This window comes from Pseudomonas sp. Y5-11 (assembly GCF_022368695.1).
In the GTDB taxonomy this organism is placed as follows: domain Bacteria; phylum Pseudomonadota; class Gammaproteobacteria; order Pseudomonadales; family Pseudomonadaceae; genus Aquipseudomonas; species Aquipseudomonas parakoreensis.
Map to the genome: position 1 here is coordinate 25579 of NZ_CP058974.1, position 57671 is coordinate 83249.

The following is a 57671-nucleotide window of genomic DNA, read 5'->3' on the forward strand; positions in this document are numbered from 1 at the left end:
TTGAATCTCAAGGAGTTTTCCGTTTCGACTGCGCCGGAAGTGGGGCGAATTATAGGCTTCTAAAATTCGCCGTCAACCCTTATTTCAAACTTTATTCCGATTTCAGCGTGATGCGCGCAAACGCCTTCTTGCCGGCCTGACAGACGTGAGTCGCACCCAGTACATATATAAAGGAGCGATCAACCACCTCACCATCGACACGCACACCACCGGAAGCCAACAGATCGCGCGCCGCCGCCGAGTTCTTCACCAAGCCCGCCTTATTAAGGACGGCCGCAATTGGCATATCTTCAGCGGAGGCCAGCTCAATCTCCGGCAGATCATCCGGCAACTCACCATCCTTCATACGATTACCCGCAGCCCGATGAGCATTGGCCGCAGCCTCCTCACCGTGGAAACGCGCAACAATCTCTTCCGCCAGCTTGATCTTGATATCGCGCGGATTGGCCCCCGCCTCAACATCCGCACGGAAGGCATCGATCTCATCCATCGAACGGAAGCTGAGCAGCTCAAAGTAACGCCACATCAGCGCATCCGGAATCGAAACAAGCTTGCCGTACATCACACCTGGCGCTTCCTGAATACCGACGTAATTGCCCAACGACTTGGACATCTTCTTCACGCCATCCAGGCCCTCGAGCAACGGCATGGTCAGAATGCACTGAGCTTCCTGACCATAACCACGCTGCAGCTCTCGCCCCATCAGCAAGTTGAACTTCTGATCGGTACCGCCCAGCTCGACATCCGCGCGCAGAGCAACCGAGTCATAACCCTGAACCAGCGGATAGAGGAACTCATGAATAGCGATCGGCTGATTGGTGGTGTAACGCTTGTCGAAGTCATCACGCTCTAGCATGCGCGCGACGGTGTATTGCGAAGTCAGACGAATGAAGTCCGCCGGCCCCATCTGATCCATCCAGGTGGAGTTGAATGCGACTTCGGTTTTCGCCGGATCAAGAATCTTGAACACTTGAGTCTTGTACGTTTCGGCGTTTTCCAGAACCTGCTCGCGAGTCAAAGGAGGACGAGTCGCACTCTTGCCGCTTGGATCACCGATCATTCCAGTGAAGTCACCAATGAGGAAAATCACCTGATGCCCCAATTCCTGAAACTGGCGCAGCTTATTAATAAGCACGGTGTGACCCAAGTGCAGATCCGGGGCGGTTGGATCGAAACCAGCCTTGATACGCAGCGGCTGGCCGCGCTTGAGCTTCTCGATCAGCTCGGACTCGACCAATAGTTCTTCCGCACCACGTTTAATCAGCGCTAGCTGCTCTTCAACCGACTTCATAACAGACCCGCAAGGCTCAGATTCAAAGGGAACCAACCATACAAGATCGTGCACCAATTACAAGTTTTGCCCGGCGCACGGACACCAATCTGCAGACAGGGTGTCTGTAGACTTGCTTCGGGGATGATTTGGTTATATTTTATACAGTTATTTCATCTTCATCATGTCATTCATCTTTTCCAATTCATCTTTTTTCAAAGTCAAAAATACTTATGACCACTGAACCGTCTAAAGCGCCACCGCTTTACCCGAAGACCCACCTGCTCGCCGCAAGTGGAATCGCCGCCCTTCTCAGCCTGGCGCTCCTGGTATTCCCTTCCAGTGATGTTGAAGCCAAAAAGACGACCCTGAGCCTTGAACTGGAAAGTCCTGCTGAACAACTGACACAAGATCAAGACGCTGCTGACGCAGTTCAAGCCACAAATGAGCCAGTAGCCTCACCTTTCGCCCAGATCGAAAACAGCACCGAAGACACTCCGCAAGCCGCTGAAGCCGCACCTGCGCCCGCTCCGGTTGCCGAAAAGCCAAAAGCTCCAGGACACCGCGAAGTCGTTGTCTCCAAAGGCGATACGCTCTCTACATTGTTCGAGAAAGTCGGTCTGCCAGCCGCCGCCGTGCATGAAGTCCTGGCGAGCGACAAGCAAGCCAAACAATTCAGCCAGCTCAAGCACGGCCAGAAGCTTGAGTTCGAACTGAACCCGCAAGGCCAACTGACCAGCCTGCACAGCAAAGTCAGCGACGTTGAAACCATCACCCTGACCAAGACCGACAAGGGCTATGCATTCAGCCGCGTCACCGCAAAACCGACTGTTCGCACGGCTTACGTGCACGGCGTGATCAATAGTTCCCTGTCACAATCCGCTGCCCGCGCAGGCCTGTCACACAGTCTGACCATGGACATGGCCAGCGTATTTGGCTACGACGTCGACTTCGCTCAGGACATCCGTCAGGGCGACGAATTCGACGTGATCTACGAGCAGAAAGTGGTTAACGGCAAAGCCGTCGGTAATGGCCCGATTCTGTCGGCGCGCTTCACCAACCGCGGCAAGACTTACACCGCCGTGCGTTACACCAACAAGCAAGGCAACAGCAGCTATTACACCGCTGATGGCAACAGCATGCGCAAAGCGTTCATCCGTACCCCGGTGGACTTCGCCCGCATCAGCTCCAAATTCTCCATGGGCCGCAAACACCCGATCCTCAACAAGATCCGCGCCCACAAAGGTGTCGATTACGCAGCCCCGCGCGGTACGCCGATCAAGGCGGCCGGTGACGGTAAAGTGCTGCTGGCCGGCCGCCGCGGCGGATACGGCAATACGGTGATCATTCAACATGGCAACACCTACCGTACGCTCTATGGCCACATGCAGGGTTTCGCCAAGGGCGTGAAGACCGGCGGTAACGTCAAGCAGGGTCAGGTGATCGGTTATATCGGGACTACCGGCCTGTCCACCGGCCCGCACTTGCACTATGAGTTCCAGGTCAACGGTGTTCACGTTGACCCATTGGGCCAGAAGCTGCCAATGGCGGATCCGATCGCCAAGTCCGAACGCGCACGTTTCCTTGCGCAGAGCCAGCCGCTGATGGCGCGCATGGATCAAGAGAAGGCCACCATGCTGGCTTCGAGCAAGCGCTAAGCCATGGCGCTTTATATAGGCGTGATGTCCGGCACCAGTCTCGACGGGCTGGACATCGCCCTGATCGAGCAAACCTCGGCGATCAAACTGATCGCCACGCACTACATCCCCATGCCTGAATCCCTGCGCGCCGAGCTGCTTGGCTTGTGCGCCAGCGGCCCCGACGAGATCGCACGCTCGGCGATCGCTCAACAGCACTGGGTGAAACTCGCCGCGCAGGGCATCCATACCCTCCTCGATCAGCAGCAGCTCAAGCCCGACGCCATTCGTGCAATCGGCAGCCACGGCCAGACCATTCGCCATGAGCCCGCTCGCGGCTTCACCGTACAGATCGGCAATCCTGCGCTACTCACGGAGCTGACCGGTATCACCGTGGTCAGCGACTTCCGCAGCCGCGACGTGGCTGCCGGCGGCCAAGGCGCGCCGCTGGTGCCAGCCTTCCATGAAGCTTTGTTCGAAGAGCGTAGCGGTAACCGTGCAGTCTTGAATGTCGGCGGTTTCAGCAATCTGAGCCTGATAGAGCCGACGCGGCCTGTAGCCGGTTTCGACTGCGGCCCCGGAAATGTGCTGATGGATGCCTGGATTCATCAGCAACGCGGTGAGAATTATGATCGCGCCGGTCAGTGGGCAGCCAGCGGTACGGTAGAGCCCGCCTTGCTGTCAGCGCTGCTCAGCGACCCGTTCTTTGTCACAAAGGGCCCGAAGAGCACCGGCCGCGAAGTGTTCAACCTGCCGTGGCTGCAACAACACCTATCCAGACTGCCGACCTTTGCTGCTGAAAACGTCCAGGCAACATTGCTGGAACTGACGGCACTGACCATCGTCGAGTCGCTGCAAAGCGCTCAAGCCGATACCCGGGAAATGCTGGTCTGCGGCGGCGGCGCTCATAACGCCACGCTGATGAAGCGTCTCGCCGATCTGCTGCCGAACGCTATCGTCGCCAGCACCGCGACTCACGGTGTCGATCCGGACTGGGTCGAGGCCATGGCCTTCGCCTGGCTTGCTCATTGCTGCCTCGAAGGCATTGCCGCCAACCGCCCGAGCGTCACTGGCGCCAGAGGCCTGCGGGTACTCGGCGCCATCTACCCCAACTGAGCAAAACGCCGGCAACAAAAAACGCCGCAGAACCGTAAGGCTCTGCGGCGTTTTGTTGCGTGCAGCGAGGCGCGATCAGATCGAGAACGAAGAGCCGCAACCACAAGTAGTGGTGGCGTTCGGGTTCTTGATCACGAAGCGCGAACCTTCCAGACCTTCCTGGTAATCCACTTCGGCACCCGCCAGATACTGGAAGCTCATCGGATCCACCACCAGGCTCACGCCTTCGCGCTCGACGATGGTGTCGTCCTCGGCCACATCTTCATCGAAGGTGAAGCCGTACTGAAACCCTGAACAACCGCCGCCCGTAACGAATACGCGCAGCTTCAAGCGATCATTCCCCTCTTCATCGACCAGGCTCTTCACCTTGTGCGCAGCACCTTGAGTGAATTGCAAAGCCGTGGGGGTGAAGGATTCGACGCTCATGCTGACTATCTCCCGGCGTTACGCCGCCATAATGCGTGATGACGCGCATTATCCGCTTGTCCTAGAAAATCGGTCAACTATTGTTACGGTATATCAATAAACCCGAACAGTTGCCCAGAATGCAAAAAGGCCCGGTTGACGGGCCTTTTTGCTGTGTTGACGAACGTGTTACGGCAGCATACCGGCGTGGGACAGGCCGAAACGCTCATCCAGCCCGAACAGGATGTTCATGTTCTGCACCGCCTGACCCGACGCGCCTTTGACCAGGTTGTCGATCACCGACAGCACCACCACCAGATCGCCATCCTGCGGGCGGTGCACGGCGATGCGGCAGACGTTGGCACCGCGCACGCTGCGGGTTTCCGGATGGCTGCCGGCCGGCATCACATCGACGAACGGCTCGTTGGCGTAACGCTTTTCGAACAGAGCCTGGAGATCCACCGAACGATCCACCACGGTCGCGTAGAGCGTGGAGTGAATACCACGGATCATCGGCGTCAGGTGCGGAACGAAGGTCAGACCGACATCCTTGCCCGCCGCACGACGCAGACCCTGGCGAATTTCCGGCAGATGACGGTGACCTTTGACCGCATAAGCCTTCATGCTTTCCGACGTCTCGGAGTACAGCGAGCCTACAGATGCGCCGCGACCGGCACCGCTGACACCTGATTTGCAGTCGGCGATCAGCCGCGAAGTGTCAGCCAGACCCGCTTCAAGCAGCGGCAGGAAACCCAACTGCGTAGCGGTTGGGTAGCAACCCGGCACAGCGATCAGACGCGCTTTTTTGATCTGCTCGCGATTGACTTCCGGCAGGCCGTAGACCGCCTCGTCCAGCAACTCGGGCGCGCCGTGTGGCTGGCCGTACCATTTGGCCCATTCTTCAGCGTCCTGCAAACGGAAGTCCGCGGACAGGTCGATGACCTTGGTGCCCGCCGCCAACAGTTCACCGGCCAACGCATGAGCAACGCCGTGCGGGGTGGCGAAGAACACCACATCACATGCGCCCAGGGTTTTGATGTCCGGCACGCTGAACGCCAGGCCGTTGTAGTGACCGCGCAGGTTCGGGTACATGTCAGCCACGGCCAGACCGGCCTCGGATCGGGAAGTGATCACCACCACTTCTGCCTGCGGATGCTGTGCCAACAGACGCAGCAGTTCGACACCGGTGTAACCCGTGCCGCCGACGATACCGACCTTGACCATAAACCTGCCCTCAACGAACCCACTGGAAAGCCGTCGATAATAGGGGCCGCGCGGCCCTGCGACAACCATCAAGGTGACGTGCGGACGCTCAAGCCTCTACTATCCCGGCTACCGTGAACCTGGGAATAACCAAAATGCTCTATCTATGGATCAAAGCGCTTCATATTGTCAGCGTCGTCTGCTGGTTTGCCGGGCTGTTCTACTTGCCACGGCTGTTCGTTTATCACGCACAAAGTGAAGACACGATCAGCAAGGAACGCTTCAGCCTCATGGAACGCAAGCTGTATCGCGGCATCATGGGCCCGGCGATGATCGCCACGTTGATCTTCGGCGGCTGGCTGATCTACCTCAATCCGGGCATTTTCAGCATGGGCGGCTGGATTCACGCCAAGCTGACCCTGGTGGTCCTGCTGATCGGCTACCACCACATGTGCGGCGCGCAGGTAAAACGCTTCGCCCGTGGCGAGAACACCCGCAGCCATGTCTTTTATCGCTGGTTCAATGAAGTGCCGGTTCTGATATTGCTGGCTATCGTAATTCTGGTCGTGGTCAAGCCGTTCTAATTTCATAACAGACATCACACCTCGGGGGATTTCCAATGTCGCTGCCCGCTCTGCTCGAACAACGTCTGCGCTTGCCGGTAGTGGCGGCGCCGATGTTCCTGATCTCCAACCCGGAGCTGGTGCTCGCCTGCTGCCGTAACGGCGTGGTCGGCAGCTTCCCGGCGCTGAACCAGCGTGAAAGCAGCGGTTTCAAGGCCTGGCTGGAGGAGATTGAAGCGGGCCTGGCGACACTGGACAACCCGGCGCCGTATGCCGTGAATCTGATCGTGCACAACAGCAATCCGCGCTTGCAGGCGGATCTGAACATCTGCGTCGAGCACAAGGTGCCGATTGTCATCACCAGCCTCGGTGCGGTGAAGGAACTGGTCGATGCCGTGCACAGCTACGGCGGTCTGGTGTTCCACGACGTGACCACGCGCCGGCATGCCGAGAAAGCCGCTGAAGCCGGCGTCGACGGTTTGATCGCGGTTGCGGCGGGTGCCGGTGGCCATGCCGGCACCTGGAGCCCGTTTGCGCTGATCGCCGAGATCCGCGAGTTCTTCGATAAAACCCTGCTGCTTGCCGGATGTCTGAACCACGGCCACGAGATTTTGGCTGCACAACTGCTTGGCGCGGATCTGGCCTACTTCGGCACGCGATTTATCGGCACCACCGAAAGTCATGCACCTGATGCCTACAAGGACATGCTGCTGACGGCCAAAGCGGCGGACATCATTCATACGCCTGCGGTCTCTGGCGTACCGGCGAGCTTCATGCGCCAAAGCCTGGAAGCTGCCGGTTTCGACATGGCCGCGCTGCAAGGCAAAGGCGAGGTCAATTTCGGTGACAAGCTCAAGCCGATCAACGACGAAGCCAAGGCCTGGAAAACCGTGTGGTCGGCCGGCCAAGGCGTAGGCCAGATTGACGACCTGCCGAGCGTGGATCAGTTGATCGCCCGGCTCGACGCGGAATATCGTCAGGCGCTGGAGCGTGCGGCGCAGTTGCCGAAGCGTTGGCCACGCTGAGAAAAATCAGGCCAGTCTTAGAGTGACTGGCCTTACACTTGCTGACCCTCAATTAATTCGCGACAAGGATGCCTCGGCCATGAGCGAACCTCGTTACAAGATCGTTTTCGCCGGAGCTCTACAGCCCGGTGTCGATCTCACCACCGCCAAGCTCAATCTGGCGACCCTGTTCAAAAGCGATGTCGCCGCCATAGAGCGCCTGTTCAATGGCAGCACCGTGGCCCTCAAACGCGACCTGACCTACAGCGATGCGCAAACCTATCTGCAAGCACTGAACAAGACCGGGATCGATGCACGGATCGAAAGCGAAACGACGATTGAACTGAGTCTGTCGGACGTGCATGAGCAACCGGCGACCTTCAACGAACCCGCATCACCCTATGCGCCCCCTCAGGCCAACGTCGGCGAAAACCTGCCAGCCTTCGCCACCCTCAAGCCCTTCAGCGTCGAGGGCCGGATCGGTCGCCTGCGCTTTCTGGCCTGGACCATGGTCCTGAGCCTGGTGACTCTGCCGATCGTGGCGATATTCGCGTTTATCGGGCTCGGACTGGTCAGTGGCGACTCCACCACCGGCCTGATCATCGGCGGGCTATTCGCGTTCTTCCTGTTCCTCGGTTTCATCATTGTCAGCATTCTGTTCAGCGTGCAGCGCCTGCACGACATCGGCTGGTCCGGCTGGCTCTGGCTGCTGAATCTGGTGCCGTTCGTGGGCAGCTTCTTCCCGCTGGTGATCATGGTCGTGCCGGGCAACACCGGGGCCAACCGCTACGGCCCGCCGCCACCGCCCAACAGCACCGCGGTCAAAGTGCTGTGCTCGTTGTGGATCGTGTTCTTCGCCCTGGTATTTGCCGGCGGCATGCTCGGCGGTATCTCGGCGATTCAGCAGGAATACGAAAGCAACCTTGAGAGCAGCTATGAAAGCGGCTCGGTCACCACCGATGAAGTCGAGGTCGAGACTGTACCTGCGAATTCCGTGGACGATGCAGCCGAAGCGCCCCCGGCCCCTGTAGACTCTGCGAAAGAATGAACAACGCTCCCCGCCGTGACACCTGCGTCGCTGGCGCGGGGCTGTTGCGATGGAGAAATGCATGACCCGTTACGCTCTGATCACTGGCGCCTCCAGCGGCATCGGCCTGGCCATGGCCGAAGCGCTGGCCCGACGCGGCCGCAGCCTGATTCTGGTGGCTCGCCAGCGTGATCAGCTGGAAAGTATCGCGATCGAACTGACCCAGCGCTTTGGCGTGGAAGTGTTGTTCCGCGCCTGCGATCTGGGCGAGCCATTGCGCCTGTCCGGCTTCCTGCTGGAGCTGGAAGAAGGCGACCGGCAGATCGATCTGTTGGTCAATTGCGCCGGTATCGGCACCTGCGGCCCATTCCTCGCCCAGGACTGGATGACCGAGCAGGACCTGATCGAAGTCAACATCCTCGCCCTCACCCGTCTGTGCCATGCCATCGGCAACAGCATGGCGCTGCAGGGCGGCGGGCAGATCCTCAACGTCGCCTCAGTGGCGGCGTTCAATCCCGGTCCGTGGATGAGCACTTACTACGCCAGCAAGGCTTACGTTCTGCACTTCTCCGAGGCGCTGCGGGTTGAACTGAAACAGAGCGCGGTCAAGGTTTCGGTGCTCTGCCCCGGCCCGACACGCACCGCTTTCTTCCGCACCGCTCAGCTCAACAGCGACAAACTCAAGGACAGCAAACTGCTGATGAGCCCCGAGGAAGTCGCGCTGTACACCGTGCGTGCGCTGGAGAAAAACCGCGCAATCATTATCCCGGGACGACGCAACCGCTGGCTGGCGTTCCTGCCGCGCCTCGGCTCGCGCTGGCTCAATCGCACCCTCGTCGGCATGGTCAACAAGGCTTACTGCCCGCGCTGAACTGTCCTACGGCAAATCACTGGGCGCGGTCATTTCCCATGAGTACACTCAGGCCAGCCCCCACAACGGAGAAAACAGCAGTGGATACTCTGTTCACCAAGATCATCAACCGGGAAATCCCGGCCCAGATCATTTACGAGGACGACCAGGTTCTGGCGTTCCACGACATCGCCCCTCAGGCACCGGTGCACTTTCTGGTGATCCCGAAGAAACCGGTGCGCACCCTCAACGACCTGACCGAAGACGACAAGGCACTGGCCGGACACATCCTGTTCACCGCCCAGCGTCTGGCGCTGGAACTGGGCTGCGAGGAAGGCTTCCGGGTGGTGATGAACTGCAATGAAAAAGGTGGGCAGACCGTCTATCACATTCATATGCATGTACTCGGTCAGCGCCAGATGAATTGGCCGCCGGGCTGATACCAGCAAACCTGTGCAGGAGCTGCCGAAGGCTGCGATCTTTTGATCTTGATCCTGAAAAAACAAGATCAAAAGATCGCAGCCTTCGGCAGCTCCTGCATAAAGCAAAAAGCACATCCAGTGTGACTGATGACCCAGCGCAAACCTTCCCCGGCCGATTCGGTTAAACTGGCGGTCGAGATTTTTCCCGGAGGTCAGCATGACTACCCAACGTCACTACTCGCCGATTGACCGTCTTCTGCTGCAAGCCGATGCCGCGATGCGTACCCTGCTGCCCTTCAGTGGTCAGCCGTACCGTCCGTCTCCAGCCATTGTGCAGCCGGAAGTGCAGATGAGCGATGAAGACACCCGCCACGTCGCCGGCCTGATGCGCATCAACCACACCGGTGAAGTGTGCGCCCAAGCGTTGTACCAAGGTCAGGCGCTGACCGCCAAGTTGCCGCAGGTGCGTGCTGCCATGGAACACGCCGCCGAAGAGGAAATTGATCATCTGGTGTGGTGCGAACAGCGCATTCATCAACTGGGTAGCCATACCAGTGTGCTCAATCCACTGTTCTATGGAATGTCGTTCGGCATCGGCGCTGTGGCCGGTCTGATCAGCGACAAGGTCAGCCTTGGTTTCGTCGCGGCCACCGAGCATCAGGTGTGCAAGCACTTGAACGAGCACCTGGAGCAATTGCCGGCCGAGGACGAGAAGTCCCGGGCAATTCTGGAACAGATGCGCATTGATGAACAACATCATGCGGAGAGTGCACTGGATGCGGGTGGTTTCCGTTTTCCGGCGCCGGTGAAGTTCGGGATGAGTCTGTTGGCGAAGGTGATGACCAAGAGTACTTATCGGATCTGAGATCGGTATTGCTGCTGAGGGCCCCTTCGCGAGCAGGCTCGCTCCCACAGGGCTCTGTTTCGGTAATAAAAAAGGCGACTACCGCAAAGTAGTCGCCTTTTTTGTGCCCGGGAATCTTACGCCGGCATGTTGCGCGCGTAGAAGATTTCCAGCATTTCGTGTTTCACACGTTCAGTTACCTGTGCCCGCTGTTCAGCGGACAGGTTGCTGGTGGCGTCGCCGAACAGGTAGTTATCCAGCTCGAAGTTCTTCAGCAGCATTTTGGTGTGGAACAGGTTTTCCTGGTACACGTTCACGTCGGTCATCTGGTACGCGTCGCGGGTGTCTTCGGAAAGGTAGTTCTGGATCGAGTTGATCTCGTGGTCGATGAAGTGCTTGTTGCCTTCAACGTCACGGGTGAAACCGCGCACACGGTAATCCACAGTCACGATGTCCGAATCGAACTGGTGAATGAGGAAGTTGAGCGCTTTAAGCGGTGAAATGACACCACAGGTCGACACGTCGATGTCCACACGGAACGTCGCAATACCGGCGTCCGGATGGATTTCCGGATAGGTATGCACCGTGATGTGGCTCTTGTCGAGGTGGGCAAGGATGATTTCGGGCAATGGACCCGGGGACTCTTCGATCTGGCTGTCAGTCGGGGTCACCGGCTCTTCCGAGATCAGAATCGTGACGCTGGCACCCTGAGGCTCATAGTTCTGACTCGCGATGTTCAGAATGTTGGCACCAATGATTTCGACAACTTCCGTGAGGATCTGCGTCAGGCGTTCGGCGTTGTACTCTTGATTGATGTACTCGACGTAAGCCTGCTGGTCTTGCGGGGTTTCCGCGTAGCAGATGTCATAGATGTTGAAGCTCAAGGTCTTTGTCAGGTTGTTGAACCCGTGGAGCTTGAGTTTGCTTTTCACCGTTAAAAACTCTCTATGTATGCGGCGCAGCCGCGTGATCAAGCATGCCCGTCAAGTGCGAACAACGCACCTGCGTAGGACGGTTAACACCTCTTCGCGATGGCGATTTTGGTTATCTGTTCAGGCGGATGATCCGTCGGCTGACCGATCACTGCCCTGAAAAAAGTGGCGCATTATGCAGACGTCAGCGAGGGATCGCCAGAGTCTGCACTGCTTTTATGATAGTTGAATGTCGGTTCAACCGAGTTCGACGATTTCATAATCGTGAGTGATCGCCACGCCGGCCGCGCCGAGCATGATCGAGGCCGAGCAATACTTCTCGGCAGACAGTTCGATGGCGCGTTTGACCTGGGCTTCTTTCAGGCCCCGGCCCTTGACCACGAAGTGCATGTGGATCTTGGTGAACACCTTCGGGTCTTCGGTCGCGCGCTCGGCGTCAAGGAACGCTTCGCAGCTTTCAACCGCCTGACGCGACTTCTTCAGGATGCTCACCACGTCGAAGTTGCTGCAACCACCCACGCCCAGCAGAAGCATTTCCATCGGGCGAACACCCAGGTTACGACCACCGGCGTCGGGCGGACCGTCCATCACCACGACATGACCGCTACCGGATTCGCCGAGGAACATGGCTTCGCCAGCCCATTGGATGCGTGCCTTCATCGCCAAGACTCCACTGTAGAAAAAAGGGTCGCCAGCTTAGCACAGGCCTTTGCTCTGACAGCGCCCGGCGTTCCTGGGAAAGATGCCTAAGCTGCGTAGGTAATTTCTCGAATTTTCGACGAAGTGTCTGGTAAGCTGGCGCCAATTCGCTGGCGCCAATTGTCAGCCTGTGTAGCGACCGCCTTCAGCGCCTCATATAAAAATCAAACATCACCGTGCAGTCTTTTCGGGATACAACCATGGTTGCTATTACCCCCACACCCAAAATCAAAAACCTCGACAAACTGTTGATGCATTGCCAACGCCGTCGCCATGCGGCCAAAAGCAACATCATCTGCGCCGGCGATCGCTCGGACACGCTGTACTTCATCATCAAGGGTTCGGTCACGATCCTGATTGAAGATGACGACGGCCGCGAAATGATCATTGCCTACCTCAACGCCGGGGATTTCTTTGGCGAACTGGGTTTGTTCGAACAAGCGGGTCAGGAACAACAACGCAGCGCCTGGGTGCGGGCCAAGGTTGAATGTGAAATCGCCGAAATCAGCTATGTGAAGTTCCGCGAACTGTCACAGCAGGATCCCGACATTCTTTACGTCCTCAGCGGACAAATCGCACAACGTCTGCGCAATACCACGCGCAAGGTCGGCGACCTGGCGTTCTTCGACGTTACCGGTCGCGTTGCCCGTTGCCTGCTGGAGTTGTGCAAACAGCCTGACGCAATGACCCACCCGGACGGCATGCAGATCAAGGTGACCCGTCAGGAAATCGGGCGAATTGTCGGTTGTTCGCGGGAAATGGTCGGCCGCGTGCTCAAGGATCTTGAGGAACGCAACCTGGTCGATGTGAAAGGCAAGACCATGGTGGTCTTCGGCACCCGCTAAGCGCGCAAGCTCAGGCGCTGTAGACCTGCGCCAGCATCCGTCGAAACAGCTCATCCAGACGCGCCAAAGCATTTGGCGCGACGAACTTCTCATGCAGGGCAATGTGGCTTTCAGCCCGCACTCGCTGCTCCAGACCGCAAGCCTCGTTGAAGCGATTGACCGCCGCGACCATCGATTCGCGCTCGTTATCGATCAACATCGCCCCGTGCACCAACCCCACCGGACGCTGACCGCCCTGACTCTGGCGCCAGCGTTGAGCAGTGCCGACCATCTTGCGGCCGTCGAGATTGACGTTGAAGCGGCCGTCACAGAACGCACCGTCGATTTCGCCCAACGACGATGTGCCGCCCAACTCATCCAGCAACTCACAGATTGGATCGCACAGACGCCGATAGCCAGTTTCGATGCGATTCAGATCGCCCTCGCTGCGGGGCGGAGCGTAGACCAGTGCGATGTTGATGGTTGAGGAGGACTGCGGGACGGGTTCACCGCCGGTTTCCCGCAGCAATACTGGCCAACCAGCAGTGGCGGAGACTTCGCAGGCGTGATCAAAACCGGGCAGACGATTAAGGCGGCGCGGCATGACCAGGGCGTTATCGCTGGGTTGCCAGAACAGCAGGCCGAATTCGGCGTCGCCGGCGCAGACGGAAGCGAGCAAGTCTTGTTCGGCTTGCAGGCCGGCCTCGATGGTCAGGAAGGTGGGCAGCGACATGGAGGGCTCCGGCAGATCTGGAATCTTTAGGGATTTTGAGGGCCTCTTCGCGAGCAGGCTCGCTCCCACAGGGGAAATGCATTCCAATGTGGGAGCGAGCCTGCTCGCGAATGAGGTCGACTCGATCAGTCGAGGGTCGAACCACTGACCGGTACGCCGCGTTCCGGGAAGAACAGGCGTTGCAGTTCGGTGCCCGGGCTTTCCGCGCGCATGAACGCTTCGCCCACCAGAAAGGCATACACATCGCTGATTTCCATCAGCTCGACATCGGCACGGTTGAGGATGCCACTCTCGGTGATCACCAATCGGTCGCGCGGAATGCGCGGCAACAGGTCGAGGGTGGTTTCCAGGCTGACGTCGAACGTGTGCAGGTTGCGGTTATTGACCCCGACCAGTGGCGTGTCGAGGGTTTTCAGTGCGCGCTCCAGCTCATCGCCGTCGTGCACTTCCACCAGCACATCGAGACCGACACCTTTGGCCACCGAGGCCAGCTCGGCCATTTTTACGTCGTCCAGTGCGGAGACGATCAACAGTACGCAGTCGGCGCCCAGCGCGCGAGCTTCGACGATCTGGTACGGATCGATCATGAAGTCTTTGCGGATCACCGGCAATTTGCACGCGGCGCGGGCCTGTTGCAGGTAGATATCAGCGCCCTGGAAGTAGTCGATATCGGTCAGCACCGAAAGACAGGTCGCCCCGCCCTTCTCGTAGCTCTTGGCGATATCGGCAGGCACGAAGTTCTCGCGTATCACGCCTTTGCTCGGCGAAGCCTTCTTGATTTCGGCGATCACCGCCGGTTGCTTCTTCTTGGCCTGCGCCAGCAATGCCTGGGCAAAACCGCGGGGTGCATCGGCCGCCTTGGCCAGACTTTCCAGCTCACTCAGGCTGACGCGAGCGCTACGCTCGGCGACTTCCTGGACTTTGCGCGCCAGAATGTTTTCCAGAACCGTCGGTACACTCATCCCTCATTCTCCACTTTGAATACCGCGGTAAAGGCACCCAACTCCTCGAGTTTTTCCCGAGCAAGACCGGTGTGCAGGGCGTCGTGCGCGAGCGCCACGCCTTCGTTGAGACTGGTCGCCAGGTCGGCGGCATACAGCGCCGCACCGGCATTGAGCACGATCATTTCAGCAGCTTTCTGGCCACTTTCGGTTTTGCGCTTGCCCAACGCATCACGGATCAATGCCAGCGATGCCTCCGGACCTTCGACCGAGAGACCGTGCAGGCTCTGGCTCTTCATGCCGAGATCTTCCGGCTCGACCCAATACTCTGTGATCTCGTTGTTTTTCAGCTCAGCGACGAAGGTCGGCGCGGCAAGGCTGAACTCGTCCAGGCCATCCTTCGAATGCACCACCAGCACGTGCTTGCTGCCAAGCCGCTGCAAGACTTCGGCCAATGGCCGGCACAGCGCTGGAGTGAACACGCCCACCACCTGATGTTTCACACCGGCCGGATTCGTAAGCGGGCCGAGCATGTTGAACAGCGTACGCAGGCCAAGATCGCGGCGTGGGCCGGCGGCGTACTTCATCGCTTTGTGGTGAGTCTGGGCAAACATGAAACCGATGCCGACGTTGTCGATGCAACGGGCAACCTGCACCGGGGTCAGGTTCAGATAGATACCGGCCGCCTCCAGCAAGTCGGCGCTGCCGCTCTTGCCCGACACCGCACGGTTACCGTGCTTGGCCACGGTACAACCGGCTGCCGCGACAACGAACGCCGAAGCCGTCGATACGTTGAAGATGTTCGCACCGTCACCGCCGGTGCCGACTACATCGACCACGCCGTCGAGGGTCTTGAGTTCGACCTGGTCGGCCAGCTCACGCATCACCGACACGGCGCCGACGATTTCATCGATGCTCTCGCTCTTCATGCGCATGGCCATCATGAATGCGCCGATCTGTGCGTCGGTGCATTGCCCGGTCATGATTTCGCGCATCACGTCGCGCATTTCTTCGGTACTGAGGTCGAGGTGTTCGACGATACGGCTCAGGGCTGTCTTGATATTCATGGGAGTCCTTAGCGCGTGCCGCCGGTTTGTTTGAGGAAGTTGGCAAACAGTTCATGACCCTGCTCGGTGAGGATCGACTCGGGGTGGAACTGTACGCCCTCAATGTTCAGGGTCTTGTGCCGCAGGCCCATGATTTCGTCGACCGAGCCGTCGTCGTGCCGGGTCCATGCGGTCAGTTCCAGGCACTCGGGCAAAGTATCGTGCTTGACGATCAGCGAGTGGTAGCGGGTAACCGTCAGCGGATGATTCAGACCGGCGAAAACGCCCTTGTCCTCGTGGAATACCGGACTAGTCTTACCGTGCATCACCTGACGGGCGCGCACCACGTCGCCGCCGAACGCTTGGCCAATCGATTGATGGCCGAGGCAGACGCCGAGGATTGGCAGTTTGCCGGCGAAGTATTTGATGGCTTCGATGGAGATGCCGGCTTCAGTCGGCGTGCACGGACCTGGCGAGACCACGATGCGCTCGGGGTTGAGCGCTTCGATTTCGGCGACAGTCAGTTCGTCGTTGCGCACCACTTTGACCTCGGCACCCAGCTCGCCGAGGTATTGCACAACGTTGTAAGTAAAGGAGTCGTAGTTGTCGATCATCAGCAACATGGCGTTTCGAACCTCTTGAATTCTGACTTGAAGACAGCCTTCAGATGACTTGCCCGCAGGGCGCTGCACGATGTCGGACGCACAGAGAGCGTCGGCACAGCGGCATTTCAAACGGGCGAGGAAGGCAAAGCGATACAGATCCGGCCGGGCCGGCAGAAAAGATTCAGGCGCGCCAACGCCAACGGGCGTGTGCCTTGATGACTTGATCCAGAAGTTTGCTGACGATCAACACGGGGAAGGTCTCGTTCATACGTTCCGGCACAGTAACTTAGCTGGGCAGAGCGTGCAATATGGCGGGGCTGACGGGGGACAAAACTATGGGAGGCTTCGCGACCGATGGCAAAACGCCGGGAGTTTTTGGTACTGTCGTTTCGTTCACCTACAACAATAAATAAACGGACTTGCTCATGATCAAACAGACGTTGTTTGTACCGCTCGCCGGTTGCCTGCTCGCCATGGCCTGCGCCCAGGCCTACGCGGCACCCGCGCCCTATTCGAACTTCATCGTGTTCGGCGACAGCCTCAACGACGCTGGTACCTTCAGGGACACCGGCGGCCCGGCCGGCGCCACACAGCGCTACACCAACCGCACCGGTCCGCTGTACAAGGATGGCACCGGGGAAAACCGCGACCTCAACGCCACCCAGATCATCGGCGGCAAACTGGGTTTCAGCCCCGATCAGACCGCCTCCTCGTCCTCGGCCGTGCGTGCCGGTGAAGGTCTGGCCGATGGCAACAACTGGGCGGTGGGTGGTTACCGTACCGACCAGATCCTCGACTCGATCACCACCCAGTCCGCCACCGGTGAACGCACGCGCAGCGGTTACCTGCCGTCGAATGGCTTCCGCGCTGATCCGAACGCGCTGTATTACCTGTCCGGGGGCGGCAACGACTTCCTTCAGGGCCGCGTGCTCAGCCTCGATCAGGCCAGCTCGGCGGCCGACCGACTGGCCGACAGCGTGCGCACGCTGCAAGGTGCCGGCGCCAAATACATCATGGTCTGGCTGTTGCCAGACATCGGCCTGACCCCGGCGATCAACGGCTCACCGCTGCAGAGCTTCACCTCGCAGCTCAGCGCCCAATTCAACACCGAACTGGTCAGCCAGTTGCAGGGCATCAACGCCGAAATCATTCCACTGAACATTCCGGTGCTGCTCAAAGAAGCGTTCGCCAACCCGGCGCAGTTCGGCCTCGCGACCGACCAGAACCTGACGGCCACCTGCTTCAGCGGCAACAGTTGCACCGAGAACGCCCGATACGGCATCAACAGCGCCACGCCGGATCCGACCAAGCTGATCTACAACGACTCGGTGCACCCCACCGAAGCTGGCCAGCGCCTGATTGCCGACTACGCCTACTCGCTGCTCGCCGCCCCGTGGGAACTGACCCTGCTGCCGGAAATGGCCCAAGGTTCGTTGCGCGCGCATCAGGATGAACTGCGCAATCAATGGCTGGCCGACTGGGAAAACTGGCAGGCCGTGGGCCAATGGCGCGCTATCGTCGCCGGTGGCGGACAGCATCAGGACTTCGACGGCCAGCACAGCGCCGCCAGTGCCGACGGCAACGGCTACAACCTGAACATCGGCGGCAGCTATCGCGTCAACGACGCCTGGCGTGTCGGATTGGCCGCTGGTTTCTATAACCAGAAACTCGAGGCCGGCGACGCCGATTCGGAATACAAGCTCAACTCCTACATGGGCACCGCGTTCGCCCAGTATCAACAAAACCGCTGGTGGGGCGATCTGGCGATGACCGCCGGCAAACTCGACTACGACAGCCTCAAGCGTAAATTCCAGCTGGGGGTCAACGAGCGCGGGGAGAAAGGTGATACCGATGGCTATGTGCTGGCGATCAGCGGACGTATCGGCTACGACATCGCACAGCAGGCCAGCAGCCCGTGGCACCTGTCGCCGTTCGTCAGCGCCGATTTTGGCAAGACCGAAGTAGATGGTTACTCGGAAAAAGGCGCGGATTCCACCGCGCTGACCTTCGATGACCAGTCGCGCAACTCGCGGCGTCTGGGCCTGGGTATTCAGGGCAAGTACCAGATCACGGCGCAGACCGAAGTGTTTGGCGAGTTCGCTCACGAACGTGAGTACAACGATGACCGTCAGGATCTGACCATCAACCTCAACAGCTTGCCGAACAACCGCTTCACGCTCGAAGGCTACGAGCCGCAGACCAACCTCAATCGCCTGAACCTGGGCGTGAGCCACAAGCTCACGCAGGATTTGGCGTTGCGCGCCAGCTACAACGTGCGCAAGGATGATGACTTTACCCAGCAAGGGGTGAACGTCGGGGTCAGTCTCGACTTCTGAGGCGGAAAAGCAAAAGATCGCAGGCTGCGCCAGCTCCTACAGGGGCCTGGCAGGTACAAAAAACGCGGCGCCCTTACGGGTGTCGCGTTTTTTATGCCTGACCGTAAAGCCCATGTGGGAGCGAGCCTGCTCGCGAAGGGGGGCATCAGCCAACATCTATAGCGACTGGCACGCCCACTTCGCGAGCAGGCTCGCTCCCACAGGAGACAATGTGGGTCAGGCGTCCGGAGTCTGCTCAGCCAGGGCCACGGCGCGGAACATCGCGCGGCGTTTGTTCAGGGTTTCTTCCCATTCCAGCGCCGGCACCGAGTCGGCCACGATGCCGCCACCGGCCTGCACGTGCAGTTCGCCGTTCTTGATCACTGCGGTACGAATCGCAATCGCGGTGTCCATGTTGCCGTTCCAGGCGAAGTAACCGACCGCACCGCCATACACCCCACGCTTGACCGGTTCCAGTTCGTCGATGATTTCCATCGCACGGATCTTCGGTGCGCCAGACAAGGTGCCCGCCGGCAGAATCGCCCGCAGCGCGTCCATCGCGGTCAGCCCGGCCTTCAACTGGCCGGTGACGTTGGAGACGATGTGCATCACGTTGGAATAACGCTCGATGACCATTTTCTCGGTGAGCTTCACCGATCCGATTTCCGAGACACGACCGGTGTCGTTACGACCGAGGTCGATCAGCATCAAGTGTTCGGCGATCTCTTTGTCGTCCGACAGCAGATCCTCTTCCAGCGCCAGATCCGCCTCTTCGGTAGCTCCGCGTGGACGAGTGCCGGCAATCGGGCGCACGGTGATCAGGTTGTCTTCGACCCGCACCAGCACTTCCGGCGAACTGCCGACGACGTGGAAGTCGCCGAAGTTGAAGAAGTACATGTACGGCGTCGGGTTGAAGCAACGCAGGGCGCGGTACAGATCGATCGGCGCGGCCTTGAAGTCGATCGACATGCGCTGCGACGGCACCACTTGCATGCAGTCGCCTGCGAGGATGTATTCCTTGATGGTGTCGACGGCTTTTTCGTAGTCGCTCTGGGTGAAACTGGAGCGGAACAGCGGATCAGCCGCTTGTTGCTTGCTGAAATCCAGGCCACGGCGCGGGGTGATCGGCTGGCGCAGTTTCTCCAGCAGTGCCTGCAATTGCGCCTGACCCTGCTCGTAAGCATCGGCGTGCGCCGGGTCGGCGAGGACAATCGCGTGCATCTTGCCGGCGAGGTTGTCGAACACCACCACCGCATCGGACACCATCAGCAGAATGTCCGGCACGCCCACTGGATCAGGGTTCGGGCATTTGCCCAGACGCTTCTCGACATAGCGCACGCAGTCATAACCGAAATAACCGACCAGGCCACCGTTGAAACGCGGCAGACCGGCAATGGTCGGCACGTTGTAGCGGGCCTTGAAGGTTTCGACGAAGGCCAGCGGGTCTTCGACGTCATGGCTTTCGGTCTCGACGCCATCGACGGTGATGCTTACGTGATGGTCGTGCACCCGCAGTACGGTGCGGCACGGCAGGCCGATGATCGAGTAACGGCCCCATTTCTCGCCGCCCTGCACCGATTCGAGCAGGTAGGAGTTGGGCTGGTCGGCCAGTTTCAGGTAGATCGACAGCGGGGTGTCGAAGTCGGCCAGGGTTTCGCAGGCCAACGGAATGCGGTTGTAGCCATCAGCGGCCAGGCGCAGGAATTCTTCGCGGATCATGGGGTGCCTCGTGGTGTGAGGAGCAAATCAGTCAGGTGTGCAAACGCGCCGGCAAGCCGGCCAGGAGTCAGTCAGGCGCGCCAACGCCAGCGGGCCAGGGCCTTGATGACTTTCATCCAGAGTTTGCGGGTGACCACCACGATGGCGTTTCCAGAATGGGATGGAGATGCGTCGGGCAACGTTATCTCAGCGGCTGTACCGAGGCAACCGGGAATTAGCTTGCGCAGATCGTCGATCACCAGTGCCGGGGATTCTTCGGCAATCGGCCGGCCATGGTTGTAGCCGTAGCTCAGCGCCACGCACTTGACCCCCGCCGCCTTCGCCGCCAGCACGTCGCTGCGCGAGTCGCCGACGAACAGCGATTGCGAGGCCGGAATGTTGGCCATCTTCATCACGAAGAACAGCGCGGCCGGATCAGGCTTCTTCTGCGGCAGGGTATCGCCGCCGATGATCCACTTGAAGTAGCGGCCGATCTTCATCTGATCCAGCAGCGGCGCGACAAAGCGCTCCGGCTTGTTGGTGATCAGCGCCATGGCCACACCCTGCTTGTGCAGCCACTTGAGGGTGTCGCGCACACCCGGATAGACCACGGTCAACTCGTGGCTCGCGCCATAGGCCTCCATGAAGACTTCCAGCGCGTGCTCGGCCTCGACGTCATCCACCGCCGAATGATCGATGCCGCCGGCCAGCGCCCGGCGCACCAGCACCGGTGCGCCGTTACCGACCCACTCGCGTACCGCCTCGATGCCGGCAGGCTTGCGGCCGAGGGAGAGCAGCATGGTGTCCACCGCCGCCGCCAGGTCGGGAACCGAGTCGATCAGCGTGCCATCCAGATCGAACATCACCAACCGTGGCAGTTGCCCCGGGAACAGCTGCTCAAAACCGCTCATGGGCGGGCCAGCGCCAGTTCGGAACGCATCTTGTCGATGACTTCCTGATAGTTCGGCGCATTGAAGATCGCCGAACCGGCCACAAAGGTGTCAGCGCCAGCGGCCGCGATTTCGCGGATATTGTTGACGTTGACGCCGCCATCGATTTCCAGACGGATATCACGCCCCGAGGCATCGATGATCGCCCGCGCTTCGCGCAGTTTGTCGAGGGTGCCGGGGATGAACTTCTGCCCGCCAAAGCCCGGGTTGACGCTCATCAGCAAGACCATGTCGACCTTGTCGATCACGTACTTGAGCACGTCCAGCGGGGTCGCCGGGTTGAACACCAGGCCGGATTTGCAGCCGCCTTCACGGATCAGTTGCAGCGAACGATCGACGTGCAGCGTGGCTTCCGGGTGGAAGGTGATGTAGGTGGCGCCGGCCTCGATGAAGTCGCCGACAATGCGATCCACCGGGCTGACCATCAGGTGCGCGTCGATCGGCGCGGTGATGCCGTACTTGCGCAATGCGGCGCAGACCATCGGGCCGATGGTCAGGTTCGGCACGTAGTGGTTGTCCATGACATCGAAGTGAACGAAGTCGGCACCGGCGGCCAGAACGTTGTCTACTTCCTCGCCGAGGCGGGCGAAGTCGGCAGAGAGAATCGACGGAGCAATTACGAAGGGCTGCATGACGCACCTTTTCTGAGCTAAATCACGATGGCGCGCATTGTATACCTCAAGTTTCCGTGCGCGCACCGTGACCGCGATGATCAGTACGCCGCTCGGTAGATCTTCTCGATATCCGCAGCGCTGAGCTTGCGCGGGTTGTTGCGCATCAGACGCTCGATTCCCGCGGCCTCCACGGCCATGGCCGGAATTGCCTCCTCGGGCACACCGAAACTGCGCAACCCGGCAGGAATTTCCACCGCCGCGCACAACTCGGTCATCGCCTGCACGGCTTTGTCCGCCGCCTCGGTCGCGCTCAAATGAGCGGTCTTCACCCCCATGGCTTCGGCGATATCCTGCATGCGCTCGACGCAGGCCATCTTGTTCCAGGTCATGACATACGGCAGCAACAACGCGTTACTGACGCCATGGGCGATGTTGAAACGCCCGCCCAGCGGATACGCCAACGCATGCACCGCGCCGACCCCGGCATTGCCGAACGCCATGCCGGCCATCAGGCTGGCGGTGGCCATGTCTTCACGGGCCTGGAGATTGGCGCCATTGGCGTAGGCCTTGGGCAGGGCTTTGGCGATCAACTTGATTGCGCCGATGGCCAGTGAGTCGGTAATGGGCGAGGCATTGACCGACAGATAGGATTCGATGGCGTGCACCAGCGCATCGACGCCACTGGCGGCGGTGACGCTGCGCGGGCAGGTCAGGGTCATCTGCGGACTGACCAGCGCCACATCCGGTAACAGGTAGTCGCTGACGATGCCTTTCTTCAGTTGCGCGACCTTGTCCGAGAGAATGGCGACGTTGGTCACTTCCGAACCGGTGCCAGCGGTGGTCGGGATGGCGATCAGCGGCGGGCCTTTGCGCGGCACCTGATCGACGCCGAACAGGTCTTCCAGCGCGCCGTGGTACCCGGCATACGCGGCGACACTCTTGGCAATATCGATGGCACTGCCGCCACCGAGGCCGATCAAACCGTCATGCCCGCCCTCGCGGTACACGCGCATGCAATCTTCGACAATAGCGATTTCCGGGTCCGGCAGCACCCGATCAAAAATCTCGTACTCGCGCCCGCCCAATTGGCACAGCGCCAGCTCCACAGTGCCGGATTTGACCAGCGCGGCGTCGGTGACAATCAGCGGGTTGTCGATATCGAGGCGGGTGAGTTCCGCTGCCAGTTGCTCAATGGCCCCGGCACCGGTGATCAGTTTGTGAGCAATTTTGAACTGGGACAGACTCATCGTGCGCAGCCTCTTATAGATGTGGGAGCTGAGCACAAGCGTAGCTGGGGAAACCGGGTTGTCTGCCATTCACCCCATGAATGACAACCACACATAGATTTTCTGTACGCACGAACATTCCTATGTAGGAGCTGCCGAAGGCTGCGATCTTTTGATTTTGATCTTAAAAAGCCAGATCAAAAGATCGCAGCCTTCGGCAGCTCCTACAGGGGATCAGCGTCAGACCTGGGCGGTACGCAGTTTCTCGCTACGGCCACGCAACCATTCAAGGGTCAGCAACAGGATGACGGAGAACGCGATCAGCAAGGTTGCCGCAGCAGCAATCGTCGGGCTGAGGTTCTCGCGAATCCCGCTGAACATCTGCCGGGGCAGCGTCGCTTGCTCGGGGCCGGCGAGGAACAGCGTCACCACCACTTCATCGAACGACGTGGCGAAGGCGAACAGCGCCCCGGAAATCACCCCCGGTGCGATCAGCGGCAGAGTCACACGACGGAACGTGGTCAGCGGCGAAGCCCCCAGACTGGCCGCCGCCCGTACCAGGTTGTGGTTGAACCCTTGCAGCGTTGCCGACACGGTGATGATCACGAACGGCACGCCGAGCACCGCGTGCACCACGATCAGCGAGAAGAAGCTGTTACCCAGCCCCAGCGGCGCGAAGAACAGGTAACTCGCCACACCAATGATCACCACCGGCACCACCATCGGCGAAATCACCAGCGCCATCACCAGCGCCTTGCCGGGGAAATCGCCGCGGGTCAGGCCGATCGCGGCCAGGGTGCCGAAAACCATCGCCAGCACGGTCGCGGCGGGGGCGACGATGATGCTGTTCTTCAGCGAGCGCATCCATTCCGCCGAGGCGAAGAAATCCTGATACCAGTGCAGCGAGAAACCTTGCAGCGGATACACCAGGAAACTGCCCGAGTTGAACGACAGCGGCACAATGACCAGCACCGGCAGGATCAGGAACAGCAGGATCAGGCCGCAGAGGATCCGCAAGCTGTAGAACCACACCCGTTCAATGGGCGACATGTAAGGACTCAGCATTTCAAATTCCCCTTAGCTCAGGCGCAGGCGACTGGCGCCTACCAGCCAGCTGTAGATCAGATAAAGCACCACGGTCGCCAGCAGCAACAAGCCGCCCAGCGCAGTGGCCATGCCCCAGTTGATGCTGGTGTTGGTGTAGAACGCGACGAAGTAGCTGACCATCTGATCGTTCGGACTGCCGAGCAGCGCCGGGGTGATGTAGTAGCCGATGGCGAGGATGAACACCAACAGGCAACCGGCGCCGACACCGGCGTAGGTCTGCGGGAAATACACCCGCCAGAAACTGGCGAACGGATGGCAGCCCAACGATATGGCGGCGCGCATGTAGGTCGGCGAGATGCCTTTCATCACGCTGTAGATCGGCAGGATCATGAACGGCAGCAGAATGTGCACCATCGAGATGTAGACCCCGGTGCGGTTGAACACCAGCTCCAGCGGTTTATCGGTGATGCCCATGGCCATCAGCGCGCTGTTGATCAGCCCGCCCGACTGCAGCAACACGATCCACGCCGCAACCCGCACCAGAATCGAGGTCCAGAACGGCAGCAACACCAGAATCATCAGCAGGTTGCTCTGCCGCGATGGCAGATTGGCCAGCAGGTAAGCCAGTGGATAAGCGAGGAACAGGCAGATCACGGTGATGACCAGGCCCATCCAGAAAGTCCGGGCGAAGATGTCGAGGTAGATCGCCTGATCCGGGGTGGCCGGGGCCAGTTCGCCGAGATCGTCGATACGGTGATCGACCGCCGCCAGCAGGTAATACGGGGTGATGCTACTGGTGTTGCGTTTGACCGCTTGCCAATAGGCCGGATCGCCCCAACGCTCGTCGAGCGCTTCGAGGGCTTCTTTGTAGGAGGCCGGTTCGCTGGCGAAAGGCAGCGCCCGGGCGGTTTTGGTCAGCAGGCTGCGATAGCCGGCCAACTCCATGTTCAAGCGCTTGGACAGATCGCCCAGCGTCTGGTTTTTGCGCGCTTCAGCGAGGTCTTCGCCAGCCGCTTTGTACACCGGTTCAGCAGGCAGGCCACGGCCATCCCAACTGGCGATGGCCGCCACGGTGCGCGGCATGCCGCCAACCACTTCCGGGTTGCCGACGCTTTTATAGAGCAGCGCCACGATCGGCACCAGAAACACCAGCAACAGAAACAGCACCAGCGGCGCAATCAACGCCTGGGCCTTCCAGCGGTTGACCCGCTCGGCGTGCTTGAGCTTCTGCTTCAAGGTGGGGCTGGCGCCCTCGTTCAGGGGAACGGCGATGGCCATGACGTACTCCGCAAATCTTTGATCATTACAGAGGTGGCGAACCACCTCTGTTGTGTTGAAACACCAAAACTCTCAGATGAGTTTTTGTGGCGAGGGGATTCATCCCCGATCGGCTGCGCAGCAGTCGTAAAACCTGAGAATCCGGTTTATCTGACACACCGAGCGGGTATGGCTTCGGGGGCTGCTTCGCAACCCATCGGGGATGAATCCCCTCACCACACAAGCTCCTTCGCCACAAAGTCTTCCTTCAGATTGTGGTTACTTCGCAGCCCAGGAGTTGAAGCGCTGCTCCAGTTGCTCGCCGTTGTCAGCCCAGAAGCTGACGTCGATCTGCACCTGGTTGGCGATGTTTTCCGGAGTGGTCGGCATGTCTTTCAGGATCGCCTTGTCCAGCAACGGCACGGCCTGGGAGTTGGCCGGTCCATAGGCGATGTTTTCCGAGTAGGTCTTCTGCTGTTGCGGCTGCACCGAGAACGCGATGAATTTCTTCGCCGCTTCGGCGCGCTTGGCGTCCAGACCTTTCGGGATCGCCCAGGCGTCGAAGTCGTAGATGCCGCCGTTCCACACCACTTTCAGGTTGGATTCTTTCTGCACGGCGGCGATGCGACCGTTGTAGGCCGAGCTCATCACCACGTCACCGGAAGCGAGGTACTGCGGTGGCTGGGCGCCGGCTTCCCACCACTGAATGTTCGGTTTGAGCTCATCCAGTTTCTTGAACGCACGATCCTGACCACCCTTGCTCGCCAGTTCTTTGTAGACGTCTTTCGGCGCCACACCGTCGGCCATCAGCGCGAATTCCAGGGTGTACTTGGCGCCTTTACGCAGGCCACGCTTGCCCGGGAATTTCTTGGTGTCCCAGAAATCGGCCCAGCTGGTTGGCGCGGTTTTCAGCTTGTCAGCGTTGTACGCGAGTACGGTCGACCAGACGAAGAAGCCCACGCCGCAAGGCTGAATCGCACCTTTGACGTAATCTTCGGTTTTGCCGAACAGCGCCGGGTCGAGTTGTTCGAACATGTCTTCATCGCAACCACGGGACAGCTCCGGCGATTCAACTTCCACCAGATCCCACGACACACTCTTGGTGTCGACCATGGCTTTGACCTTGGCCATTTCGCCGTTGTACTCGCCGGCCACGATCTTGCCGTTGCCCGCGGCTTCCCACGGTGCGTAGAAGGCTTTGACTTGCGCCGCCTTGTTCGCCCCGCCAAACGACACCACAGTCAAATCGGGACCGGCGGCCATCGCGCTGGCCGCACCCATCAGGCCCAGGGTCAGGGCGGTGAACTTCAGGGATCTCAACATTTATTGTTCTCTCCACGTGCAGGGTTGGTGTTGGTATTGCCGGGGCGATCAATGCGCCTCTAGAAGTGGGTCGAGTGCACGAACGTGCTCGACCTGCCAGCCAAGCGGTACCACGTCGCCGACCGCGAGCCCGGGATCGAGCTCGGCAATCGGCTGTTTCACGAAGAAGTCGGTCTTGCCGCAGACTTCCAGGCGCACCCGGACGTGGTCGCCCAGATAGATGAATTCCGCCACCCTCCCTGAGAAGCGGTTGACGCATTGGTCGCTCGAGCCATTGAGGCTGACGCGCTCCGGGCGGATCGACAGCGTCACCGGCTCGCCGGTCTGGCCGACGTTGACCGCCAGCGCCTCGACCTTCTCGCCCCGACCCAACTCGACCACGCAACGCTCGCCGCTCTGGCTGAGCAGACGGCCGTTGAGGCGGTTGTTCTCGCCGATGAAGTTGGCGACGAAGGTGTTTTTCGGTTCTTCGTAGAGGGTGCGCGGCGGCGCGATCTGCTGGATTTCGCCCTGATGGAACACGGCGACGCGGTCGGACATGGTCAGCGCTTCACCCTGGTCGTGGGTCACGTAGACCACGGTCACGCCGAGACGCTGGTGCAGGTGCTTGATCTCCATCTGCATGTGTTCGCGCAGTTGCTTGTCGAGCGCGCCCAGCGGTTCGTCCATCAGCACCAGTTGCGGTTCGAACACCAGCGCCCGGGCCAGCGCCACCCGCTGCTGCTGACCGCCGGAGAGTTGCGCCGGATAACGTGAGGCGAACGCGTCGAGCTGGACCATGCTCAGGACTTTCTTGACCTTGTCGCTGACGTCGCTCTTGTTCAGGCCGCGCACGGTCAGCGGGAAGGCCAGATTCTCGGCCACGGTCATGTGCGGGAACAGCGCGTAGTTCTGGAACACCATGCCGATGTCGCGCTTGTGCGGCGGCACGTTGTTGATTGCACGGCCGGCGAGGAGGATTTCGCCGGCGGTCGGCGTTTCGAACCCGGCGAGCATCATCAGGCTGGTGGTCTTGCCCGAGCCGGACGGCCCGAGCAGGGTCAGGAACTCGCCTTTGCGAATGTCCAGGTTGAGGTCTTTGACGATCAGGTTCTCGCCGTCGTAGCTCTTCTGCACTCCACGAAAGCTGACCAGCACGTCACTGGCCCCTGCGTTTGAATCGACCTGGCTCATACCCACACCTTTGTTATTGGTAACTGCTGTGGATTAAGCCTAGTGGCTGGCGCCAGCCACGCAAATCGGGGCGCAGGAGAGAATCGCCTCAGCGGGATGGAAGGTTGGGGGTAGGGATTGCCCTACAAGGATGGCGCGTTTTGGCAAGCGAGCGACGAGCGCCAAGCTGCGAGCCGCAAGAACAAGCAAAAGCGGTTGTCGCTGATGGATATGCCCACACGGTTTTAACTGTAGGAGCTGCCGAAGGCTGCGATCTTTTGATCTTGATCTTATGAAAACAAGATCAAAAGATCGCAGCCTTCGGCAGCTCCTACACACGGGATCAATGTGCTTAGAGGAGTTTGTGCTCCATCGCGTATTTGACCAGTTCGGCCAGCGAGGTGATGTTGAGCTTCTGCATCAGCCGCGCCTTGTGCGTGCTGATGGTCTTGCTGCTCAGCGCCAGTTGCTGGGCGATGTCGTTGACGTTGGCGCCTTGGGCCAGGCGTTCGAACACCGAGAATTCGCGCTCGGACAGCAACGAATGCAACGGTCGCGTGTCGGTCAGGCCGACCTCAAAGACCATCCGGTCGGCCAGCTCCGGGTCAATGTAGCGCCCACCCGCCGCGACCTTGCGAATCGCCGTCAGCAGCAACGCGGGATCACTGTCTTTGGTCGCATAACCAGCAGCGCCGACCTTTAGCGCGCGAGCGGCCATTTGCGCCTCATCGTGCATCGACAGCACCAGAATCGCCGGTGGATTGTTCAACGCGCGAATCCGCGGGATCGCCTCCAGACCGTTGACGCCAGGCATCGAGATGTCCAGCAGCACCACCTCGCACGGCACACTGCGCAGGGTTTCGAGCAACTGCTCGCCATTGCTCGCCTCCCCCACCACTTGCAGGTCCTTGGCCAGGCCGATCAATTGCTTGATGCCTTCCCGGACGATGGTGTGGTCTTCGGCTACCAGTACACGGATCAAGTTTTTTCTCCAGATTTCAGGTACACACCAAACCCTGTGGGAGCGAGCCTGCTCGCGATAGCGTCAGCTCAAACACCACAAACCTTCAAACCTCACTCACCGGCACCCACACCTTCAGACTGGTGCCCTCGCCCGGCTCACTCTCAAGCACCAGCCGCCCGCCCATGATCAACACCCGCTCGCGCATGCCGACCAGGCCAAAGGATGTCGGCCGCTGCGCCGTCGCGACAAAGCCTGCGCCATCGTCGCTGACCGTCAGACACAACTCGTCGCCTTTCAGCGCCAGCGTCAGCTCCACAGTATGCGCTTGGGCGTGGCGCATCACATTGGTCAGCGCCTCCTGCAGGATGCGGAACAGCCCGATCGCCTTGGCGTCGCTGAGCACCGGCAGATTGTCCGGCACCTGCACCAGACATGGAATCTGCGTGCGCGCCTCGAATCGCCGCGCCTGCCACTCAATCGCCGAAGCGATCCCGGCATCGAGGATCGGCGGGCGCAGCGCCGTCGCCACATCGCGCACCAGCTGGAACAACTGGGCGATCAGGCGTTTCATGCTGTTCAACCGTTCGTGCAGGCCCGGATCGAGTTGCGCGTAGGCCAGCTCGCACATCGAGGTTTCCAGTTTCAGCACCGTGAGCATCTGCCCCAGCTCATCGTGCACTTCACGGGCAATGCGCGCCTTCTCTTCTTCGCGCACGCTTTCCAGGTGCGCCGACAGCTCGCGCAGTTGCTCGCGGGACGCCGCCAGTTCCAGTTCGATGCGCTTGCTTTCGCTGATGTCCCAGACGATGCCGTCCCAGACATAGGCGCCATCCTCCAGCTGGCGGGTGATTGCCTTGATCTCGGCCCAGCGTTGTTCGCCCTGACGGGTGAGGATGCGGCCCTGCCACGACCAGTCACTGTCGGTGTCCAGTGCCTGGTCCTGGGTCTGGTGGTAACTGGCCTTGTCGTCCGGGTGCACCAGGCTGCGCAAGCCCATGTCGCGGTGCGCAATGGCGGCCGGCGCGTAGCCGACCAGACTCTCGCTGCCCTCGCTGATGTAGGCGAAATCGATCTGCCCGGTCACTGGCGCCCGCTCCAGGCGAAACACCAGCCCCGGTACGTTGGCGGCGATGCCTTGCAGGCGCGCTTCACTTTCCTGTAACGCGGCCAGCGCGCGGCGACGCTCGGTGACGTCGGTGAGATAAACCACCAGATACTCGCTGTCGCGAAAGCGCAGAAAACTCAGCGAAACGTCCGCCGGCAGGACGCTGCCATCAGCGCGCACGCAGCTGGTTTCAAAGCTCAGCGGTCCTTCCTCACTGGCCCGCGCGCGTTTCCACAGGTTGAGCCAGCGGTCCATGTGCAGACCGGGTTCGAAATCGATCAGCGGCCGTTCGATCAACGCGCCCTGTGGATAACCGAGCATGCTTTCCGCCGCGCGGTTGGCGTAACGCACATGGCTGTCCCAGTTGACCCAAAGAATGCCGACAGTACTTTGATCGATGGAAAACTGGGTCAGGCGCAAGGCTTCTTCGCTGGCCGCGCGCAGGGCGATGTCTTCCCGGGCGCTCAACAGACGGTGTTCGAGGCTGTGTTGCTGGCGTCGTTGCCAGACCACAATGGCCACACAACTGAGCAACAACACCGCAAACAGCAAACTGAGGTTCTGCCAGAACCCCGGTGACTCCGACAGACGCGGGTATTTGGGTTGCAGCCATTGCGTGTGCAGGCGTTCCAGATCCTTCGCGGGAATCGCCCGCAGAGCAGTTTCAACAATGCCGGCCAACGCCGGCCAGTCGCGCCGTGTGGCAATGCGCAACAGCTGCGGCAAGCCGATATCGCCGACCACCACCAACCCGGCGAACTCAGGTTCGGCAGACAACCGTCCGAGTTGCGCCTCATCCACCACGGCGTAGGACGCCTGCTGGGTCAACAGCAGTTGCAGCGCCTGACGCTCCAGCGGCACGCCTTGCAGATTCAGATGGGGATAGGTGCTGCGCAAATAGTCTGCCGTCACGCTGGGCATGCGCACGGCGACGCGCGACAGGCTGTCGAGTTTTTCCAGCTCGACCACGCCGCCGCTCTTCTGGTCGCTGACCACCAGTTGTGGCACCCGCATGTAGGGATCGGAAAATTGCCACAGGCGCAGTGCACCCGGGGTCTGGGTCAGGCCCGGGGCGATGTCGATTTCGCCTTCGCGGGCGGCCTCCTCCAGTTGCGCCAGATCCTGAAAATTGCGCCAGCTCAGCTCGACGTTCAAGGTCTTGGCCAGTGACTTCATCAATTCGACATTGGCCCCGGACAAGCGCTGCAGACGTCGGTCGTACTGCGCGTACGGCGCCTGCAGCACGAGGCCCACACGCAACTCACGGTGCTGCGCCAGCCATTGCTGCTCGGCGGGCGTCAACAGCGCTGCATGCGCCGCCGGCGCAGACGCCGCCCAGCCCATCAAGGGAAAACACAACCAGCCGATAACCCACAGGCAGCAAAAACGCATCATTGAAGTCTCTTGCACTGACAAATTCTGACCAACCCATTAGGCTGCCGGGATACTTTTCTGGCCTGGAATAACCGATGCCCTCTGTCTATCGCCTGGCAATGCCAGCATTGTGCCTGTCGCTGATCCTGCCTTGTGCGTTTTCCGTCGAAGCCGCCGATCCGGCGCCCGCCTCCACCGCCGAGCAACCAGCCGCCGAAAAACCCGCCGAACGCCAGCCACTGCTTGAGCGTAGTCAGGAAGAAGCCGCAGCACTCGAACGTAAAGTCCCGGCACAAGAACAGCAGCAACTGCAGGCCGGCGCCGACACTTTCCTCGCCCTGTGGAAACCGGCCAACACTGCCGAACCCAAAGGTGCGGTCATTATTGTGCCGGGCGCCGGCGAAACCGCTGACTGGCCGCAAGTGATCGCCCCGCTGCGCAACAAATTGCCCGACGTCGAGTGGAGCAGCCTGAGTATCACCCTGCCGGATCTGCAAAGCGATGTCATCGCTCCACGCGTGATTGCGCCCGCCGCCGCGCCAAAAGCCGCGGAAAGTGGCAGCAAGGATTCCACCACCGCGCAACCGATCGAACAGGCTGCGGGCGGCGAAGCGGACGTGGCGGATCAGGTCGTGGCCGAAACGACTGAAGAACAATCCAAGGCGGATGCCGAGCGAATCTTTGCGCGGATCGACGCGGCCATTGCCTACGCCGAGCAACAAAGCGCACGCCGGGTCGTGATCCTCGGTCACGGTACGGGCGCGTACTGGGCGGCGCGTTTCCTCAGCGAGCGGCAGAGTTCGCAGGTCGAGAAGCTAGTGATGGTCGATGCGCAAACGCCAAGTAAAGCCAAGCCGCAACTGGCCGAGCTGACGCCGACCCTGAAGTTGCCGACGGCTGACATTTTCTACATGGACAAGGCGCTGGATCGTAACGCGGCGCTGGAGCGCATGCAGGCCAGCAAGCGCCTGAAGACTTCGGCGTTCAGCCAGGTGGCGCTCAAGGCGTTGCCGGACAAAAAGGCTGAGCAGGAACAGTTGTTTCGGCGGGTGCGTGGCTGGTTGAATCCGCAGAAGACTGACTGACTGGAAGACCGAGTCGCCCCATTCGCGAGCAGGCTCGCTCCCACACTGATCGCATTCCTACAGACGGAATGCATTCAACTGTGGGAGCGAGCCTGCTCGCGATGAGGCCATTTCAGCCAACCCATATTTAACGGCAACGATCAGCGAAAATCCCGCCGCGCCCGAATCAGGGTAAACGCGTTGTGCAACTCACGGGTTTTCTCGGTCGCCTCGCGCACCTGCTCAGGCGTCGCGCCGCTGCCGGCGATCTTGTCCGGGTGATGACGACTGAGCAGCCGTCGATAGGCGCGCTTGATCTGTGCCGGCTCGCTGGTCGCCGACACGCCGAGCAGGCGCATCGCTTCCTGATAACTCACCGCCGCACTGACAATCGGCCGTTTATTCGGCTCGTAATCATTGGCCAGCGCCTGGATCTGGTGCGTCGTCCAGCCCAGCCACTTGCCCCACTGCGCCAATAATTCACGCTCGCTGACGCCCGCACGACCGTCGGCCCAGACCATCCGCCAGCAGGCACGCAACACGCCTTCGGCGGCATGCGGCTGAGCACTCAGGCGCCGCAGATAACCGCGCAGGCGGTCACCGCCGGACTTGCCGCGATTGAACGCAGCAATCGCCCGCCGCCGCGCCGGCTCGCTCATTTCCAACGCGTTCATTTCGTTGCGCGCCTGCTGGATATGGCCGTCCGTCACCCGCCCGTCACTCTTGGCCAGACGCCCGAGCAGCACGAACAACAGTTCGTCGTTGCGCAACATCGGCCGCCCGCCGAGCTTTTCCCGCAGATGCCCCCAGCTTTGCAAGTGCAGGCGCCGATCCAGCGCCTGCCCCAACAATGCCCCAAGCATGGCCCCCGGAATGCTGGCGATCGCAAAACCCGCTCCGGCTCCAATCAGAGTCCCTGGCCACAACATATCAACGACTCGCTTCTATCAATGCTTCGGCTTCGGCCAGACGCTCGTGCGTGCCGACATCCACCCAATGGCCTTTCAGACGTTCGCCGCTGACCTGCCCGTCTGCCATGGCTTTGCGCAGCAACGGTGCAAGCTTGAATGCGCCGTCCGCGCAACCATCGAACAACTGCGGATGCAGGACGGCGATGCCGCTGTAGGTCAGGGTCGCCGCGTCCGTTTGGCCATCGATCACCTGACCGTCGGTCAAGGTGAAATCGCCTTGCGGATGGTGGGCCGGGTTGTCCGCCAGCACCAGATGCGCCAGACCGTTGATCGGTTGGTGCAGTACGCTGAAGTCGTAGTCGGTCCAGATATCGCCGTTGACCACCAAAAAGGCGTCGTCACCGAGCAATGGCAAAGCACGGAAAATCCCGCCGCCGGTTTCCAGCGGCTCGCCTTCCGGCGAGTACTGGATGCTCACGCCAAACTGCGAACCGTCGCCCAGGTAATCCTCGATCTGCTGACCGAGCCAGGCATGGTTGATCACGATTTCACTGAAACCGGCCGCCGCCAGCGCCCGCAGGTGGTATTCGATCAACGGCACGCCACCGGCACGCACCAGCGGTTTCGGGGTGGTCAGGGTCAGGGGGCGCATGCGCTCGCCCTTGCCTGCTGCCAGTATCATCGCCTTCATGCGATCGCTCCACCACGCAGACTGGCGAGCAATGCCTGCAGATCCGCCAGTTCAGGACGACGCGCAATCACCGCTTCTATATAGGCGAAGAAACGCGGCACGTCGGCCAGGTAGCGCGGTTTGCCATCGCGATGGCAGATGCGCGCAAAGATGCCGATGACTTTCAGGTGCCGCTGTACGCCCATCAGGTCGCTGGCACGCAGGAAGTCTTCGAAGTCGGCCTGCACCGGAATGTCCAGCGCCGAGGCTTGCTGCCAATAACTTTCCAGCCAGCCGCGCACGCGCTCTTCAGGCCAACTGAGGAAGGCGTCTTTGAACAGGCAGGTGACGTCGTAGGTGACGGGGCCGTAGACCGCATCCTGAAAGTCCAGCACGCCGGGATTCGGCTCGCTGAGCATCAGATTGCGCGGCATGTAGTCGCGGTGCACCAGAACTTTCGGCTGGGCCAGTGCGCTGTCGATCAGCAGTTCGCTGACGGACTGCCATTGTTGCTGCTGTGCTGCGTCGAACTCGATGCCGAGTTCGCGTTTCACGTACCACTCGGGGAACAATTCCAGCTCACGGCGCAGCAGCGCGACGTCGTAGCTCGGCAGCGGTGCGACCATCGGTAATTGCTGAAAAGCCAACAGCGCCTGCAGGGCATCGCTGAACAATGCATCGGCATTTTCGCCGTCGATTACGTCGAGATAGGTCTTGTTGCCCAGGTCATTGAGCAAAAGAAAACCGCGTTCGAGGTCTTCTGCATAAATTTTCGGCACGTTAATTCCGGATTTCGCCAGCAAAAAGGCGATATCCACGAACGGTTTGCAGTTTTCCTGGGGCGGTGGCGCGTCCATCACGACGAAACTGCGGCCCGCGCCTTCCCAGCGGAAATACCGGCGGAAACTCGCGTCGCTGCTGGCCGCGGTCAACGTGGCCGGGGGCACGGTGCCCCAGCCTTGATCTGCAAACAGGATTGCCAACTGCTCATCGAGCCAAACTTTCAGGTGTTGCAAGCGTACATCTTGGTCAGGCATTGCAAGGGTCTCCGACGGCGCTAGCCGTCAAGCGGGTCATGCTTTATTATCCAGCATCTTTTTCAGACCATCGAGAGGCGTGCGGCCCACACCGCGGGCAGATGGCACGCAGGAAGCCCGGACTAATAAGATGGCATTGAAATCCCCCGCGTTTCGTAAAAAATTTCCGTTGTTGGTAACCGGCAGTCTGCTGGCTATGCAACCTCTGGCCAGTCAATTCGTTGTTGCCGCCGAGCAGTATGACTGCGCCGTCTCGGCAACGGGTGGCTGGGCGTGTGCGCCCAAGACGCCGGCAGCTGCATTGCCGCCGCGTCCGGTGCATGACGGCAGTGCTGTCAGCGCCGCCGGCGAAGCCCCGGCCCAGAACGGTTCCACTGCCGACACCGGCGCCAAGCCTGTGCTGGTCACCGAAGCCAAGGGCCGCGGCCTGAAATCCCGTAGCGAAGACTACAGTCACCTCGACTGGGTTCCGCGCGAGAAGCTCACCGCCGCCCAATTGGCCGAGACCGGTCCTTACTGCTCTGGTTCCTATATCGAACCGATTCGTCCTGGCATGAATGACAAGACGAATAAAAGTGACGCACCGACCTTTATCGGCGCCAAGGCCTCGCGCTACAACACCGAAGATCAGGTGGGTACGCTGGCCGGCGACGTGGTCCTGCGTCAGGGCAGCATGCAGGTCGAGTCCGACGAGGCCAGCCTCTATCAGGCCGAAAGCCGCGCCGAACTCAATGGCGACGTGCGCATTCGCGACAACGGTGCACTGATTGTCGGCGACCACGCCGATGTGCAGCTCGACACCGGTGAAGCCAAGGTCGACAACGCCGAATACGTAATGCACAAATCGCGCATCCGCGGTAACGCGCTGTACGCCAAGCGTGCCGAGAACGCGATCATCCGCTTGAAGGACGGCACGTACACCACGTGCGAACCGAACAGCAACGCGTGGCAGCTCAAGGGCAACAACATCACCCTGAACCCGGCCACCGGCTTTGGTACTGCGACCAACGTGACACTGCGGGTCAAAGACATTCCGATCCTGTACACGCCGTACATCTACTTCCCGATCGACGATCGTCGCCAATCGGGTTTCCTGCCGCCGACCATCGGTACCGGCAGCGATACCGGCTTCATGCTGGTCACCCCGTACTACTTCAACCTGGCGCCGAACTACGACGCCACGTTGTACCCGCGTTACATGAGCAAGCGCGGCATGCTGGTCGAAGGCGAGTTCCGTTACCTGACCAAGTCCAGCGAAGGCCAGTTCGGTGCGGCGTATCTGAACGACGAAGATACCGATCGCAGCAAGCAGACCGATTACGAAAAAAATCGCTACATGTACAACTGGCAGCACAAGGGCGGACTCGACTCCCGTGTGATGACTCAGGTTGACTACACCAAGATCAGCGATCCGTACTACTTCCAGGACCTGACCACCGATCAGATTGGTGTGAAGAGCGCTGACTTCGTCAACCAGCAAGGTTCGGTCACCTATCGTGGCGACAGCTATACCGCGCGGTTGAACGCTCAGGCTTACCAGCTGGCGACCGTATCGAACATCACTCCGTATGACCGTCTGCCGCAGATCACCTTCAATGGTCAACTGCCGTATCACCCGGAAGGGTTGAATTTCGATTACGAGACCGAGATTGTGCGGTTTGATCGTGATCTGAAAAATGGCACGTTCACCAACGAAGACGGGACCACTGTCGAACCACGCCTCGACAATAACGTTACTGGCCTGGCCCGCGCCAACGGCGACCGTCTGAACCTGAAGCCTGGTGTCAGCCTGCCGATGAACTGGACCTATGGCTTCCTGAAGCCATCGCTCAAGTACCAGTACACCCAATACCAGCTGGATCTCGACGGCACCGGCAAATCGCAGATCGATGCGATGACTCCTGAGCAGCAGAAGCTCAATGGCAAGTTCGACAGCAACCAGAACCGCGGCGTACCGATCGCCAGCGTCGACAGCGGCCTGTACTTCGACCGCAACACGTCGTACTTCGGCAAGAACTATCGCCAGACTCTGGAACCGCGTCTGTTCTACCTGTATGTACCCAAGGTTGATCAGGAAGACATTCCGGTATTCGACACCAGTGAATACACCTTCAACTACGCGTCACTGTTCCGTGACAACCGCTTCTCTGGCTCCGACCGTGTCGGCGACGAGAACAAGCTGTCGTTGGGCGTGACCAGCCGCTGGATCGAAGACAACGGTTTCGAGCGTCAGCGCATCAGCGTCGGTCAGGCGTACTACTTCAAGGATCGCGAAGTTCAACTGCCAGGCATCGCGTTCAACGATCGCAAAGACGCCCAGTCCGACGTATCGCCATACGCGCTGGAATACGAATACCGCTGGAACCGCGATTGGCGCACCACGGCCGACTACAACTGGGATCCGGACAGCCGCAGCCCGCGTTCCGGCAGCGCGATGTTCCATTACCAGCCTGAAGACAACCCGAACAAGGTGGTCAACGTCGGTTATCGCTATCGCAACGACCAGATCCGTTACGACCAGAACACCGGCAAGTGGGCTGTGGGCGGCGGCGACTACGGCACCCCGGGCCAGCCTGGCTACGTGAAGGACTACTACAAGATCCAGCAGCATGACTTCTCGGTCATCTGGCCGATCGTTCCGCAGTGGAGCGCGATCAGCCGCTGGCAGTACGACTACAACCGCAACCGTACGCTGGAAGCCTTTGGTGGTTTCGAGTACGACAACTGCTGCTGGAAACTGCGCCTGATCAACCGTTACTGGGTTTCCTACGACGAATTCAGTCAGGAAGCTCCACAAAACGAAAAAGGCGACCACGGCGTCTTCCTCCAAATTGTTCTGAAGGGACTCGGCGGCCTGACTGGCGCCAAGGTAGAGAGCTTCCTCGACAAAGGCATCCAAGGTTATCGTCAACGTGAAGACCAAGCTTTCTGATTCTCTGCGCCCGCTGTTGCTGGGCGCGCTGTTCCTGGGTACTGCGGCCAACGCCGCAGTACAGTCCATCGATAAAGTGGTTGCGATCGTTGATAACGACGTGGTCATGCAGAGCCAGCTGGACCAGCGTGTCCATGAAGTTCAGCAGACCATCGCCAAGCGTGGCGGCGGCATGCCGCCGCCGGGCGTGCTGGATCAGCAGGTGCTCGAGCGCCTGATCGTCGAAAACCTGCAACTGCAGATCGGCGAGCGTTCCGGGATCCGCATTACCGACGAAGAGCTGAACCAGGCAGTCGGCACCATCGCCCAGCGCAACAACATGACCGTGGATCAATTCCGCGCCGCCCTGGCTCACGACGGTTTGTCCTATGACGACGCCCGTGACCAGATCAAGCGCGAGATGATCATCAGCCGTGTGCGTCAGCGCCGCGTGGCAGAACGCATTCAGGTCTCCGAGCAGGAAGTGAAGAACTTCCTCGCTTCCGACCTGGGCAAGATGCAACTGTCCGAAGAACTGCACCTGGCCAACATCCTGATCCCGACGCCGGAAAGCGCCAGTTCTGAAGCGATTCAGAGCGCTTACCGTCAGGCGATGGACGTTTACCAGCAACTCAAGCAAGGCGCCGACTTCGGTCAACTGGCCGTGGCCAAATCCGGCAGCGACAACGCGCTGGAAGGCGGCGACATGGGCTGGCGTAAAGCCGCGCAACTGCCACCGCCGTTCGACCGCGAGTTGAGCAGCATGGCGGTGGGCGACATCACTCAGCCTGCGCGCACGCCGAGTGGTTTCATCATTCTCAAGCTGCTGGCCAAACGGGGTGGCGAAACCCAGATGCGTGATGAGGTGCATGTGCGCCACATCCTGGTCAAGCCAAGCCCGATCCGCGACGAAGCCAAGACCAAAGCCCTGGTGCAATCGCTGTACGAGCGCATCCTGGCCGGTGAAGACTTCGCTGAGCTGGCGAAGAACTACTCCGAGGACCCGGGTTCGGCGCTCAACGGCGGCGACTTGAACTGGATCGACCCGAACGCACTGGTACCGGAATTCCGCGAAGTGATGGCCAAGACCCCACAAGGTCAGCTGTCCAAGCCGTTCCAGACCCAGTACGGCTGGCACGTGCTGGAAGTCCTTGGCCGCCGCGCCACCGACAGCACCGAATCGGCACGCGAGCAACAGGCTATGAATGTTCTGCGTAACAAAAAATACGATGAAGAGCTGCAAAACTGGCTGCGTCAGATTCGTGAAGAAGCCTACGTAGAAATCAAACTCCCTGGTGCAGACCAGGCAGCGCAGTGAAACCCAAGCGTTTCGCGCTGACACCCGGCGAACCAGCCGGCATCGGTCCCGACCTGTGCCTGCTGCTCGCCTCGCAAGCCCAGCCACATCCCCTGATTGCCATCACCAGCCGCGACCTGCTCACCGAGCGGGCCGCGCAGTTGGGGCTGGCCGTCAATTTGCTTGAGGTTGCGCCTGACAACTGGCCGGCTGTTCCAGCTCCCGCTGGTAGCCTGTATGTCTGGGACACTCCACTCAGCACTCCCGTGGTCGCTGGTCAACTGAACAAGGCTAACGCCGCCTTCGTCCTCGACACCCTGACCCGTGCCGGCAACGGCTGCCTGAACGGCGACTTCGCCGGGATGATCACCGCACCGGTACACAAGGGCGTGATCAACGAATCCGGTATCCCGTTCTCCGGACACACGGAATTCCTCGCCGACCTGACCCACACCGCCCAAGTGGTGATGATGCTCGCTACTCGCGGCTTGCGCGTGGCACTGGTGACCACTCACCTGCCCCTGCGCGAGATTGCCGATGCAATCACCCCGGAGCGGCTGGAGCGGGTCACGCGAATTCTGCACGCCGACCTGCAAGACAAATTCGGCATCGCCCGGCCACGTATTCTGGTCTGCGGACTCAACCCGCACGCCGGCGAAGGCGGACACCTGGGCCATGAAGAAATCGACATCATCGAACCGACATTGGAGCGCCTGCGCGGCGAGGGCATGGACCTCCGTGGCCCGCTGCCTGCCGACACTCTGTTTACCCCCAAATATCTGGAGCACTGCGACGCAGTGCTGGCGATGTACCACGACCAGGGCCTGCCCGTGCTGAAGTACAAAGGCTTCGGCGCGGCGGTCAACGTGACCCTCGGCCTGCCGATCATCCGCACGTCGGTCGACCACGGCACTGCCCTGGATCTGGCTGGCAGCGGCAAGATCGACACCGGCAGCCTGCAGGTCGCCCTGGAAACCGCCTACCAGATGGCCGAGACCCGTTTATGACCGAGCAATACCAACACAAGGCGCGCAAACGCTTTGGCCAGAACTTCCTGCACGATGCCGGCGTCATCGACCGCATCCTGCGCTCCATCAGCGCCAAGCCTGACGACCGCATGCTGGAAATCGGCCCGGGCCAGGGCGCACTGACCGCCGGCATCCTCAATTCCGGCGCGCAACTCGACGTGGTGGAACTGGACAAGGACCTGATCCCGATCCTCAACCAGCAGTTCGCCGGCAAGAGCAACTTCAACCTGCATCAGGGCGATGCGCTGAAGTTCGACTTCAACACCCTCAACGCCGCGCCGAACAGCCTGCGTGTGGTGGGCAACCTGCCTTACAACATTTCCACGCCGCTGATTTTCCATCTGCTGAACAACGCCGGCATCATTCGCGACATGCATTTCATGCTGCAGAAAGAAGTGGTCGAGCGTCTGGCGGCCGGCCCGGGCGGCGGCGACTGGGGGCGTCTGTCGATCATGGTTCAGTACCACTGCCGCGTGGAACACCTGTTCAACGTCGGCCCGGGCGCGTTCAACCCGCCGCCGAAGGTCGACTCGGCCATCGTCCGTCTGGTGCCGCACGCGGTGCTGCCGCACCCGGCCAAGGATCATCGCCTGTTGGAGCGCGTCGTTCGCGAAGCCTTCAATCAGCGTCGCAAGACCCTGCGCAACACCCTCAAGCAATTGATGACCGCCGCCGAGATCGAAGCCACCGGCGTCGATGGCAGCCTGCGCCCCGAACAACTGGACCTGGCCGCGTTCGTGCGCCTGGCCGACAAGCTCGCCGAGCAGGTTTATGCCGCGCCTGCCGCCGACTGACCGGCGATGAACGCTATCGGGCAGGACGCCACTCTGGTTTACTGCCCGATACTTGCCTAGACTGACTCTTCATCAGCTACGCCACGCGTTCCGCTTCGTTAAGGCCCTTTTGCATGTCCGATTCCCGTTACCAGGTCGATGTCAGCGTCGTTACCCATTATCTGGCAGACCAGTCGCAACCCGAGCACGACCGCTTCGCCTTCGCCTACACCATCACCGTACAGAACAATGGCGAAAAGCCCGCCCGCCTGATGTCGCGGCACTGGGTGATCACCGACGGTGACGGGCATGTCGAAGAGGTTCGCGGCGCCGGTGTTGTCGGCCAGCAACCGCTGATCGAGGTCGGCAAAAGTCACACTTACAGCAGCGGCACAGTGATGACCACCAAGGTCGGCACCATGCAGGGCTCTTACGAAATGGTCGCCGACGATGGCAAGCATTTCGATGCGATCATCAAGCCTTTTCGCCTCGCCGTGCCTGGAGCCCTGCACTGATGACGACGTACGCCGTCGGCGACCTGCAAGGCTGCCTTGATCCGCTCAAGTGCTTGCTCAAGCAAGTCGCGTTCGACCCCAGGCTTGATCGGCTGTGGCTGGTCGGTGATCTGGTCAATCGCGGACCTCAGTCGCTGGAGACTCTGCGCTTTCTCTATGGCATGCGCGACTCACTGGTCTGCGTACTCGGCAACCACGATCTGCATCTGCTCGCCGCCGCCAACAACATCGAGCGCCTGAAGAAATCCGACACCCTGCGCGAGATTCTCGAAGCCCCCGATGCGGCTGACCTGCTCGAATGGCTGCGCCAGCAGAAACTCATGCACTACGACGAACAACGCGAAGTCGCCATGGTGCACGCGGGCATACCCCCGCAGTGGTCGTTGCGCAAGGCCTTGAAGTACGCCGCCGAAGCCGAAGCCGCGCTGCGCGACGACAACCTGTTTCCCTTGTACCTCGATGGCATGTACGGCAACGAGCCGGCGAAGTGGGACAGCGATCTCACCGGCGTGACCCGCCTGCGCGTGATCACCAACTATTTCACCCGCATGCGCTTCTGCACCGCCGACGGCAAGCTCGACCTCAAGAGCAAGGAAGGCCTCGACACCGCGCCACCGGGCTACAAACCGTGGTTTCAGCACAAGGAGCGCAAAACCCGTGGCCTGCGGATCATTTTCGGCCACTGGGCCGCACTGGAAGGCGATGTCCGCGAGCCGGGCGTCTCGGCACTGGACACCGGTTGTGTCTGGGGCGGCAGCCTGACCCTGATGAACGTCGACAGCGGCGAGCGCGTGTCGTGCAAATGCGATGAGCACGGCGGACTTGCCCCGACCGTCGCGCCACTTATCCCCGAAACGTCGCCAGTCAGCGTCCCGCGTTAGACTGCGCATTCTGCCGAGCTACAGGAACCCGCCATGAGCGAATTCAAACGAATCCCCCCGGAACAGGCCCAGGCCCTGCGTGAACAAGGCGCAGTGGTGGTCGACATCCGCGACCCGCAAACCTATGCCGCGTTGCACATCGCCGGCTCGACCCATCTGGATAACCACTCGATCTCGGAATTCATCCGTAACGCCGATCTCGACGCACCGTTGGTGGTGGTCTGCTATCACGGCAACTCCAGCCAGAACGCTGCGGCATACCTGATCAGCCAGGGCTTCTCCGACGTCTACAGCATGGACGGCGGCTTCGAGCTGTGGCGTACGACTTATCCTGCGGAAACCGCGCAAGGCGGCGCCGAATAATTTTTTTTCACGCGCAGGCCCCGGCTCACGTGGGCCTGCGCGCGACAGACGAACGGTCTGCCACAACTAATTACGTATCTCGCCTTTACCTCTCGAATTCCCAACTATCCTTAAGCCCAGGCCATCCAAAACAGGGGAGAGCCGGTACACCGGCGCACGGGTCATCGGGAGTGACTTTCAAGGTTGTCGACCGCGAAAGTGTTCTGGGGGGTAAACAAGCGGCCACCACGGCTGCTTGCCAGCATCGACTGAGTGATCCGGCGTCGGCTCCACGTATCGAGCGAGGTGACGTCATGAGTATCTTTAGCCACTTCCAACAACGCTTCGAGTCCACACGCCAGGAAGAACTCTCGCTGCAGGAGTACCTGGAGCTGTGCAAAAAGGATCGCAGCGCTTACGTTTCCGCCGCCGAGCGTCTACTGATGGCTATTGGCGAACCCGAGTTGCTCGATACGTCGACCAACTCGCGGCTGTCGCGGATCTTCTCCAACAAGGTGATTCGTCGCTATCCGGCCTTTGAAGACTTCCACGGGATGGAAGAATGCATCGACCAGATCGTTTCGTATTTCCGCCATGCCGCCCAAGGCCTGGAAGAGAAGAAACAGATTCTCTACCTGCTCGGCCCCGTCGGTGGCGGTAAATCGTCCCTGGCCGAGAAGCTGAAACAGTTGATGGAAAAAGTGCCCTTCTATGCGATCAAGGGCTCGCCGGTATTCGAATCACCTCTGGGTCTGTTCAACGCCACCGAAGATGGCGCGATCCTCGAGGAAGACTTCGGCATCCCGCGGCGCTACCTGAACACCATCATGTCGCCGTGGGCGACCAAACGCCTGGCTGAATTTGGCGGCGACATCAGCCAGTTCCGTGTGGTCAAGCTGTACCCGTCGATCCTCAATCAGATCGCCGTGGCCAAGACCGAACCGGGCGACGAGAACAACCAGGACATTTCCGCGCTGGTGGGCAAGGTCGACATCCGCAAACTCGAGGAATACCCACAGAACGACGCCGACGCCTACAGCTACTCCGGCGCGCTGTGCCGGGCCAACCAGGGCCTGATGGAGTTCGTCGAAATGTTCAAGGCACCGATCAAGGTGCTGCACCCATTGCTGACCGCCACCCAGGAAGGCAACTACAACAGTACCGAGGGTCTTGGGGCGATTCCGTTCACCGGGATCCTGCTCGCCCACTCCAACGAATCGGAATGGCACACCTTCCGCAACAACAAGAACAACGAAGCCTTCATCGACCGGATCTATATCGTCAAAGTGCCGTACTGCCTGCGGGTCAGTGACGAAGTGAAGATCTACGACAAGTTGCTGTTCAACAGCTCCCTGGCCAAGGCTCACTGCGCGCCAGACACTCTGAAGATGCTGGCGCAGTTCACTGTGCTGTCGCGCCTCAAGGAGCCGGAAAACTCCAACATCTATTCGAAGATGCGCGTCTACGACGGGGAAAACCTCAAGGACACCGATCCGAAGGCCAAGTCGATTCAGGAATACCGCGACTCGGCCGGCGTCGACGAAGGCATGAACGGTCTGTCGACCCGCTTTGCCTTCAAGATCCTGTCCAAAGTGTTCAACTTCGATCCGCATGAAATCGCCGCCAACCCGGTACACCTGCTGTACGTGCTGGAACAGCAGATCGAACAGGAACAGTTCCAGGCTGAAACCCGTGAACGCTACCTGCGCTACCTCAAGGAGTACCTGGCGCCGCGTTATATCGAATTCATCGGCAAGGAGATCCAGACCGCTTACCTGGAGTCTTACAGCGAGTACGGGCAGAACATCTTCGACCGCTACGTGCTGTATGCGGACTTCTGGATTCAGGATCAGGAATACCGCGATCCGGAAACCGGCGAGATTCTCAACCGCGTCGCCTTGAACGAAGAACTGGAGAAAATCGAGAAACCGGCCGGCATCAGCAATCCGAAGGACTTCCGCAACGAGATCGTCAACTTCGTGTTGCGCGCCCGAGCCAACAACAACGGCAAGAACCCGACCTGGCTCAGCTACGAAAAACTGCGGGTGGTCATCGAGAAGAAAATGTTCTCGAACACCGAAGACCTGCTGCCAGTCATCAGCTTCAATGCCAAGGCCAGCAAAGAGGATCAACAGAAACACAACGACTTCGTTACTCGAATGGTCGAACGCGGCTACACCGACAAACAGGTACGACTGCTGTCCGAGTGGTACCTGCGAGTCAGAAAGTCACAGTAAACCGCGGCCGGTAAGACCGGTTGTCGTCAGCCCGAGGCCTGTGCCCGCATTTTCTGCTACACAGGCCTCTGGAAGGGGTCCGCAAGTCGGTAGCGAGGTACAGGCAGCATCCAGAGCGCTTGGGGGAGCGTGTACGTCCCTTGGCATTCGGCTCAATGCTGCATGACCGCTCCCGCCTTTGCAGGACAGCTTCTAAGGAGCAGTCATGAGCTATGTGATCGACCGACGTCTCAATGGCAAGAACAAGAGCACGGTGAACCGCCAGCGCTTTCTGCGGCGTTACCGTGATCACATCAAGAAGGCTGTCGAAGAGGCGGTCAGCCGGCGTTCCATCACGGACATGGAATACGGTGAACAGATCAGCATTCCCGGTCGCGACATCGACGAACCGGTGCTTCACCACGGTCGCGGCGGCAAGCAGACCGTGGTTCACCCCGGCAACAAGGAATTCACTGCCGGCGAACACATCGCCCGGCCACCGGGAGGCGGCGGCGGACGCGGCCCCGGCAAGGCTGGCAATTCCGGCGAGGGCATGGACGAATTCGTTTTCCAGATCACTCAGGAAGAATTCCTCGAATTCATGTTCGAAGACCTCGAACTGCCGAATCTGGTGAAACGCAATCTCAGCGGGACCGACACATTCAAGACCGTGCGCGCCGGGATCAGCAACGAAGGCAACCCGTCGCGGATCAATATCATCCGCACCCTGCGCTCGGCCCATGCCCGGCGCATTGCCCTGTCCGGCAGCAGCCGCGCCAAGCTGCGCGAGGCCAAAGAGGAACTGGCGCGATTAAAACGCGAAGAGCCGGACAACTTCGGCGATATTCAGGAGCTCGAGGCAGAAATCGAAAAGCTCAGCGCGCGCATCCACCGGGTGCCGTTTCTCGATACGTTCGACCTCAAATACAACCTGCTGGTCAAGCAGCCCAACCCCAGCTCCAAAGCGGTGATGTTCTGCCTGATGGACGTATCCGGTTCGATGACCCAGGCCACCAAGGACATCGCCAAACGCTTTTTCATCCTGCTGTACCTGTTCCTCAAACGTAACTACGACAAGATCGATGTGGTGTTCATCCGCCACCACACCAGCGCCCGGGAAGTGGACGAGGAAGAGTTCTTCTACTCGCGGGAAACCGGCGGCACCATCGTCTCCAGCGCCTTGAAACTGATGCAGGAGATCATGGCCGAGCGTTATCCGAGCAACGAATGGAACATCTACGCCGCGCAGGCTTCCGACGGTGACAACTGGAACGACGATTCACCGATCTGCCGCGACATCCTGATCAACCAGATCATGCCGTTTGTGCAGTACTACACTTATGTGGAGATCACCCCACGCGAACACCAGGCCCTCTGGTACGAATACGAACGCATCGCCGAAGCTTTTTCCGACACGTTTGCCCAGCAGCAGCTGGTCTCGGCCGGGGATATTTATCCGGTCTTCCGTGAACTCTTCCAGCGCAGGTTAGTGACATGACCGCCAAAGAGCAGAAGCGCCAACCCATTTCCACCGGCTCCGAATGGACGTTCGAGCTGATTCAGGCCTACGACCGCGAGATCGCCCGGATTGCGGCCCGGTACGCTCTGGATACTTACCCCAACCAGATCGAAGTGATCACCGCCGAGCAGATGATGGACGCCTATGCCTCGGTTGGCATGCCACTGGGCTATCACCACTGGTCCTACGGCAAACACTTCCTCAGCACCGAGAAATCCTACAGCCGCGGACAGATGGGGCTGGCCTACGAGATCGTGATCAACTCCGACCCGTGCATCGCCTACCTGATGGAGGAAAACACCATCTGCATGCAGGCGCTGGTGGTGGCGCACGCGTGCTATGGCCACAACAGCTTCTTCAAGGGCAACTACCTGTTCCGCACCTGGACCGACGCCAGCTCGATCATCGATTACCTGGTGTTCGCCAAGCAGTACATCATGCAGTGCGAGGAGCGCCACGGTATCGATGCGGTAGAAGATCTGCTCGATTCCTGCCATGCGCTGATGAACTACGGCGTCGACCGCTACAAGCGTCCGTATCCGATTTCTGCTGAAGAGGAACGTCGGCGGCAGAAGGACCGCGAAGAGCACATGCAAAAGCAGATCAACGATCTGTGGCGCACCATTCCCAAAGGCGCAGACAAATACAGCGACAAGGACAACGCCCGCTTCCCGGCCGAACCGCAGGAAAACATCCTGTATTTCATCGAGAAGCACGCACCGTTGCTGGAGCCGTGGCAGCGGGAAATCGTGCGCATCGTGCGCAAGATCGCCCAGTATTTTTATCCACAGCGTCAGACGCAGGTGATGAACGAAGGCTGGGCCACGTTCTGGCACTACACGCTGATGAACGACCTGTATGACGAAGGCCTGGTGACCGACGGCTTCATGATGGAATTCCTTACCTCGCACACCAGCGTGGTGTTCCAGCCAGGTTTCGACAGCCCTTATTACAGCGGAATCAACCCCTACGCACTGGGCTTTGCGATGTATCGCGACATCCGCCGCATGTGCGAAAACCCTACCGAGGAAGACCGGCGCTGGTTCCCGGACATTGCCGGTTCCGACTGGCTCTCGACCATCAAGTTCGCCATGAGCAGCTTCAAGGACGAAAGCTTCATCCTGCAGTACTTGTCACCCAAGGTCATCCGCGACCTCAAGCTGTTCAGCATCCTCGATGACGACCAGAAGGACGATTTGCTGGTGCCGGCGATCCACGACGAAACCGGTTACCGGATCATCCGTGAAACCCTGGCGGCGCAGTACAACCTCGGCAACCGTGAGCCGAACGTGCAGATCTACAGCATCGACCGACGCGGCGACCGCTCGCTGACCTTGCGTCACCAGCAACACGACCGTAAACCGCTGGGCGACTCCACCGATGAGGTACTCAAGCATCTGCACCGGCTGTGGGGCTTCGACATTCATCTGGAAACCCTGCAGGGCGACCAGATCATGAAAACCCACCACGTGCCGCCACGCAGTGAACACAGCGAAGGTGATTACGGTCGACTCGACCTGGCCGTGATTCATCTCTAGTTGCGGTTCTGACCTCCGAAAGTCCGACACAAGGTTTATCCTGTCGGGCTAACGGAGGTTTTTTATGCAGATTTTCAAGGTTGGCGGTGCGGTACGCGATCGCTTGCTCGGGTTACCGGTGACCGATATTGATTGGGTTGTGGTCGGCGCCACGGCGGAGGAGATGCTCGCCAAGGGTTATCGCCCGGTTGGCGCGGATTTTCCGGTATTCCTTCACCCGCAAACCGGCGAGGAATATGCTCTCGCCCGCAACGAACGCAAAAGCGGTCGCGGTTATGGCGGCTTCATCTTTCACGCCAGCCCCGAAGTCACCCTTGAAGAGGACCTGATCCGCCGCGACCTGACCATCAATGCAATGGCCGAGGATGACCAACAGAATCTGACCGATCCCTATCATGGCCAGCGCGATCTCGAAGCGCGCATCCTGCGTCACGTTTCCCCCGCATTTGCCGAAGATCCGCTCCGGGTACTGCGCGTTGCGCGCTTTGCCGCGCGTTATGCCGGACTGGGTTTCACCGTCGCCCCAGAAACGCTGGAACTGATGCGTCAGCTCAGCGAATCCGGCGAGCTGGAAGCGTTGACCGCCGAGCGCAGCTGGAAAGAAATCTCCCGCGCGCTTATGGAGGATCAGCCACAGGTATTCATTCAGGTACTTCGCGACTGCGGCGCGCTGAAAGTACTGATGCCGGAAGTTGACGCGCTGTTTGGTGTGCCGCAACCGGAGGCGCATCACCCGGAAATCGATACCGGGCTCCACACACTCAGCGTGCTGGAACAGTCAGCGCTGCACAAGCAACCGCTAACCGTACGCTGGGCCTGTCTGCTCCACGATCTTGGCAAAGGCCTGACTCCTGAAGAAGCCTGGCCACGGCACATCGCCCACGAACACACGGGGTTGAAGCTGATCAAAGCGGTCAACGAACGCTTCAAGGCGCCAAAGGACTGTCAGGAACTGGCGTTGCTGGTTGGCCAGTACCACACCCACGGCCACCGCGCCCTGGAGCTGAAGGCATCGACCTTGCTGGAGCTTTTGCAGAGCTTTGACGTGTATCGTCGCCCGCAGCGTTTCGAGGAGTTCATCGTCGCGTGCGAGATGGATGCGCGCGGACGCAAGGGGCTGGAACAGCGCAGTTATCCACAGGCCGATTATCTGCGTGGGGCGGCCGATGTGGCACGCGGGGTGGCGGTGCAGCCGCTGCTGGAGAAGGGCTTTAAAGGGCCGGAGCTTGGGGAAGCGCTTAAACGCGAGCGACTCAAGGCGTTGAAGGCGTACAAAGAGAACGCTTGAAACAAGATCAAAAGATCGCAGCCTGCGGCAGCTCCTACATGGAAACGCGAATCCCTGTGTAGGCGTTGCCGCAGGCTGCGATCCTTTGCTTTTAAAGACTCGGCGGGGTCAATTGCTCGCCCCGCCATTCAAATCCCACCGGTGCCAACACCTGATCAATCTGCGCCTCGGCCCACAATGTCGCGAAGTTTTTTCCCACACCCGGATGCACCCGATCCGGCGCAATCAGCGACAGCGGCCACAGCACAAAGGCGTTTTTCAGAATTTCGGCACGCGGCAGGATCAAACCATCGAAATTACCCGTCAGATTGCCGTACAACAGCACGTCGATATCCAGCGGCAGCCCTTTGCGATCAGGGGCATAGCGACCATTATCGGCCTCGATGAATTTCAGGCGTCGATCCAGTTCCATCAACGGCAGATCGGTAAACGCCGAGACCACGAAATTGAAGAACGGCCCGCTCTTGATTCCCACCGGCTGGCTCTCGAACACCGCCGAACAGCGGATATCCACCAGAAATGTCGCCAAAGCGTCGAGCCCGGCGCGCAAATGGGTTTCGCGCTCGATATTGCTACCGAGCCCGAGGTACACCTGAGTCAGCGACATCCGCGCTCGATCTCCACACCCACGCCACCCTTGGCGGCCGGCACGGCGCCCGGCTTGGTCAGTTTCAGGCGAACCCAGGTAATCTTGAACTCGGTCATCAGCACTTCGACCAGACGCTCGGCAAAGGTCTCGACCAATTGATATTGCGCTTGTTCGGCAAAGGCCTGGATGCGCGTGGAAACGCTGGCGTAATCGAGCGCCAGAGTCAGGTCGTCACCGGCCGCAGCCGGACGATTGTCCCAGGCGAAGCTCAGATCAAGACGCAAGCACTGACGGATGCCGCGCTCCCAGTCATAGGCACCGATCACGGTGTCGACTTCCAGGCCCTCGATAAACACTCTGTCCAAGCACTTTTCTCCGCTGCACGACAAGGGCGCAATGCGCCGTTAGAATCAGGGCGTCCTCGCCCGGAATAGTTAGCATGTTTTGGTTACTGGCGACCCTCGCCTACCTGCTCGGCTCTCTGTCCTTCGCCATTTTGCTCAGCCGCCTGACCGGAAATCCGGACCCGCGAATGAGTGGCTCGGGTAATGCCGGCGCCACCAACATGCTGCGCCTGGCCGGTCGCAAACTGGCGATCCTGACCTTGCTCGGTGATCTGTGCAAAGGCCTGCTGCCGGTGCTGATCGCAGCAGCCGCTGGCCTTTCGCTGCAGGATCAGGCCTGGATCGGCGTGTGCGCCGTGATCGGTCACCTGTTCCCGCTGTATTTCCGTTTTCGCGGCGGCAAAGGCGTCGCCACGGCTGCCGGCATGCTGCTGGGCCTGTATCCACTCGCCGCGCTGCTGGCGGTGTGCGCCTGGCTGCTGACGTTCTACCTGACCCGTACCAGCTCGCTGGCGGCGCTGATCGCCACGCCCCTGACCTTGCCCCTACTTGCATGGCAAGAGCCGGAGGCGCTGCTGCCGATGAGCGCGCTGACGCTTCTGATCGTCTGGCGCCACCGCGGCAATCTACGCGACCTGTTTGCCGGGCGCGAACGGCATTTTTAAATACCGCCCATGAGCGCCGCACATTACAGCGCCGACAACTGCTCCATCGGCCAGCGCGCCTGCACGCTGATCGCCAGACTTTCCTGCTGACCGGCCTGCAAACGCTGACAACCGGCAAACGCGATCATCGCGCCATTGTCGGTGCAAAACTCGGGACGGGCGTAAAACACATCACCCTTCATATCACCGAGCATCTTTTCCAGCGAAACACGCAAGGCCTTGTTGGCACTGACACCGCCAGCGATCACCAGACGTTTCATGCCTGCCTGTTTCAGAGCCCGTTTGCATTTGATGGTCAAAGTCTCCACCACGGCCTGCTGGAACGCCAGCGCAATGTCGCAACGGGCTTGCTCGCTGTCGTCCCCGGCGCTGACGCATTGTTGCCAGGTGTTGAGGGCAAAGGTCTTCAAGCCGCTGAAGCTGAAATCCAGGCCCGGGCGATCACACATCGGACGCGGGAAGGTGAAACGTCCCGCAACGCCCTTCTCGGCCAGTTTGGCGATTTCCGGCCCGCCCGGATAATTGAGGCCCATCATTTTCGCGGTTTTGTCGAACGCCTCACCGGCGGCATCGTCGAGGGTCTCGCCGAGCAGGCTGTATTGGCCAATGCCATCGACCTGAACCAGTTGCGTGTGCCCACCGGACACCAACAAAGCGACGAACGGAAATTCCGGCGGTTTGGGCTCCAGCATCGGCGCCAGCAAGTGGCCCTCCATGTGGTGCACACCGAGTGCCGGAATACCCCAGGCAAACGCCAGCGCCTGAGCGCACGAGGCACCGACCAGCAGCGCGCCGACCAGGCCCGGGCCCGCGGTGTAGGCGATCGCATCGATCTCGGTCGGCACGCAGTCGGCCTCGGCCAACACCTGACGAATCAAGGGCAGCATGCGTTTGACGTGGTCACGCGAGGCCAGCTCCGGCACCACGCCGCCATAGACGCGGTGCAGGTCGATCTGGCTGAACAGCGCGTCGGCCAGCAGGCCGCGTTCACTGTCGTATAATGCGACGCCGGTTTCGTCGCAGGAGGTTTCTAATCCCAGTACTAGCATGGGTTTGCGCCTTGTTTAGGCTGAATTCGAAGGCGCGCATAATAGTCGCCACGCGATGCCCCGACTAGCGGTTTTCGATCAGAGGCTTTGCATTCCGAGCGATGAGGGGTTAACATCCGCAACCCTTAAAAACCGACGTCTTCAAGTGCTCTTTTGCCGCGAGGATGTTGACCCCGGTAATGAATGAAGGTAGCTCTGGATGCCAGCCGTCAAAGTTAAAGAGAACGAACCCTTCGACGTAGCTCTGCGTCGTTTCAAGCGCTCCTGCGAAAAAGCCGGTGTACTGGCTGAAGTTCGTAGCCGCGAATTTTACGAGAAGCCAACTTCTGAGCGTAAGCGCAAAGCAGCAGCCGCTGTTAAGCGTCACGCCAAGAAAGTTCAGCGCGAACAGCGCCGCGCCGTTCGTCTGTACTAATACACAGACGTTCGTAGCAAGCTTCTTGCCTAAGCCCGGCCTTCAGCCGGGCTAATGGCATTTGCGTAAAACGCTTGATGCTTCACCGTCGAAGCCGCACACGCGACCGAGACAAATCTGCTTCACGCGTCAGACCTGGCTCTTTTGCCAGCGGTGCACGTCTTTTCTGACGAGTCTTTCAAGGCTACTGACGAGCACACCCACTGATTCCTCTCACGACGACCAGCCCAAGGCACCTCCATGCGTGCCCGCTTTATTGAGCTATCCGAGGCCATTTATCGGCCGTCAGCGGATTCAGCGCAACACTTTCAAATAGTCGAAGACTGATGGGTACTAACGTCAGTGGATTTTCGGCAGATACACTTCCCGACAGCGATTATGCAGCCGACCGGTCGAACCGCCCATTTTGTGCGCTTCACTCAAGACCTGTGCCCGGCCGCCCTTCGCATCGGACTCATTACAGCGCAGACGAGAACGCCATGGCCGGGCTGATTCCCCAGAGCTTTATTGACGACCTCCTGAACCGCACCGACATCGTCGACGTGGTCAGCTCGCGCGTGCAACTGAAAAAGGCCGGCAAGAACTACACCGCCTGCTGCCCGTTCCACAAAGAGAAAACCCCGTCGTTCAGCGTCAGCCCCGACAAGCAGTTCTATTACTGCTTCGGCTGCGGCGCCGGCGGCAACGCCCTCGGCTTTCTCATGGACCACGACAACCTGGATTTCCCCCAGGCTGTCGAGGACTTGGCCAAAGCCGCCGGCATGGAAGTCCCCCGCGAAGAAAGCGGCCGTCCGCACAAACCGCGACAGCCAACCGACTCGCCGCTGTATCCGCTGCTCACCGCCGCCGCCGACTTCTACCGCCAGGCGCTCAAGAGCCATCCAGCGCGCAAGGCTGCGGTGGATTACCTCAAGGGCCGCGGCCTGACCGGCGAGATCGCCCGGGACTTCGGTCTCGGCTTTGCGCCGCCGGGCTGGGACAATCTGTTCAAGCACTTGAGCAGCGACACCTTGCAGCAGAAGGCCATGATCGACGCCGGCCTGCTGATCGAGAACGCCGAAACCGGCAAACGCTATGACCGCTTCCGCGATCGCGTGATGTTCCCGATCCGCGATACCCGTGGCCGGATCATCGCTTTCGGTGGCCGGGTACTGGGTGACGACAAGCCGAAATACCTGAACTCGCCGGAAACCCCGGTCTTCCATAAAGGCCAGGAACTCTACGGCCTCTACGAAGCACGCAAGAACAACCGCAACCTCGACGAAATCATCGTCGTCGAGGGTTACATGGACGTCATCGCCCTCGCCCAGCAAGGCTTGCGCAATGCCGTCGCAACCTTGGGCACGGCGACCAGCGAAGAGCACCTCAAGCGCCTGTTTCGCGTCGTGCCCAACGTTCTGTTCTGCTTCGATGGCGACCAGGCTGGCCGCAATGCTGCATGGCGCGCACTGGAAGCGACACTGCCGTGCCTGCAGGACGGGCGCCGTGCGCGCTTCCTGTTTCTACCCGAAGGCGAAGACCCGGATACGCTGGTTCGCGCCGAAGGCACTGACGCCTTCAAGGCTCGCATCAATCAGCATGCGCAGCCGCTGGCAGACTATTTCTTCCAGCAACTGACCGAGGAAGCCGATCCGCGCTCGCTCGAAGGCAAGGCCCACATGGCTACCCTCGCCGCGCCGCTGATCGACAAAGTGCCCGGCGCCAACTTGCGCATTCTGATGCGTCAGCGCCTGACCGAAATCACCGGCCTGAGCAGCGAAACGGTCAGCCAGCTTGCGCAAAGTGCGCCGCAGGAAGCTCCTCCGGCCTACGATCCGGGCATCGATTACGACGCAATGCCGGACTACAGCGACTACCATCAGCCGCAGGCACAGGACATGTATGTGCCGCAGCAGGAGTGGACGCCAAAGAAACCCGGCGCCGGCGGCAAGAAATGGGACAAGAAACCCTGGGACAAGAACGGCAAGCGTGGCGGCGATCGCGATCAACAGCGCCCACGCACGCCGATTGGTGTCGAGTCGCCGACGCTGACCGCCCTGCGTACATTGCTGCACCACCCGCAACTGGCCGAACGCGTCGAAGACGCCGGACACATTGCGGACGAAAATCAGACCAATGCCCAGTTGCTTGTGGCGCTGCTCGAAGCCGTACAGAAGAATCCCAAGCTAAACTCATTTCAGTTGATCGCGCGATGGCATGGCACTGAACAGGGTCGCTTGCTCAAGGCGTTGGCGGAAAAGGAGTGGCTGATTGACGGAGAAAACCTTGAACAACAGTTTTTCGACACCATTACTAGCTTGTCAGCCCGCCAACGCGAGCGAAATCTGGAACAGTTGCTCAGGAAAGCGCGTCAAAGCGAACTGAGCGCCGAAGAGAAAAATCAACTGCGCGACCTACTAAGTCGCAATGTTTCCGCATCAAACCCGACCTCAACTGGCGCGTGAGGTCATAGCTCAGGTATAATCCTCGGCTTGTTTTTTGCCCGCCAAGACCTTCAGTGGATAGGGTGTTATGTCCGGAAAAGCGCAACAGCAGTCTCGTATTATTGAGTTGATCAAACTGGGTCGTGAGCAGAAGTATCTGACTTACGCCGAGGTCAACGACCACCTGCCCGAGGATATTTCAGATCCGGAGCAGGTGGAAGACATCATCCGCATGATTAACGACATGGGGATCCCCGTACACGAGAGTGCTCCGGATGCGGACGCCCTTATGTTGGCCGACGCCGATACCGACGAGGCCGCTGCGGAAGAAGCAGCCGCCGCGTTGGCCGCGGTGGAGACCGATATCGGTCGCACCACTGACCCGGTGCGCATGTACATGCGTGAAATGGGTACGGTCGAGCTTCTGACTCGTGAAGGCGAAATCGAAATCGCCAAGCGTATCGAAGAAGGCATCCGTGAAGTGATGAGCGCTATCGCGCACTTCCCAGGCACGGTTGACCACATTCTCTCCGAGTACACTCGCGTCACCACCGAAGGTGGTCGCCTGTCCGACGTTCTGAGCGGTTACATCGACCCGGACGACGGCATTGCGCCGCCTGCTGCCGAAGTGCCACCGCCGATCGACGCGAAAGCCGCCAAGGCTGACGACGATACCGACGACGATGACGCCGAAGCTTCGGATGACGAAGAAGAAGCCGAAAGCGGTCCGGATCCGGTCATCGCTGCCCAGCGTTTCGGCGCTGTCTCCGACCAGATGGAAATCACCCGCAAGGCCCTGAAAAAGCACGGTCGTCACAACAAGGCCGCCGTTGCCGAGTTGCTGGCCCTTGCCGAGCTGTTCATGCCGATCAAACTGGTGCCGAAGCAATTCGAAGCCCTGGTCGAGCGTGTTCGCAGTGCCCTTGATCGCCTGCGTCAGCAAGAGCGCGCGATCATGCAACTGTGCGTCCGTGATGCACGTATGCCACGCGCCGATTTCCTGCGTCAGTTCCCGGGCAATGAAGTCGACGAAAGCTGGTCCGACGCCCTGGCCAAGGGCAAGAGCAAATACGCCGAAGCCATTGGTCGCGTGCAGCCAGACATCATCCGTTGCCAGCAGAAGCTGATTGCGCTGGAAACCGAAACCGGTCTGACCATCGCTGAAATCAAGGACATCAACCGTCGCATGTCGATCGGTGAGGCCAAGGCCCGCCGCGCGAAGAAAGAGATGGTTGAAGCCAACTTGCGTCTGGTGATCTCGATCGCCAAGAAGTACACCAACCGCGGCCTGCAATTCCTCGATCTGATCCAGGAAGGCAACATCGGTCTGATGAAAGCGGTGGACAAGTTCGAATACCGTCGTGGTTACAAGTTCTCGACTTATGCCACCTGGTGGATCCGTCAGGCGATCACTCGCTCGATCGCCGACCAGGCTCGCACCATCCGTATTCCGGTGCACATGATCGAGACGATCAACAAGCTCAACCGCATTTCCCGCCAGATGCTGCAGGAAATGGGTCGCGAACCGACTCCGGAAGAGCTGGGCGAACGCATGGAAATGCCTGAGGACAAGATCCGCAAGGTGTTGAAGATCGCTAAAGAGCCGATCTCCATGGAAACCCCGATCGGTGATGACGAAGACTCTCATCTGGGTGACTTCATCGAAGACTCGACCATGCAGTCGCCAATCGATGTGGCAACCGTTGAAAGCCTGAAAGAAGCAACCCGCGAAGTGCTGTCCGGCCTCACTGCCCGTGAAGCCAAAGTACTGCGCATGCGCTTCGGTATCGACATGAACACCGACCACACACTCGAAGAAGTGGGCAAACAGTTTGACGTAACGCGCGAGCGGATCCGTCAGATCGAAGCCAAGGCGCTGCGCAAGCTGCGCCACCCGACGCGAAGCGAGCATCTGCGCTCCTTCCTCGACGAGTGATACCAGAACCCCCGGCCCAGGCCGGGGGTTTTGTTTATACGGCAGATTAAATCCCTCGCACCGCCCCTCCCCCGCATACCCCGTCTACACTCGAAACAATCAATCCCGTGCCCTAACGAGACGGTTATGCCCAGACTGGCGCCCGTGCTTTTCTTGCTGTCACTGATGATCTGGACCGCAACGGCTAACGCGCTGACTCTGACCGATGAAGAACGTAGCTGGCTCGCGGCTCACCCGGACTTGCGCCTGGGTGTAGACGCCTCGTGGCCGCCGTTCGAGTTCCGTGATGAACAGAATCGCTATCAAGGTCTGGCCGCTGATTACATCGACGTGATCCGCCAGCGCCTGGCCGTCAAACTCACCCCGGTCGAGCCGTCGAGCTGGACTGAGGTGCTGGCGCAGGTGAAAACCGGCAAGATCGATCTGCTGCCTGGGATCATGTCCACGCCCGAGCGCCAGAACTATCTGTCGTTTACTCGCCCTTATCTCGATTTCCCGATCGTGATCCTCGCCCATATCGGCGGCGCGCAACCGCGCAAAATCGAAGACCTGTACGGACTGAAGATCGCCGTGGTGGAAAACTACGCCCCCCACGAACTCCTGCGCACCCACCATCCGGACCTGAATCTGGTGGCCATGCCCAATGTCAGCTCGGCCTTGCAGGCCCTGGCTACCGATGAAGTAGATGCGGTCGTCGGCGATCTCGCCTCCAGCGTCTGGAGCCTGCGCCAACTCAAGCTCGACGGTTTATACGTAAGCGGCGAAACCCCGTATCGCTACCAGTTGGCCATGGGCGTGCCCCGTGACAACAAAATGCTGGTGGGCATTCTGGACAAGGTCCTGGCGGACATGAGCCCGGAGGAAATCAGCAGCATTCAGGAACATTGGGTCGGCAATGTCCTCGATCATCGGACATTCTGGTCGGATTTGCTGATTTACGGCCTGCCGGGCCTGTTATTGCTGATGATCATCCTGGCTGTGGTCATTCGCATCAATCGCCGCCTGAGTTCGGAAATTGCCCGCCGCGTCGACCTCGAACAGGAATTGCGCAGCAGCGAATACCACTACCGCGGACTGGTGGAGAGCCTGTCGGCCATCGCTTGGGAAGCGCGCA

Annotated in this window: 52 protein-coding genes (1 of these 52 running past the window's edge); 27 read left to right on the forward strand and 25 right to left on the reverse strand. The window is 60.0% G+C overall.

Annotation, left to right across the window (positions count from 1 at the left end; translation table 11 throughout):
• Window positions 1-91: 91 nt before the first annotated feature.
• Entirely contained in the window at window positions 92-1291 is a 1200-nt protein-coding gene (gene tyrS, locus HXW87_RS00080) for a tyrosine--tRNA ligase (protein ID WP_239778276.1), read from the reverse strand.
• 212 nt (window positions 1292-1503) lie between these two features.
• On the opposite strand from tyrS, the gene HXW87_RS00085 reads away from it, so the two are divergent.
• Window positions 1504-2928 (forward strand): peptidoglycan DD-metalloendopeptidase family protein, encoded by a 1425-nt coding sequence (locus tag HXW87_RS00085; protein WP_239778277.1) that lies wholly within the window; start codon window positions 1504-1506, stop codon window positions 2926-2928.
• Window positions 2929-2931: 3 nt separating this feature from the next.
• Window positions 2932-4023, forward strand: a complete 1092-nt coding sequence (locus HXW87_RS00090; RefSeq protein WP_239778278.1) for an anhydro-N-acetylmuramic acid kinase — start codon at window positions 2932-2934, stop codon at window positions 4021-4023.
• A gap of 75 nt (window positions 4024-4098) precedes the next feature.
• On the opposite strand, the gene erpA is transcribed toward HXW87_RS00090, so the two are convergent.
• Together erpA and argC are read right to left on the reverse strand one after the other, a co-directional pair.
• Complete coding sequence (erpA, locus tag HXW87_RS00095) at window positions 4099-4449, reverse strand: iron-sulfur cluster insertion protein ErpA (RefSeq protein ID WP_003228776.1); 351 nt, start codon at window positions 4447-4449, stop codon at window positions 4099-4101.
• A gap of 168 nt (window positions 4450-4617) precedes the next feature.
• A complete protein-coding gene (argC, locus tag HXW87_RS00100; protein ID WP_041070148.1) occupies window positions 4618-5652 on the reverse strand; it encodes an N-acetyl-gamma-glutamyl-phosphate reductase in 1035 nt (344 codons plus the stop codon).
• A 134-nt stretch (window positions 5653-5786) separates the two neighbouring features.
• Between argC and hemJ the strand changes: the two genes are divergently transcribed.
• The 6 genes from hemJ (at window position 5787) to coq7 (ending at window position 10362) form a co-directional block, all read left to right on the forward strand.
• Window positions 5787-6215 carry a protoporphyrinogen oxidase HemJ gene (gene hemJ / locus HXW87_RS00105; protein ID WP_047296943.1) on the forward strand — a complete coding sequence of 143 codons (429 nt, stop codon included), beginning with the start codon at window positions 5787-5789 and terminating at the stop codon, window positions 6213-6215.
• Between the two features lie 35 nt (window positions 6216-6250).
• Window positions 6251-7219: a nitronate monooxygenase family protein gene (locus HXW87_RS00110; protein ID WP_047296944.1), complete on the forward strand. Its 969-nt coding sequence runs from the start codon at window positions 6251-6253 to the stop codon at window positions 7217-7219.
• A 79-nt stretch (window positions 7220-7298) separates the two neighbouring features.
• Window positions 7299-8246 (forward strand): DUF805 domain-containing protein, encoded by a 948-nt coding sequence (locus tag HXW87_RS00115; RefSeq protein ID WP_239778279.1) that lies wholly within the window; start codon window positions 7299-7301, stop codon window positions 8244-8246.
• Window positions 8247-8307: 61 nt separating this feature from the next.
• Window positions 8308-9096: an SDR family oxidoreductase gene (locus HXW87_RS00120; RefSeq protein WP_041070136.1), complete on the forward strand. Its 789-nt coding sequence runs from the start codon at window positions 8308-8310 to the stop codon at window positions 9094-9096.
• A gap of 80 nt (window positions 9097-9176) precedes the next feature.
• The gene (locus HXW87_RS00125) at window positions 9177-9515 is read left to right on the forward strand and encodes a histidine triad nucleotide-binding protein (RefSeq protein WP_182402700.1); all 339 of its coding nucleotides are present in this window, start codon (window positions 9177-9179) and stop codon (window positions 9513-9515) included.
• Window positions 9516-9714: 199 nt separating this feature from the next.
• Window positions 9715-10362 (forward strand): 2-polyprenyl-3-methyl-6-methoxy-1,4-benzoquinone monooxygenase, encoded by a 648-nt coding sequence (gene coq7, locus HXW87_RS00130; protein WP_047296947.1) that lies wholly within the window; start codon window positions 9715-9717, stop codon window positions 10360-10362.
• 116 nt (window positions 10363-10478) lie between these two features.
• Here the strand turns inward: coq7 and speD are convergent, their stop codons facing one another.
• Window positions 10479-11273, reverse strand: coding sequence for an adenosylmethionine decarboxylase (speD, locus tag HXW87_RS00135; RefSeq protein ID WP_047296949.1), 795 nt, complete (start codon window positions 11271-11273; stop codon window positions 10479-10481).
• 237 nt (window positions 11274-11510) lie between these two features.
• Window positions 11511-11933 (reverse strand): OsmC family protein, encoded by a 423-nt coding sequence (locus HXW87_RS00140; protein WP_016772921.1) that lies wholly within the window; start codon window positions 11931-11933, stop codon window positions 11511-11513.
• 239 nt (window positions 11934-12172) lie between these two features.
• Here HXW87_RS00140 and crp point away from each other — a divergent pair, with 239 nt between their 5' ends.
• Window positions 12173-12817 carry a cAMP-activated global transcriptional regulator CRP gene (gene crp, locus HXW87_RS00145; RefSeq protein WP_007966430.1) on the forward strand — a complete coding sequence of 215 codons (645 nt, stop codon included), beginning with the start codon at window positions 12173-12175 and terminating at the stop codon, window positions 12815-12817.
• Window positions 12818-12827: 10 nt separating this feature from the next.
• On the opposite strand, the gene HXW87_RS00150 is transcribed toward crp, so the two are convergent.
• From HXW87_RS00150 to HXW87_RS00165, 4 genes are all read right to left on the reverse strand, one after another.
• Entirely contained in the window at window positions 12828-13529 is a 702-nt protein-coding gene (locus HXW87_RS00150; RefSeq protein ID WP_047296955.1) for a lipoate--protein ligase family protein, read from the reverse strand.
• Window positions 13530-13654: 125 nt separating this feature from the next.
• Window positions 13655-14491, reverse strand: a complete 837-nt coding sequence (gene trpC, locus HXW87_RS00155) for an indole-3-glycerol phosphate synthase TrpC (RefSeq protein ID WP_041070123.1) — start codon at window positions 14489-14491, stop codon at window positions 13655-13657.
• Window positions 14488-15537, reverse strand: coding sequence for an anthranilate phosphoribosyltransferase (trpD, locus tag HXW87_RS00160; RefSeq protein ID WP_239778280.1), 1050 nt, complete (start codon window positions 15535-15537; stop codon window positions 14488-14490). The genes trpC and trpD overlap by 4 nt, the downstream gene beginning before the upstream one ends.
• An 8-nt stretch (window positions 15538-15545) precedes the next feature.
• Entirely contained in the window at window positions 15546-16139 is a 594-nt protein-coding gene (locus tag HXW87_RS00165; RefSeq protein ID WP_198758988.1) for an aminodeoxychorismate/anthranilate synthase component II, read from the reverse strand.
• A 407-nt stretch (window positions 16140-16546) separates the two neighbouring features.
• Between HXW87_RS00165 and estP the strand changes: the two genes are divergently transcribed.
• Window positions 16547-18457, forward strand: coding sequence for an esterase EstP (gene estP / locus HXW87_RS00170; RefSeq protein WP_239778281.1), 1911 nt, complete (start codon window positions 16547-16549; stop codon window positions 18455-18457).
• Window positions 18458-18673: 216 nt separating this feature from the next.
• Here the strand turns inward: estP and trpE are convergent, their stop codons facing one another.
• From trpE to HXW87_RS00220, 10 genes are all read right to left on the reverse strand, one after another.
• Window positions 18674-20155, reverse strand: a complete 1482-nt coding sequence (trpE, locus tag HXW87_RS00175) for an anthranilate synthase component I (RefSeq protein WP_095668179.1) — start codon at window positions 20153-20155, stop codon at window positions 18674-18676.
• 71 nt (window positions 20156-20226) lie between these two features.
• Window positions 20227-21045: a phosphoglycolate phosphatase gene (locus HXW87_RS00180; RefSeq protein ID WP_095668178.1), complete on the reverse strand. Its 819-nt coding sequence runs from the start codon at window positions 21043-21045 to the stop codon at window positions 20227-20229.
• The gene (rpe, locus tag HXW87_RS00185; RefSeq protein ID WP_003228808.1) at window positions 21042-21716 is read right to left on the reverse strand and encodes a ribulose-phosphate 3-epimerase; all 675 of its coding nucleotides are present in this window, start codon (window positions 21714-21716) and stop codon (window positions 21042-21044) included. Before rpe ends, HXW87_RS00180 begins: the two co-directional genes overlap by 4 nt.
• Window positions 21717-21796: 80 nt before the next feature.
• Window positions 21797-22945, reverse strand: coding sequence for an iron-containing alcohol dehydrogenase (locus HXW87_RS00190; RefSeq protein WP_182403300.1), 1149 nt, complete (start codon window positions 22943-22945; stop codon window positions 21797-21799).
• Window positions 22946-23164: 219 nt separating this feature from the next.
• Complete coding sequence (locus HXW87_RS00195) at window positions 23165-23989, reverse strand: ABC transporter permease (protein WP_041070101.1); 825 nt, start codon at window positions 23987-23989, stop codon at window positions 23165-23167.
• Window positions 23990-24001: 12 nt separating this feature from the next.
• The gene (locus tag HXW87_RS00200; protein WP_239778282.1) at window positions 24002-25249 is read right to left on the reverse strand and encodes an ABC transporter permease; all 1248 of its coding nucleotides are present in this window, start codon (window positions 25247-25249) and stop codon (window positions 24002-24004) included.
• 258 nt (window positions 25250-25507) lie between these two features.
• Window positions 25508-26551, reverse strand: a complete 1044-nt coding sequence (locus HXW87_RS00205) for an ABC transporter substrate-binding protein (RefSeq protein WP_121187472.1) — start codon at window positions 26549-26551, stop codon at window positions 25508-25510.
• 48 nt (window positions 26552-26599) lie between these two features.
• Entirely contained in the window at window positions 26600-27724 is a 1125-nt protein-coding gene (locus HXW87_RS00210; protein ID WP_047296967.1) for an ABC transporter ATP-binding protein, read from the reverse strand.
• Between the two features lie 331 nt (window positions 27725-28055).
• Window positions 28056-28685: a response regulator transcription factor gene (locus HXW87_RS00215; RefSeq protein WP_003228820.1), complete on the reverse strand. Its 630-nt coding sequence runs from the start codon at window positions 28683-28685 to the stop codon at window positions 28056-28058.
• Window positions 28686-28770: 85 nt separating this feature from the next.
• Window positions 28771-31167, reverse strand: coding sequence for a transporter substrate-binding domain-containing protein (locus HXW87_RS00220; protein WP_239778283.1), 2397 nt, complete (start codon window positions 31165-31167; stop codon window positions 28771-28773).
• 74 nt (window positions 31168-31241) lie between these two features.
• Here HXW87_RS00220 and HXW87_RS00225 point away from each other — a divergent pair, with 74 nt between their 5' ends.
• Window positions 31242-32231: an alpha/beta hydrolase family protein gene (locus HXW87_RS00225; RefSeq protein ID WP_047296969.1), complete on the forward strand. Its 990-nt coding sequence runs from the start codon at window positions 31242-31244 to the stop codon at window positions 32229-32231.
• A 140-nt stretch (window positions 32232-32371) separates the two neighbouring features.
• Here HXW87_RS00225 and HXW87_RS00230 read toward each other — a convergent pair whose 3' ends face one another.
• From HXW87_RS00230 to HXW87_RS00240, 3 genes are read right to left on the reverse strand one after another with little or no spacing between them, the layout of a single operon-like run.
• Window positions 32372-33139, reverse strand: a complete 768-nt coding sequence (locus HXW87_RS00230) for a TerB family tellurite resistance protein (RefSeq protein WP_041070087.1) — start codon at window positions 33137-33139, stop codon at window positions 32372-32374.
• A 1-nt stretch (window position 33140) separates the two neighbouring features.
• Window positions 33141-33812: an N-acetylmuramate alpha-1-phosphate uridylyltransferase MurU gene (gene murU, locus HXW87_RS00235; protein ID WP_239778284.1), complete on the reverse strand. Its 672-nt coding sequence runs from the start codon at window positions 33810-33812 to the stop codon at window positions 33141-33143.
• Window positions 33809-34828 (reverse strand): phosphotransferase, encoded by a 1020-nt coding sequence (locus tag HXW87_RS00240; protein ID WP_047296972.1) that lies wholly within the window; start codon window positions 34826-34828, stop codon window positions 33809-33811. Before HXW87_RS00240 ends, murU begins: the two co-directional genes overlap by 4 nt.
• Before the next feature lie 130 nt (window positions 34829-34958).
• Between HXW87_RS00240 and HXW87_RS00245 the strand changes: the two genes are divergently transcribed.
• The 11 genes from HXW87_RS00245 (at window position 34959) to HXW87_RS00295 (ending at window position 49136) form a co-directional block, all read left to right on the forward strand.
• Window positions 34959-37760 carry an LPS-assembly protein LptD gene (locus HXW87_RS00245; protein WP_239778285.1) on the forward strand — a complete coding sequence of 934 codons (2802 nt, stop codon included), beginning with the start codon at window positions 34959-34961 and terminating at the stop codon, window positions 37758-37760.
• Window positions 37741-39057: a peptidylprolyl isomerase SurA gene (gene surA, locus HXW87_RS00250; RefSeq protein ID WP_182402712.1), complete on the forward strand. Its 1317-nt coding sequence runs from the start codon at window positions 37741-37743 to the stop codon at window positions 39055-39057. The genes HXW87_RS00245 and surA overlap by 20 nt, the downstream gene beginning before the upstream one ends.
• On the forward strand, window positions 39054-40043 hold the full coding sequence (pdxA, locus tag HXW87_RS00255; RefSeq protein WP_047296980.1) for a 4-hydroxythreonine-4-phosphate dehydrogenase PdxA: 990 nt from the start codon (window positions 39054-39056) through the stop codon (window positions 40041-40043). The genes surA and pdxA overlap by 4 nt, the downstream gene beginning before the upstream one ends.
• Window positions 40040-40858 (forward strand): 16S rRNA (adenine(1518)-N(6)/adenine(1519)-N(6))-dimethyltransferase RsmA, encoded by an 819-nt coding sequence (gene rsmA / locus HXW87_RS00260; protein ID WP_239778286.1) that lies wholly within the window; start codon window positions 40040-40042, stop codon window positions 40856-40858. Before pdxA ends, rsmA begins: the two co-directional genes overlap by 4 nt.
• Window positions 40859-40971: 113 nt before the next feature.
• A complete protein-coding gene (apaG, locus tag HXW87_RS00265) occupies window positions 40972-41352 on the forward strand; it encodes a Co2+/Mg2+ efflux protein ApaG (protein ID WP_047296984.1) in 381 nt (126 codons plus the stop codon).
• Entirely contained in the window at window positions 41352-42233 is an 882-nt protein-coding gene (locus tag HXW87_RS00270; RefSeq protein ID WP_047296986.1) for a symmetrical bis(5'-nucleosyl)-tetraphosphatase, read from the forward strand. The genes apaG and HXW87_RS00270 overlap by 1 nt, the downstream gene beginning before the upstream one ends.
• Window positions 42234-42266: 33 nt before the next feature.
• A complete protein-coding gene (gene glpE, locus HXW87_RS00275; RefSeq protein WP_041070058.1) occupies window positions 42267-42596 on the forward strand; it encodes a thiosulfate sulfurtransferase GlpE in 330 nt (109 codons plus the stop codon).
• A 293-nt stretch (window positions 42597-42889) separates the two neighbouring features.
• Window positions 42890-44812 carry a PrkA family serine protein kinase gene (locus HXW87_RS00280; protein WP_003228848.1) on the forward strand — a complete coding sequence of 641 codons (1923 nt, stop codon included), beginning with the start codon at window positions 42890-42892 and terminating at the stop codon, window positions 44810-44812.
• 205 nt (window positions 44813-45017) lie between these two features.
• The gene (locus HXW87_RS00285) at window positions 45018-46289 is read left to right on the forward strand and encodes a YeaH/YhbH family protein (RefSeq protein ID WP_239778287.1); all 1272 of its coding nucleotides are present in this window, start codon (window positions 45018-45020) and stop codon (window positions 46287-46289) included.
• A complete protein-coding gene (locus HXW87_RS00290; protein ID WP_047296987.1) occupies window positions 46286-47848 on the forward strand; it encodes a SpoVR family protein in 1563 nt (520 codons plus the stop codon). The genes HXW87_RS00285 and HXW87_RS00290 overlap by 4 nt, the downstream gene beginning before the upstream one ends.
• Window positions 47849-47912: 64 nt before the next feature.
• Window positions 47913-49136, forward strand: coding sequence for a multifunctional CCA addition/repair protein (locus HXW87_RS00295; protein WP_239778288.1), 1224 nt, complete (start codon window positions 47913-47915; stop codon window positions 49134-49136).
• A 91-nt stretch (window positions 49137-49227) separates the two neighbouring features.
• On the opposite strand, the gene folK is transcribed toward HXW87_RS00295, so the two are convergent.
• Both folK and folB read right to left on the reverse strand, forming a co-directional pair.
• The gene (gene folK, locus HXW87_RS00300; protein ID WP_239778289.1) at window positions 49228-49743 is read right to left on the reverse strand and encodes a 2-amino-4-hydroxy-6-hydroxymethyldihydropteridine diphosphokinase; all 516 of its coding nucleotides are present in this window, start codon (window positions 49741-49743) and stop codon (window positions 49228-49230) included.
• Window positions 49734-50090 (reverse strand): dihydroneopterin aldolase, encoded by a 357-nt coding sequence (gene folB, locus HXW87_RS00305; RefSeq protein ID WP_041070044.1) that lies wholly within the window; start codon window positions 50088-50090, stop codon window positions 49734-49736. Before folB ends, folK begins: the two co-directional genes overlap by 10 nt.
• Before the next feature lie 74 nt (window positions 50091-50164).
• On the opposite strand from folB, the gene plsY reads away from it, so the two are divergent.
• Complete coding sequence (plsY, locus tag HXW87_RS00310; RefSeq protein ID WP_239778290.1) at window positions 50165-50734, forward strand: glycerol-3-phosphate 1-O-acyltransferase PlsY; 570 nt, start codon at window positions 50165-50167, stop codon at window positions 50732-50734.
• A 23-nt stretch (window positions 50735-50757) separates the two neighbouring features.
• On the opposite strand, the gene tsaD is transcribed toward plsY, so the two are convergent.
• Window positions 50758-51783 (reverse strand): tRNA (adenosine(37)-N6)-threonylcarbamoyltransferase complex transferase subunit TsaD, encoded by a 1026-nt coding sequence (gene tsaD / locus HXW87_RS00315; RefSeq protein WP_039768071.1) that lies wholly within the window; start codon window positions 51781-51783, stop codon window positions 50758-50760.
• Between the two features lie 199 nt (window positions 51784-51982).
• Between tsaD and rpsU the strand changes: the two genes are divergently transcribed.
• The 4 genes from rpsU to HXW87_RS00335 form a co-directional block, all read left to right on the forward strand.
• Window positions 51983-52198, forward strand: a complete 216-nt coding sequence (gene rpsU / locus HXW87_RS00320) for a 30S ribosomal protein S21 (protein WP_002551877.1) — start codon at window positions 51983-51985, stop codon at window positions 52196-52198.
• 479 nt (window positions 52199-52677) lie between these two features.
• Window positions 52678-54642 carry a DNA primase gene (gene dnaG, locus HXW87_RS00325; protein WP_041070033.1) on the forward strand — a complete coding sequence of 655 codons (1965 nt, stop codon included), beginning with the start codon at window positions 52678-52680 and terminating at the stop codon, window positions 54640-54642.
• A gap of 67 nt (window positions 54643-54709) precedes the next feature.
• A complete protein-coding gene (gene rpoD, locus HXW87_RS00330; RefSeq protein WP_041070030.1) occupies window positions 54710-56557 on the forward strand; it encodes an RNA polymerase sigma factor RpoD in 1848 nt (615 codons plus the stop codon).
• Between the two features lie 126 nt (window positions 56558-56683).
• Window positions 56684-57671, forward strand: the 5' end (the start) of a protein-coding gene (locus tag HXW87_RS00335; RefSeq protein ID WP_121187492.1) for a bifunctional diguanylate cyclase/phosphodiesterase. It continues 2759 nt past the right edge of the window; 988 of the gene's 3747 nt are visible here — the first part of the coding sequence; the start codon lies at window positions 56684-56686; its stop codon lies off the right edge, out of view.

Coding starts and splice junctions, on each gene's coding strand:
- HXW87_RS00230 (WP_041070087.1), bottom strand. CDS start 33,139: ATGTTGTGGCCAGGGACTCTGATTGGAGCCGGAGCGGGTTTTGCGATC.
- tyrS (WP_239778276.1), bottom strand. CDS start 1,291: ATGAAGTCGGTTGAAGAGCAGCTAGCGCTGATTAAACGTGGTGCGGAA.
- HXW87_RS00280 (WP_003228848.1), top strand. CDS start 42,890: ATGAGTATCTTTAGCCACTTCCAACAACGCTTCGAGTCCACACGCCAG.
- estP (WP_239778281.1), top strand. CDS start 16,547: ATGATCAAACAGACGTTGTTTGTACCGCTCGCCGGTTGCCTGCTCGCC.
- glpE (WP_041070058.1), top strand. CDS start 42,267: ATGAGCGAATTCAAACGAATCCCCCCGGAACAGGCCCAGGCCCTGCGT.
- dnaG (WP_041070033.1), top strand. CDS start 52,678: ATGGCCGGGCTGATTCCCCAGAGCTTTATTGACGACCTCCTGAACCGC.
- trpD (WP_239778280.1), bottom strand. CDS start 15,537: ATGAATATCAAGACAGCCCTGAGCCGTATCGTCGAACACCTCGACCTC.
- HXW87_RS00240 (WP_047296972.1), bottom strand. CDS start 34,828: ATGCCTGACCAAGATGTACGCTTGCAACACCTGAAAGTTTGGCTCGAT.
- HXW87_RS00150 (WP_047296955.1), bottom strand. CDS start 13,529: ATGTCGCTGCCCACCTTCCTGACCATCGAGGCCGGCCTGCAAGCCGAA.
- erpA (WP_003228776.1), bottom strand. CDS start 4,449: ATGAGCGTCGAATCCTTCACCCCCACGGCTTTGCAATTCACTCAAGGT.
- HXW87_RS00085 (WP_239778277.1), top strand. CDS start 1,504: ATGACCACTGAACCGTCTAAAGCGCCACCGCTTTACCCGAAGACCCAC.
- apaG (WP_047296984.1), top strand. CDS start 40,972: ATGTCCGATTCCCGTTACCAGGTCGATGTCAGCGTCGTTACCCATTAT.
- rpe (WP_003228808.1), bottom strand. CDS start 21,716: ATGCAGCCCTTCGTAATTGCTCCGTCGATTCTCTCTGCCGACTTCGCC.
- HXW87_RS00225 (WP_047296969.1), top strand. CDS start 31,242: ATGCCCTCTGTCTATCGCCTGGCAATGCCAGCATTGTGCCTGTCGCTG.
- rpoD (WP_041070030.1), top strand. CDS start 54,710: ATGTCCGGAAAAGCGCAACAGCAGTCTCGTATTATTGAGTTGATCAAA.
- murU (WP_239778284.1), bottom strand. CDS start 33,812: ATGAAGGCGATGATACTGGCAGCAGGCAAGGGCGAGCGCATGCGCCCC.
- crp (WP_007966430.1), top strand. CDS start 12,173: ATGGTTGCTATTACCCCCACACCCAAAATCAAAAACCTCGACAAACTG.
- HXW87_RS00220 (WP_239778283.1), bottom strand. CDS start 31,167: ATGATGCGTTTTTGCTGCCTGTGGGTTATCGGCTGGTTGTGTTTTCCC.
- HXW87_RS00285 (WP_239778287.1), top strand. CDS start 45,018: ATGAGCTATGTGATCGACCGACGTCTCAATGGCAAGAACAAGAGCACG.
- HXW87_RS00195 (WP_041070101.1), bottom strand. CDS start 23,989: ATGCTGAGTCCTTACATGTCGCCCATTGAACGGGTGTGGTTCTACAGC.
- argC (WP_041070148.1), bottom strand. CDS start 5,652: ATGGTCAAGGTCGGTATCGTCGGCGGCACGGGTTACACCGGTGTCGAA.
- HXW87_RS00290 (WP_047296987.1), top strand. CDS start 46,286: ATGACCGCCAAAGAGCAGAAGCGCCAACCCATTTCCACCGGCTCCGAA.
- rsmA (WP_239778286.1), top strand. CDS start 40,040: ATGACCGAGCAATACCAACACAAGGCGCGCAAACGCTTTGGCCAGAAC.
- HXW87_RS00190 (WP_182403300.1), bottom strand. CDS start 22,945: ATGAGTCTGTCCCAGTTCAAAATTGCTCACAAACTGATCACCGGTGCC.
- plsY (WP_239778290.1), top strand. CDS start 50,165: ATGTTTTGGTTACTGGCGACCCTCGCCTACCTGCTCGGCTCTCTGTCC.
- HXW87_RS00295 (WP_239778288.1), top strand. CDS start 47,913: ATGCAGATTTTCAAGGTTGGCGGTGCGGTACGCGATCGCTTGCTCGGG.
- rpsU (WP_002551877.1), top strand. CDS start 51,983: ATGCCAGCCGTCAAAGTTAAAGAGAACGAACCCTTCGACGTAGCTCTG.
- HXW87_RS00115 (WP_239778279.1), top strand. CDS start 7,299: ATGAGCGAACCTCGTTACAAGATCGTTTTCGCCGGAGCTCTACAGCCC.
- HXW87_RS00180 (WP_095668178.1), bottom strand. CDS start 21,045: ATGAGCGGTTTTGAGCAGCTGTTCCCGGGGCAACTGCCACGGTTGGTG.
- HXW87_RS00110 (WP_047296944.1), top strand. CDS start 6,251: ATGTCGCTGCCCGCTCTGCTCGAACAACGTCTGCGCTTGCCGGTAGTG.
- HXW87_RS00200 (WP_239778282.1), bottom strand. CDS start 25,249: ATGGCCATCGCCGTTCCCCTGAACGAGGGCGCCAGCCCCACCTTGAAG.
- HXW87_RS00140 (WP_016772921.1), bottom strand. CDS start 11,933: ATGAAGGCACGCATCCAATGGGCTGGCGAAGCCATGTTCCTCGGCGAA.
- tsaD (WP_039768071.1), bottom strand. CDS start 51,783: ATGCTAGTACTGGGATTAGAAACCTCCTGCGACGAAACCGGCGTCGCA.
- HXW87_RS00090 (WP_239778278.1), top strand. CDS start 2,932: ATGGCGCTTTATATAGGCGTGATGTCCGGCACCAGTCTCGACGGGCTG.
- trpC (WP_041070123.1), bottom strand. CDS start 14,491: ATGAGTGTACCGACGGTTCTGGAAAACATTCTGGCGCGCAAAGTCCAG.
- HXW87_RS00210 (WP_047296967.1), bottom strand. CDS start 27,724: ATGAGCCAGGTCGATTCAAACGCAGGGGCCAGTGACGTGCTGGTCAGC.
- HXW87_RS00120 (WP_041070136.1), top strand. CDS start 8,308: ATGACCCGTTACGCTCTGATCACTGGCGCCTCCAGCGGCATCGGCCTG.
- HXW87_RS00270 (WP_047296986.1), top strand. CDS start 41,352: ATGACGACGTACGCCGTCGGCGACCTGCAAGGCTGCCTTGATCCGCTC.
- HXW87_RS00245 (WP_239778285.1), top strand. CDS start 34,959: ATGGCATTGAAATCCCCCGCGTTTCGTAAAAAATTTCCGTTGTTGGTA.
- hemJ (WP_047296943.1), top strand. CDS start 5,787: ATGCTCTATCTATGGATCAAAGCGCTTCATATTGTCAGCGTCGTCTGC.
- trpE (WP_095668179.1), bottom strand. CDS start 20,155: ATGATCCGCGAAGAATTCCTGCGCCTGGCCGCTGATGGCTACAACCGC.
- coq7 (WP_047296947.1), top strand. CDS start 9,715: ATGACTACCCAACGTCACTACTCGCCGATTGACCGTCTTCTGCTGCAA.
- HXW87_RS00205 (WP_121187472.1), bottom strand. CDS start 26,551: ATGTTGAGATCCCTGAAGTTCACCGCCCTGACCCTGGGCCTGATGGGT.
- folK (WP_239778289.1), bottom strand. CDS start 49,743: ATGTCGCTGACTCAGGTGTACCTCGGGCTCGGTAGCAATATCGAGCGC.
- HXW87_RS00165 (WP_198758988.1), bottom strand. CDS start 16,139: ATGTTGCTGATGATCGACAACTACGACTCCTTTACTTACAACGTTGTG.